Source organism: Nostoc sp. 'Peltigera membranacea cyanobiont' 210A, from assembly GCF_002246015.1.
GTDB lineage: Bacteria > Cyanobacteriota > Cyanobacteriia > Cyanobacteriales > Nostocaceae > Nostoc.
The window spans coordinates 77,199-125,521 of record NZ_NOLJ01000003.1; the positions used below are offsets into that span (position 1 = coordinate 77,199).

A 48,323-nucleotide genomic window follows, 5' to 3' on the forward strand; every position below is an offset into this window, starting at 1 on the left:
CCCGCTTGCTGCCCTGGAAGCGCGTTATTCAGAACGTAGGGTTGGGCTTAGAAGGTAATTGGCGTGAAAAAGCTTTGTGGGTACTCAATAAAGTCGGACTCAAAGATAGAGCTGATGAGTGGCCTTATGTTTTGTCTGGAGGACAACGGCAACGGGTATCATTGGCCAGAGCGTTAGCCAGTCAGCCCCGTTTGTTGTTACTAGATGAACCTTTGGGAGCATTGGATGCTCTAACTCGCCAAGAAATGCAGCATTTGATTGAAAACTTGTGGCAAGAGCGAAGATTTACTGCGTTTTTGGTTACTCACGATGTGGAAGAGGCTGTGGCGTTGGCAGATCGAGTGATAGTGATTGATCAAGGAAAGATTTCTATGGATTTGCCTGTGAGACTTTCACGCCCGCGAGATCGAAGTAGCGAAGTGTTTATCAATATCAGAGAAGCTGTTTTAGAACGAGTAATGAGCAATGATAATACTCAGGTAAACAACCAGTTATTACAGTTGAGTAGTTGAAATTTAAGCTTTTTGTAGTCAATCAATATTAAACTTGAGGTAGCTACGGTAAATAGGCTACTTCGAGATTAAAACTTGCCTATAGCAATAAAAAATTATTTATGAACACTCAAAATACCTCCCAAGTTTCCTCTCTGCTGTAATTACTTACATCCTGGCTCATGGCAAACACCTGCCAGAATTATATGCTTTACAGGCTGAACGTCACTGGAAAAGAGGCTTCGCCATCCAAGAATTGACAGATGCAACCTTGCTAATTATTGGCGCTGGTGGTATTGGTCAAGAAATTGCCGCCCGTGCTAAACCCTTCGGCTTAAGAATTATTGGCAGTCGTCGTCATCCCCAAGAGCTACCAAACTTTGATAAAGTAGTGGGTGCTGATGAATGGCGTAGTTTACCGCCGTAGGCATCGCTCCTACCAGGAGTTGATTATGTAGTGATTGCAACACCCCTAACTCCCGAAACCAAAGAATTTATTGATGAATCTGTATTGCGTTCCCTGCCAAATCATGCCTACCTAATTAATATTGCTCGCGGCGGCGTAGTAGATGAATCAGCATTAATAAAAGCGCTCACAGAAGGTTGGATTGCAGGTGCAGCATTAGACACAGTTAACTCAGAACCTTTACCACCAGAAAGTCCTTTGTGGTCGCTCCCTAACATCTTTATCACACCTCATACTTCCGGCCATTCACCCAAGAGTAAACAGCGTTCAATAGCACTATTTATCGACAATCTAAAGCGTTACCAAGCTGGTCAGCCGTTACGAAATGTAGTAGATAAAGAAGCAGGATACTAAACAATTAAAAATTAAAAACGAAAAGGTGCTGCCGATTGGGTTGCACAATCCAAAATCCAAATCCAAAATTGAATTAGGAAGTAGCTAATGGTGAAATTAATTTTACCCGATCATCTCATTGCAGATATAGAGCCACACCTACCATCTAATATAGATGTCGTGGAAGTGGATAGTGAAGGTAATCTCGATGGTGATGTCAGTGATGCAGAGATTTATGTCAATGGATTTTACCTGAAAACCTCTACCCTTGACAAAGTACTGACAGCAGCACCCGCGCTACGTTGGCAACAGTCACCAAGTGCTGGCGTGAATCACATCCTCACGCCAACTTTTTTGCAAAAGGATATTATCCTCACTAATGGCGCAGGGGTTCACGCAATCCCAATTTCAGAATTTGTACTGGCATTTATGCTCTATCACGCCAAGAATCTGCGGAAATTACAAACTTTGCAGAATGAACATACTTGGGTAAGAGGAGTGTTTCTCGAAGAGTTGGCAGACGCAACTTTATTAATTCTTGGCACAGGAAATATCGGCCAAGCGATCGCATCTCGTGCTAAAGCCTTTGGAGTCACAGTTTGGGGTAGTCGCCGCCATCCTGAACCCCTACCGAATTTTGACAAAATTGTGGGTGCTGATGAGTGGCGATCGCTCCTCCCAGCCGCAGACTATGTAGTTCTTGCTACACCATTAACTCCAGAAACTAAAGGCTTGATTGATGAAGCTGCATTGCGCTCTATGCGTCAGTCTGCTTACCTAATTAATATTGCTCGTGGTGCGATCGTAGATGAAGCCGCATTGCTTACTGCACTACGTGAGGGCTGGATTGCGGGTGCTGGATTAGACACTGTTGCAACCGAACCTCTGCCACCAGAAAGTCCCTTATGGTCGCTACCGAATGCCTTTATCACACCCCATTGTTCAGCCTTGTCGCCACGCCTGAGAGAGCGCATAGCACAACTATTTATCGACAATCTTCAACGCTACCAAAACGGTCAGCCCTTGCGGAATATTGTAGATAAGCAAGCAGGATACTAAATATTGGGCATTGGGCACAAGAGGCAGAGGTGCAGAGGAGCAGAGGAGATAAAACTTACTGCATACTTCTCCCCTGCTCCCCTGCTCCCCTGCTCCCTACTCCCCAATCACTTAATTTTCAGCACCGACTTCCCTAATGACTGACAAATAACATCATTTTGCGGCGTATGTATACGGCTGCACAAAACGTCACGGTAGTGTCGTTCTAAAGGATTTCTCTTTAATAAACCAGGATTACCAGTTAGTTCTAAGGCAATCTCTACAGCACGAATTGAGTTTTTTGTAGTGACATATTTAACAGCCTGTGCCTGTAATCCTACGTTAGGCTCATATTTGCCCTTATCAATATCTTGAGCCAAACTATAAATCAATCTATTATTAGCAAATAAGAGTGCTTCCATCTCACCCACGGCAGTTTGGAAGCGTGGCAGAGTTGCCAGTGGCTCTTGGAGATTAGAAGGCGAGCGCTCCCAAAGATATTTAACAAGCCAGTCTCGCGCGCTACTAGCAACACCGAGATATAAGGCACTTATTGTCAAACTGCCCCAAGTGGAAATCAGCGGATCAAAAGATGGTGCAGCAGATATGGGGTTGATATTTAGAGCATATTCTGAGGGAATTAATACATTCTCTAAAATCAGGTCATGGCTGCCCGTAGCTCTCATCCCCAGGTGATCCCAGGTTTCGACAATTCGCAAACCTGGCAGATCGCGCGGAACTAGAAAATTCCCAATTTGTGGTTCATCTTCAGTTGTCCGTGCCCAAACAACAAAATAGCTGAGGATAGGACTGCCTGTGGTGTATTGCTTATGTCCTGTTAAACGCCAGCCCTCTGCTGTTCGTTCGGCAATTGTCGCTGGCAATCCGCCTCTCGCTGGCGTTCCTAGCTCTGGTTCAACACGGGCAGCATTTAGCAGGGCAATGCCTTCAATTGATTCACGACACAGCCGCTTATATACTTCTGGATGCCAGCGACGGCTACGGGCTGCATGAGCATGTTGAAGATAGTGCATTGTCAGTACTAATGCGGTCGAAGCATCGCCACGCGCTATCCCTTCAATCACCCGGCAGATAGTTGCCAATCCCAAATCCTGGCCACCGAATTCACACGGAATGGTGAGGTTGAGCAATCCTGCCTCATGCAAAGCTGTAAAATTCTCGAAGGGAAAGGAAGCATCTCTATCGTGTGCCCCTGCACGGGTGGCAAAATCTTTAGCCAGAGCCTCAACTCGGTCGAAAATATTGGGGAGAGTTTCTAAGCCTTGGGCTACAAAGGTGTCTGGCACTGCTTGCTCCAACTGTGACATAAATACTCCTTCGTAATTCACTGTACTACTAAATCAGAGATGTTTTTCAATATGGAAGCATCTCAAGTTTGCAGGAACATCAATTTTTCGCATGACGGCAGTCTCCCCTCAATCTCCAATCCTCATTACCCAGACTGTATTACTTCTAGCGCTCGTGAAAATACTACTTAAAATCGACCGATATTTAGTAATTAGTGGTTTTTGTAAGTATGACACAAACTCCTTTCATAGAGCAAGCCAAGTAGAAAATTCAGCGATCGCTCCACAACTTAGGAACTGAATTCCCTACTGGTCTTTTAAGCTAACCGTCATTCAAATTAAATCTCCGCATTTGGAACTAAGCACGGAGAAACAAGCGTTTAAATATTCTCTGTTGAGAGTAATATAAAGATCCCTACATAACAGAGGGATCATTTTCTCATCAAGTAGATTTTCCAATGGATAAATATACAGCAACAGCATTGGCGATCGCAACCAAGGTGATATTGGTTGCTTTTATAGCGGTTCCTCTGCTACTGAGGTATAACTGGACTTCATATATAAATTTTTTAACTTTGACGATCTACCCGATCTGAGTGAGAACCGCTATGGATGATTTCCTATATTTAACCAAATCTATGGTGTCACAATTTCATCAGGGCACTGGCTCTATAACCACCATTCAATTTATCCATTTACTACTTGACTTGATCGGATCGCAATCTTAGGTTTTAAGAGACGAATTTGCGATTTATTGTCATTTTTTGAACTATAGGCTCATTTAAACATCATGCTTATTTCTCAACTTCTATCAAGCTGTAATATGTATTGCTGCTATGCCCTTGATGGGAAAAATGCTAAGATTAAGGTAGTTAACTAGTGTGTGTGCCGGATCACAATATTAATGTGTTTTACCTCACAGCTAATTCAAACAACTTAAATATCACCTTTAAGCAAACAATAGTCGCCGTTATGGCTACCATCATGTTATGCCACCTAGCTATTTAAAGATTTAATGTATAAATGGTTGTGAAATATATTTTTTTTGTTAAAAATCATCTATTAGGTGACTTTTCATAAAATTTACATTAAGAAACTACTAAAATATCTAAATTTAAGTGCTAAGGAGTGTAAGCTAATTATGTAAATATCATGTTTGTATGTAAATATGATGATGTTTGCAAGTCTCTTTTCGTCACTTGCATTTATTACACTATAGGAGGTATAATACAAACGTTAAACAAACGTTAAATAACTTGCTAGATGCTCCCTTAAAGATACTAGGCAGTGCTGGAAAAAGATCCATTCTGGAATCTCGAAGCAAGGTTAAGCAAGATTTGTTTAAGTGGAGTTTTGCTTAATTGGTAAAATATTACTTAAACAAAAATTACGATGTGCTTTTAGAGCTTTATAGTTTTTATAGTCTTCTGTTTTCTGTAGCCTACTGAAGATCCTCTTTTGTTCCAGGTTGCACGATCAGGATGAGGCTATCCCGAAGACTATCCCCTAGACTCGCAAAGCACTAGGGAATATGCCGGGAACTAATTGCACATTGTGTAAATTTCTGATTAACACTACAACGTTAGTCAGATTTGTAGTTGTGGCTTTTTTGCTGTCAGGCTTTGATCACACAACTGCAATGAATTACGTTTTCACATAATTTACGACTCAATGCAATTTCTAACTACAATTATGTCACACCATTTAAGTCAAGACAAGGCTGTTAAAAAGTTAGGAATGTCTGAAAACATTCTTTTAAGAATTCTTCCGATTCAGGTCTTGTTCAAGAGGATGAAAGCTAACTTTCAGCCATAACATTGTCCCGGACTAGAAAAAACTTCAAGAGTTTTCGATTGAGAAATGAAATACTTTGCATAGCTATTATTGCATATAGCAAATTATGCTCCGAAAAGAATTCCTCTTAATCATCACTTACAACCACTGCTGATTGCAAAAATGAGCAATCCTTATTTGTGTGGAGTCTGTCAATACAGTTAGTTGCTCTTGAAGCTAAATGTCGGTAAACAAGGCTCTAGCTAGATATTCTGGCATTTACACTAGTTATTGGCACATCAAGAACTGGCTGCAACAAGTAGATTGCCCACTCAAGAAAAATACCTTGTATGTAAAAGAGAGATGCTTTACTACCATACTATTTCTCTCTAAACTCTACTCTAATAAAGCTGAGAGTTTCCTCGGTGAAAATACGGGATTAAATAATATTTTTAATGAAGTTTTGATTGGATTCCGACTGATAACTAACTAAATTTTTTTGTGGAGATTAGAAAATGCCACCAGTGCTTTCTGAGCAACATGTGGGTGAAAGAATTTTGTATACCTTGGGTACAAAACTTTCAGAAAAAGAATTAGAGAACTTCTTGGCAGAAATGGAGATTGTGGAGCCGCCATCAGCAAAGCAATTCTGGCAATCTGCACAGACGAGTCCTGGTATATACATTATTCTTACAGGTAAAGTCCGACTATTAGATAGCTCTGAGAATCTAATTACTACCTTTGGTGCATGGTCTGTTTTTGGTGAATTGACCTTGTTTCCCGAAGCTAACTTTAGTCCTTATGCAGTTAGAGCTTCGACAAGCTTGAAACTTGGCTATTTCAGGCAAGAAGCATTGCAAAGGTTGATAGACAAGTATCCTAACATTCGCGATCGCCTATTTGCACGGGCAGAACTTTGGGATTTGTTGTTGTTATGTCGTCAAGTATCACAATTCCCACGCCATACATCACAAGTTTCAGGAATGCTCAAAGCCTTATCTTTGTTTGAGCGACACCAGTTAGAAACTGGCTCTGTAAGTTCACAAATATCCCAAGATTCACAGTTGTGGCTATTGTACAAAGGTCAACTGCGGCATTCTGAAGACCATTCTTTGACACCAGGTACAATCTTTGCTCAACCAAAACAAGGAGATTGGCAAACAACGCAACCAACGATTGTTTACATTCTGAAAAACGACCAGATGCAAACAGCACTAGAATACTTCCCGGAGTTGGGGGAGTGGGCTTTTGCCATGAGCGTCAGCGGAACGGGATTGGAAACTCAGGACTGGGGACTGGGTGCTAAAGAAAAAACTTTTCAATCTCCAAAATCTAAAATTATTCCTTTTCCCCAAAGAGAGAAGCAGTCACAACAACAGCCAACAAAAAAATCACGTTTTTACTTTCCCAGCCCGAAAGTACAAATGGGGCATTGGTGGAAACGGATTACCAAAAGCTATCCCTTCTATGCCCAACAAAGTGCAGCTGATTGTGGCTCTGCTTGCTTGGTGATGATTGGTAACTATTGGGGCAAACATTTTAGTATCAATCGCCTACGGGATATGACCAATGTCACCCGTAACGGTGCATCCTTAAAGGCTATGGCAGCAACAGCAGAATACCTGGGTTTTGCCACCCGTCCAGTGAAAGCTACTCTTGATAAATTAGCAGAACAACCTTTACCTGCAATTGCTCACTGGGAAGGTAAACACTTTATTGTTGTCTATGAAATCACCAAAAAGCGGGTGATTGTATGCGACCCGGCTCTTGGTCAACGCAGTCTGACAAAAGCTGAATTTCAAGCAGGTTGGACTGGTTATGCATTGTTACTGCAACCGACAGCTCTACTAAAAAGTGCTAAGGACGAAAGTAGAAGTTTCTGGAAATTTTTTGAGTTAGTCAAACCTCACTATCGAACACTGCTAGAAATTTTCATAGCTTCGATAGTCATTCAATTATTTGGGTTAGTAACGCCAGTATTTACCCAGTTGTTGCTCGACAGAGTACTTGTGCAACGCAGTGTTCCAACCTTAAACGCCATTGGTTTGGGAATGATTGTTTTTGGGTTGTTTGGTGTTGCTGTCAACGGTGTACGGCAATATCTCTTATTTCACACTGCTAATCGCATTAGTATCGCCTTACTCGTAGGCTTCATCAAACATACCTTCCGTTTACCCCTTGCTTATTTCGAGTCGCGTTTCGTTGGAGATATAATCTCGCGCATCCAAGAAAACCAGAAAATTCAGCACTTCCTGACTGGTCAGACACTTTCGATTGTGTTGGATATGCTGACATTAGTGGTTTATCTGGCTTTGATGTTCTCCTATAGCTGGCGGATGGCATTATTCGTGCTGTGTACTGTACCGCCATTTTTTATCTTGGCGCTGGCCAGCACAAGTATTTTGCGCCGCATCTCCAGAGATATTTTTAATGCAGCTAACAAAGAACAAAGCTATCTCATAGAATCCCTAAGCGGAATTCGTACCGTCCGCTCATTAGCAATTGAACAGACAGTGCGTTGGCGTTGGGAAGAACTGCTAAATGATTTAATCAAAAAAGATTTTAATGCTCAAATAATTGACAATCGCTTGCAAATTATCAGTGGCGTCATCCACACCTTTGTAAATACTTCATTGCTGTGGTATGGAGCAACCCAGGTAATTAATGGCGAACTAACTATTGGACAATTAGTTGCTTTCAATATGTTGGTGGGTAACGTTTTGAGTCCTTTCCAGCGACTGGCTTTGCTGTGGAATGAATTACAGGAAATAGTGATTTCCACTGAACGTATTAATGATGTGTTGGAGGCGGAACCAGAAGAAGACTTAGAAACTAAACCCCGCAAGTCGTTGGGTAAACTCCGCGGCAACATTTGTTTTCAGAATGTTACCTTTCGTTATCACTCAGAAAGTGACACTAACGTATTAGAAAATCTCAACTTTGAAATTAAGCCAGAACAGATGGTTGCAGTCGTAGGACGCAGCGGTTCTGGAAAAACAACTCTCAGTAAATTGATTTTGGGTTTATACCCACCGACAGATGGCAAAATCCTCATTGATGGTAACGATATCACCAGTGTATCTATGCGATCGCTCCGTTCCCAAATCGGCGTTGTAGACCAAGACACTTTTCTGTTTGGTGGAACTGTTCGCGAAAACATTGCGATTGCTTATCCAAATGCTTCTTCAGAAGAAATTATCCAAGCAGCAAAATATGCTGGAGCCGATGAATTTATTCAAAAATTACCGATGGGTTACGAATCCGAAATTGGTGAAAGCGGCGGAATGCTGTCTGGTGGACAGCGCCAACGCCTAGCAATTGCTCGTGCTTTGCTCGGAAATCCTCGGTTATTACTGTTTGATGAAGCCACTAGTCACCTAGATTCAGAATCAGAACGGATTATTCAAAACAACCTCAAAACAATTCTTAAAGGACGCACAAGTGTAATTATTGCCCATCGCCTCTCTACAGTCCGCAACGCGGACTTAATCCTGGTTTTAGATCAAGGTATTTTGGTAGAAAGCGGTACTCACGACGAATTAATCGCTAAAAAAGGTCATTATTACTACCTGAATCAACAACAACTCTCTCAAGTTAGTTGATGGGGTATTGGGCAGTCTTTTTATTCTCGACGAGACTCTGCGTAAACAATTTTGAATTTTGAATTTTGAATTGATTTCTCCCCCACTCCCCATCTACTGTTACCGGAAAAAAACCATGCCACATCCCAATAGATCGTCCCCACTTCCCCCAGATGAGCAAGATAAATATCAAGGTTACAAACAGCAAGAGGAATCGGTATTTGACGAGCAGACAGAGGCAGACAATGAAAGTCAAGATTTGTACTACGGTACAGAAAAACTACTCAATGCCTTACCTCGAATTTGGACTCGTGGTTTGTTGTATTCGCTCATTGCCTTTGCTAGCCTATTCTTGCCTTGGGCAATTCTCTCGAAAGTAGATGAAACTGGTAGCGCCAGAGGGCGTATGGAACCTAAAGGCGCAACTCAAAAATTAGACGCTCAAGCTGCTGGAAGTGTCAAAGCAGTTACAGTTAAAGAAGGAGATACAGTTAGAGCCGGCCAGGTTTTACTGGAACTGGATTCTGAGTTGCTACAAACGGAACTCCAACAAGTCCAGAGCAAATTGCAAGGGCTACAAAATCGGCAATCCCAACTGGAATTGCTGAAAAATCAACTCTTAATGTCAACGAGTCTTTTAGAACAACAAAATAAATCCCAAGAATTAGAAAAAATGGCTCAAGTTAACCAGGTGCAGCAAAACCTGGATGCCAAACTCAGTAGCTATAACCTCCAAAAGTTAGAAAAACAATCATTAGTTAAACAAGCAGAGCAGCAGATTGACACCACTCGCGACGATCAGCGCTCGGCTGAAGCCCGTTTGAGTATAGATTCTAAGCAAGTTGAACGCTTTAGCAAACTCGTTCGAGATGGCGCAGTTTCTGCAACCCAAGTTGATGAACTCAAAAAAGAAGAACAAGAAAGCAAACGACTCTATAACAGGTCTCTATCAGATATAAAACAAGCTCAATTGCGTTTAGCCCAAGAGCTAAATAGTTATCAGGTAACTATCAAAACCTTGGAGTCTGATATCAAACAAGCAAAACTCCGACTGCAAGAAGAACAAAGTAGTTCTAAAAGTGCCACGCAAGCCGGACAACTAGCTGTAATGAAAAATCAGGAGCAGCTAAAAGATATACAGGCACAAATAACAGCAACGCAATCAGAAATCGCTCAAACTAAAAGCCAGCTTATATCTACAAGATTGCAAATTCAGCAGCGTGTAGTGCGATCGCCGATTAATGGGGTGATTTTTGAATTACCCACCACTAAGTCAGGAGCGGTGGTACAAGTCGGTCAAAGGATTGCCCAAATTGCACCCACAAAAACAGACTTCGTACTCAGAGCAAATATGCCTAATCAGGATAGCGGTTTCTTGAAGTTAGGAATGCCAGTAAAAGTCAAGTTTGATGCCTATCCCTTCCAAGAGTATGGCATCGTGCAAGGGAAAGTTACTTGGATCTCGCCTGACTCGAAAGTTAGCCAAACACCCCAAGGCAACATCGAAACCTATGAGTTAGAAATCACTTTAGACCAGCAATATGTCCAAAATGGTAACAAACGTATTCCATTAGGTGCGGGTCAGACAGCAAATGCTGAAGTCATCATTCGTCAACGGCGAGTAATTGACTTTGTTCTAGATCCGTTCAAAAAACTGAAAAAGGGTGGTTTGGAGATGTAGTTAAAGGTATCGAAATCAGGAAATAGGACAAGGGAGATTGGAGGAATAATTAATGCCCCGTGCCACCTGCCCTGAGCAAAGCCAAAGCGATGCCCAATCCCCAATCCGCTTAATTAATTGGAGATATCATGTTATGCCCCACAATCTGACTATTTCCACCTCAGATATCATTCACAGTCTTAAACTCTCCTGTCAGATACCTGCTGTTGTGGAAGCGATCGCATCGCAAAGTATTATTACTGAAGCTGCTCAAGCGGCAGGAATTACAGTCACGCCAGAAGAACTACAGCAAGAAGGAGATAACTTAAGGTTCGCCAAGAAGCTTGTCAAAGCTAAAGACACCTGGTCATGGCTAGAAAAACACCACCTCTCTGTGGATCAGTTTGAAGAATTAGCCTATAACAACATCCTTTCGCGGAAGTTAGCGAATCATCTATTTTCCAATCAGCTGGAAAAGCACTTTTACGAACATCAGCTAGATTATATCGCCGCCGTTACCTACGAAGTTGTCTTCGAGGATCGAGACTTGGCTTTAGAGCTTTTTTATGCCCTAGAAGAAGGCGAAATCAATTTTCCAGATATTGCTCGTCTATATATCTCAGAACCAGAAGCCCGTCGTGCTTATGGATACAAAGGACTCCGATACCGCAAAGATTTTCGTCCAGAGATTGCAGCCGCTGTCTTTGCTGCTGCACCACCAGAAGCTCTCAAACCGATAACTACTCCCAAGGGAGCGTATTTAATTTGGGTGGAAGAAGTCATTCAACCCCAATTAGATGAACAGTTGCGCCAAAAAATCATTACAGAATCCTTTTCTGATTGGTTAAAGCAACAAATCACCACGATGAAAATAGTTACTCAAATAGACTCAGACGGTTCACAAGAGGAATTAAGAGATATGTTATTTACCAAGACTAAATAATGTAGGAGTTTTCAAATGTTTTTCTCGCTAAGTATCTACCCTAAATTAGGATAGATTTCTCTAGTCTTCAAAAATGTTGCAGATACAGGTTTTATTTACTTCAAAACTTAATAGCTTTTCTTTTTTAGTGTTTTGTGAATATATCTACAAAGTGCTGCTTTTGCTTTACTTAAAAATTAAATTAAATCGCTACAACTCTTGCTGGGCAGCAATTACTTTAATTCCTGCTTAAATTTGTCATGCAGTTTTTTCTAACTTTAGATAGGAATACATATAATGCTTTTTAAACATAAATACATTAGTTTTTTTAATCATAAATTCCTCAAAAAAGCATTGACTTTTTTGAGGAATAAAGTATATTAGATATATAGCCAAACGAAACAAGTTGGTTAGACCAAATATTCCCAACAACAGTTACAAATTTTAGGAGAACTCAAATGATCATTTCTGATCTGAACTACTTGGAAATTACCTCAGAAGAAATTATTGGTGGTGGTAAATACAAGCCCAACTATTACAAGCCCAACTATAAGAAGCCGAAATTCTTCAACAAAGCAGTTGCAGATGCAGTTGCAGATGCAAAGGGCGGCACTACGAATATAGCTGAAACCTTTACTAGCGCTGTCACCACTGCAACTAGTGCTAGTGCTCAATCATCCAGCCTTGCTATTACTAAGGGTTAGAAGTAGTACCCAGTAGTAATAGTTAAACTCTACTTACAAAAAGTATTAACTTCTGCAAGTAGAGTTAGGCTCGAAAGCTTAGTATATTGATAAATCGCCGAAGGCTCTTTGCTCATTTGAGCCTTCGGCTTTTACCCAAAATACATCTTTTGGTCTTAAATAATTGTTTTCGCAATAAAATTTTACAACTTACAACATTTATTCCTCAACCCAGTTTGTAGTTTGTGTTGTTTGCCTGCCCTGAATTAAAACTCTGGGCTAATAGTCATAACAGAAATACTTTACCGTAGCCTCAAGCTTCTCGTAGACCCCCGAAAGTAGAGAAGAGTAAAATTCTTTTTAATTAATTTTAAGAAGTAATCAAGCAGACATAATATCAATCGATATCAGTTATAAGTTTCAAAAGATTAAGTTCCTTGCAGATATAGAAACAAAAAACATTTTAAATAAAAAGATTGTATAAATTATAGCCCATAAATAAAAGGATATAAGCTCCTAAGTTGATTTATGGGGATTATTAATTTTGAATTTGGAGCAAAGCGACGTGACCACAATTCCTGATGCTCTCCAACTCGCAAGTCAATATCACCAAACCAAGCACTTCGCCCAAGCCGAAGAGATTTATCGTCAAATTATAGATGAAGATCCCAAGCAGTCAGAGGCATTATATGGATTAGGTCTGCTGGCGCAGCAACGGGAACAATATCAAAATGCAGAACAATTTTTTCAAGCAGCCTTGCAATTACAGCCAGAAGTAGGGGCAATACACAACAGCTTGGGGTTTACTCTACAACAACAAGGTAAACTAGAAGAAGCGATCGCTTGTTATGAAAAAGCACTAGAAATTCTCCCTGACAGCATAGAAGTGCAAATCAATATCAGTAATATTCTCCACATTCAAGGAAAGCTGTCACCAGAAGAACAAGTCTATTACGCAGAGTTGAGTGAGCAGTTTGCTTTAGGTAAGCAACAGGTAGACGATTTCAAGATAGCAGAATTATATTATCGCCAAGCTATTGCATTGCAGCCAAATTTGGTATCATCTTATACTAGTTTAGGAGAAGTACTCCAAAAACAAGGGCGATTCAATGATGCCATCAATTCTTACCAACAAGCACTAAAAATTAAACCAGACTATCTTCACGCCTATCACAATTTAGGGTGTCTTTTCGAGGAAAAAGGAAAATTTGAAGAAGCAATAGAAGCTTACGAAAAAGCTTTAAGCATTCAACCTGATTTTGTAATCGCCTATAACAACTTAGGAAATATCCTAAGCGAACAAAATAAATTTGATGCCGCCATAAAATCATATCAAAAAGCTATTAAAATTCGACCCGATATTGACTACATATATTACAACTTAGGAATAGCATTGAGCAATGCTAACAAAACAGAAGCGGCAATCCAGGCATTTGAGCAAGCCGCCAAAGTGACACCAAACTACGATCTAGCTAAATTTGGTGCTTGTATAAGCCAACTACCAATTATCTATTCTAATGTTGATGAAATTGCATTCAGACGAAATCAGTATCAACAGTATTTGCAAAATTTAGCTAAATATTATGAATTAACTAATCAGGAAGAACGCGCAAAAGCATCTGAGGCTATAGGAACGTTTCAGCCTTTTTATTTGACATATCAAGGCTTAAATGACCGAGATTTACAGCGAACTTATGGGGAAATGATTTTCCAGATTATGTCGAGTCGCTATCCCCAAAATAGCCAGCCGCTGGTTCTACCAAATTTAGATAAAAATCAAAAGGTTCGTATTGGTATTGTTTCTGGGTTTTTATCTAGTCATTCTAATTGGAAAATCCCTATTAAAGGCTGGGTAGACAATATAGACCGAAGCGAATTTGAATTATTTGGTTATTATACCGAAGACGAAACAGATTACTCAACAATAAGTGCCACCAAGGCTTTTGATAAATTTGTCCAAGGTGTTCGCTCAACCGAACAATGGTGCGACTTAATCAAAAAAGATAAATTACATATTCTGATTTTCCCAGAATTTGGTATGGATCCAATGACGCTCAAACTGGGTTGTCTGAGATTAGCATCAATTCAAATGACATCTTGGGGACACCCTGAGACTAGTGGACTCCCGACAATTGACTATTACTTGAGCAGTGACTTAATGGAACCAGAAAATGCTCAAGAATATTATACAGAAAAATTAGTTAAATTACCCAATTTATCTATTCATTATACACCTTTAGCAATTCAACCCGAAGAAATTAAGAAACCAGATATAGGTTTAAAAGAGGATGATATTTTCTTCTGGTGTTGTCAATCATTATATAAATATTTGCCCAATCATGATGATGTTTTTCCTTCAATTGCTAAAGAATTAGAAAATTCTAAATTTGTATTTATTAAAAACTCAAGTGAAGAGATTACAGAAGTATTTCGTCAGCGCTTAAACCATGCTTTTGCAGCATTAGGGTTAGATTATCAAAATCACTGTTTATTTTTGTCTACACTGAATAATAATAAATTTGCTGGGACTACAGCTTTAGCAGATGTCTTTTTAGATAGTATTGGTTGGTCTGGATGTAACTCCACGCTCGAATCTATTGCTTATAATATTCCGATCGTCACTTTACCAGGAGAGCTGATGCGATCGCGGCATTCTCTGGCAATTTTGCAGATGATGGGTATCGAAGAGACGATCGCTTCAAACAAATCAGAATACGTCCAAATTGCCATCCGTCTGGGGAAAGATGCTAAATATCGGCAATATATTTCCCAACAAGTTGCAGAAAATAAACATAAGTTATATGGCGATTTAAAGCCAGTCAGAGCGCTGGAAGATTTTATTTTGCAACTGGTTAATAAACCAAGACAATTTAACGCCGAAGAAGTTGCTGAATTGTTTCAACTTGCACTTCAAGATCATCGAGCTAATCGTCTAGACACAGCCGAACAGCTATATCGTCAGGTGATAGAAAAACAACCAGACTATTCAGAAGCATTATACGGTTTAGGGATGCTGGCACAGCAGAAAGGTGAGTTGCAGGAAGCTCAGAAGCATTTGAGTGTAGCTTCGCAAGTTCAGCCTAACTCTGTGAAAATTTGGTTTAGTTTAGGCAATTTGCTCCAAGGCCAAGGACAGTTACCAGAAGCTGAAGCCGCTTACCGAAAAGCTATTGCATTGCGACCAGATGCAGGGACAATATACAACAATTTGGGCTACACCTTGCAACAACAAGATAAGTGGGAGGATGCGATCGCATCTTATCAAAAAGCTCTGGAATTTCAGCCCAACTGCATAGAAGCAGAAATCAATTTAGCGAATGCGCTGTTTGCCCAAGGGAAGCTTTCACCAGAGAAACAAGCCTATTACGCAGAATTGAATTATCAGATGGGTATTGCCCACCAAGAAACAGCTGACTGGGAAACTGCTGTTGTTTACTATCGAACTGCGATCGCAATACAGCCTGATTTGCTAGAAGCCCATTATAACTTGGGGGTGGTACTGCAAGAACAAGGAAAGCTAGAAGAAGCGAGCGCTTGCTATCAAAAAACTTTGGAGTTCAATCCCCAACACCAGGAAGCCAACACGAAATTAGGAGAGATTTACCAAACCCAGCAATAAGAAGTTACACAAGTTTACTCACTAAAATTTTCTGGCTAAACAGGTTACTTCACGCGATCGCCAACTGCCATCAATCTAAACTTAAACAAAAAATACAATCAATCATCATAATAAAACAGCAACAATTATGTCACTAACAATTTTTGAGAAAGTTAAAGAATTCCTCATCAGAATAGTCAAAGACGAAACTTTTTACTCCCGATTAATGAGTGAAAAGATTGAGGAAGTGAGAAAAGTAATGGAAGAAGGTGGCTATAATTTTTCTCAAGAAGAATTTGAAACAGCCTCCATTAAAATATTGGAATTAAAAGAATTAGGTCAGTTTGACGACCTTAGTGAAGAGGAATTAGTGGGAGCCTTTGGCGGGCTTACAAACACAGTCGCTCAACCATTGTATGGAGCTATAGTCTTACCTCCCGAAGAAGGTGGAAAACCATCAAGTAAATGTAAATGGATTCCTAAACCACATCCAAAGCCATGGCCGCTTCCCTGTCAAGCAATAGACCCACCTGTACAAGCGTTATATGGAGCAGTTGTTAGTTCAACAAAAGTACAATAACCCGATAAAACGATGAAGAAATAGAATGCGTTAGTTTATTTTGAGGGTTGAGATTGAGAGTTAACCTATGACATATCACCGCAAAAGCTACGCAGTTTGGGAAATTACCTTAAAGTGCAATCTAGCTTGTAGTCACTGTGGTTCCCGTGCAGGACATGAGCGCGCCAACGAACTTTCCCCAGAAGAAGCTTTGGATCTCGTCAACCAGATGGCAGAAGTTGGAATTAAAGAAGTTACTCTCATTGGTGGTGAAGCATTTCTGCGTCCAGACTGGCTGGAAATTGCCAAAGCTATCAACGAGGCAGGAATGTTATGTGGTATGACTACAGGCGGCTATGGCATTTCGTTAGAAACCGCCCAAAAAATGAAGCAAGCGGGAATTCGTACAGTCTCTGTTTCTATTGATGGCTTAGAAGCAACTCATGACCGCCTGCGGGGAAAGAAAGGCTCTTGGAAATATGCATTTAAGACCATGAGTCATCTGCGAGAAGTAGGTATTTCTTTTGGTTGCAATACCCAAATTAACCGCCTGTCAGCGCCAGAATTTCCGTGCATCTATGAGTGCATCCGTGATGTCGGTGCCCGTGCTTGGCAAGTTCAATTAACTGTACCAATGGGGAATGCAGCCGATAACGCAGATATCCTCCTCCAACCCCATGAACTGTTAGATATCTACCCCATGCTTGCCCGTGTGGCGCGTCGTGCTTACCAAGAAGGTGTGCAACTTCAGGCGGGAAATAACATTGGTTACTACGGCCCTTATGAACGACTGTTGCGGGGACGGGGAAAGGAGCATGATTTCTCATTTTGGCAAGGTTGCGGTGCAGGACTCTCAACCTTGGGAATTGAAGCTGACGGAGCGATTAAAGGTTGTCCCTCACTGCCGACTACTGCCTATACAGGTGGTAACATTCGAGAACATACCTTGCATGATATTATCGAGGGGGCAGAAGAACTACGCTTCAATCTAGGAGCAGGAACACCTGAAGGGACAAAACACCTGTGGGGTTTCTGTAAAACCTGCGAATATGCTGAACTTTGTCGTGGGGGTTGCAGTTGGACTGCCCATGTTTTCTTTAATAAGAGAGGTAATAATCCTTACTGTCATCATCGCGCTCTTGTTCATGCCAAACAAGGTAGGAGAGAGCGTGTAGTTCCCAAAGTCAAGGCGCAAGGATTGCCATTTGATAATGGTGAATTTGAGCTAATTGTCGAGACTACAGATACTCTCTTGCCAGCAAACGACCGATTACACTTTACTGCTGACAGCATTCACTGGTCGGAAAGTTGGCAACAAGAACCCGAATTTTCTTACTCTTTAGTGAGATAATAAATCATGGCAGAAAATTCAGAAATTAACACAATTTCAGAGAACAAAACTGACCTTAAGTCATTACCATCTCAAGATTTAGAGAAAATACCACTGCTTCCACGTTCAGCTTGGAATAGTCAATTAAGCTATTTAAAAGTGCTGTTAAAAGCAAAGCAAATCCTAGACAAAAGCTGACAGTTTGATAGGGCTATCGATAGATTTAGCTCGTAAATTAGGAGAGGATTCCTCTCTGAATATTTACGCGCAAATTTGTTAACTTACAAAATCAACACAGGTTTTTTATGGCATCAAAAGTAAGTCTAAGACTGACACCTCTAAAGTTACTTTCTTTCAATGGTAGAACTAATCTCAATAATAGTCCCGATCCCAAGCCCGATCCTAGCCCTAATTTTGCTACCGCTGAAGGGGATGCTACTTTTTCTAACTATAGTGAAGGTGCTGCAAGCATTTTAACTGCTACCCAGGCAGATACATTAGTTAAAGGTGGCGTAACTGCTGCTATTGCGGAGGCTCAAGCAAGTTTTGATCCAACTTTTTCATCACTTTTCACTCAGGCTGCTGTCGTTGGATTAAGTGGTCAGTTTGAAGGTACTTCTAACAGCGAAGCAAAGATACTTGCTAGTTTTGCAGTTGGTCGTAATGAAAGCTTCTCTTTTGATTTTTCAGCAAATTTAGCATTGGCAGCTAAAGAAATTGAAAATCCTGACGTTGAATATAACAAGGCTCAGTCTACAACCACTTTTTTGGTATTAGATACCACAAATCCTAACAGGGCTAGAGTTTTAGATTATTTTGGCATCCAGGGGAAATTAGTCTCCTCCGATAAAATCGGGGATCTAAAATTTGGTCGTAGTGGCAATGTCACAATCGACAGTCGTGATAAAGATTCTGATATTAATGGCAACAATGGTAGTGACTTCTTGGATGGTAATGCTGTTGGGACTTATGAACGGAATTTTAAGCGCAATACCAACTTAACTATAGTCAAAATTAATACTAGTTCTGTTGAATTGGCAGGAGATACTTTAATCGGCAACCTGGGTAGAGATGTTATCTATGGCACGATTCGGAAGGATAATCTGACGGGAAGCAACGGGGCGGACAAACTTTATGCCAGCTTGGGGGATGATAAGCTATCTGGAAAAAAAGGTAATGATAACCTCGACGCCGGCCAAGGTAATGATTCGCTAGATGGTGGCGATGGCGATGATACACTCTATGGCGGTAAAGGCAATGATACACTCTATGGTGGTAGTGGTAATGATGTCTTAGTTGGTGGCGATGGTAATGACACATTTACTTTCAAACGTAGCGATACCTTCTTTAAAAAAGACTTTGATGTTATTCAAGATTTCCAGGTTGGTGTTGATAAGCTTGTATTAAATGGCTGGGGAAGTCGAAGCAACATAACAGATACCGACGATGGCGCTCTTCTCACCTTAAATTCTTCGTCTCTCTTTAATAATCCTCAACAAAGCATACTATTTTCAAACGTGAGTGCAAGTGATATCATCTCGGTAATATAATTTGCTTAAAGCTAATTGCTCGTTTCATTTCCTAACAGACTCTGATTTACAAGCATCTCAGTCAAAACAATCAGGTGAGTAAAAAATCTGATTGCACAAGAAAATTTCGATACCTTTTCTGGGAGAGATTTTGCCAACAGGAACCCCTATGGTGTACGCACTGAAATTACTTGAGTTGGTAATGTTTTATCGCTAACTTCAGGTTTATTTCTCGCCCATACTGTTGACAAAATATCTCCCTTATCTTAACTAATCTTAACTAAATATACTTGCTTTATAAACAGGTAAAAATAGGTAAAGAATTTTATTGATAGTTATCACTTATGTTCTGAATTTATAGTAATCTATAACAATATAATATCCAATTCAAATATAGTTATAAGTACTACATAGTTATGAATAATACAAACATTTCAGAATCTAGAGTTAAATCTCTTATTCAAATTGCGGTGCAAACGCATCAGTCAGGTGACAAGGATGAAGCTGAATCGCTAGATCAAACAGAAGTAGCTGAAATCCTCGAACTAGCAGTTCAACAGCAACGAGACAATAATTTACTGGAGGCGGAACAGCTATATAGTCAAGTTCTGGAAAAACAACCTGATAACCCTGAAGCTTTATATGGTTTGGGAATGTTAGCGCAGCAGATGGGGCAACCTGAAATTGCTGAACAGTGGCTAAGTGCGGCTTCACAAGTTCAACCAGATTCTGTTAAAACTTGGTTCAGTTTAGGTAATTTGCATTTGGTTCAAGAACAGTTTTCCCAAGCAGAGAAAGCTTATCGGCAAGCTTTAGTTTTATTACCTAACTCACTACCAATTTACAACAACTTGGGTTATACTCTGCAACAACAAGGATTATTTGAAGAAGCAATTAACTATTATCAAAAAGCTTTAGACTTAAAGCCAGACTTTATCGAAGCAGAGACTAATTTGGGCAATGCGTTACACGCTCAAGGTAAGCTCTCCAGCAATCAAAAAATCTACTATGCACAATTAAATAATCAATTGGGTGTTACCCGGAAAAAAGCAGGGGATTTGAAAAATGCTGTTACTTGTCACAAGCAAGCGATCGCACTACAAACAAATTTGTTAGAAGCCCATTATAACTTGGCTTTGACGCTGCAAGAACAAGGAGAATTAGAAGAGGCGATCGCATCCTATCAAAACCTCTTGGAACTTAATCCCAACTATGGAGAAGTTTACCTGAATTTAGGCAAAATTTACCAACAGCAGAATAATTTAACAGAGGCGATTTCTGCTTATCAACAAGGGTTAAAGCTAATTAATCCACATTATGCTAAAGTATTTGCAGCTATCCAAGAAAACAAAGAAGAGATATCAGCAACTCCCCTACTTCCTCAAGGAGAGGTGCAAATAGGTGAGTATTACTTTCCACTAATCCCTCCAGTATCAGAAACGGAAGACAAGCGACCTTTTTGGAGTGTGGTTATTCCTGCATATCAACGTCCTGACTATCTACTAGAGTCCTTAGTCAGTGTCCTAGCTCAATGGTCAGGTATTGAGGAAATGGAAATTCTCGTGATTGATGATGCAAGTACGCCACCTCTGTATCAACTAGTAAATGCGATCGGGCGAGGAGTAGTACGCTATTACCGCAATCCGCAAAATCTCAGACAGCAGGGAACTTGGAATGCAGGAGTTACTAATAGTCGAGGATTGTGGATTCACTTACTTCATGATGATGACTATGTGTTGCCAGGTTTTTATGCTCGCCTCAAGCAGAGTCTCGAAAGTTGTCCAGATTCCGTTGGAGCAGCTTTTACAGGTTATGAAAATATCAATGAAACAGGAGAAATTACTTTCCGCCAACAATTATACGGCACAGATAAAGGTATAGTTTCAGACTTATTGCTATATGTTGGTGTAGCAAACCCATTGAATCCACCTGCTGTTGTGATTCGTCGAACAACCTATGAACGGCTAGGTGGATATCATCCAGAATTAACCTCTACTCTCGACTGGGAACTCTATAAACGGATTACCACCTTCTATGATTGGTGGTATGAGCCAGAAATTTTGGTTCATTATCGCGTGCATTCCCAAAGTATGAGAACTGAACTTTCCTTATCTGGAGATCGGGTAGCATCTATCCGTCGTTCTATTGAGATTTCTGAAAGCTATCTTCCAGCCGATCTTTGTGCAGAAATTACAGCACAATCACGTAAACATTACTTCATTAGTTGTTTAGCAGATACAGAAGTTCCTCTCAAGGCTGGTCATCTTACTGGCGCTTTTCGCACACTTGAAGAGATTCTCAAAATCGATCGGTCTGCTGAGTCATTGGCAGAGTTATTTACTTGGCTGAGAACCGATATTGCCACCCCTGTGAGGGATGAGATCGCCTTCAGGTTGATCTCTTTGCCCCTCGATAATTAGATAGTCAAAACCTTAACTAAATACTGGGAGTTAGCCCATTTTTTTGAAGTTAGAGAAATTGGTAAATGACGTAGAAATAAGCGTTTGGGAAAAATCAGGTTTTTGGATAATAGCGATCGCAATCTGGGACAAACGTTATAACCCTTATTTTTACTTTACGTCTTTTTTATAACTGCCTAGAAAATGAGCAAACTGGGAGTAATAAATCATAAAAATACTTAAAATGACAACAATTACTGAATCTCTCCAAATAGCATCGAAACATTATAGAGCCAATGATTTAACCAAAGCCGAACAACTGTACCGTCAGATTTTGGAAAAAGAGCCTAACCACCCAGAAGCTTTATATGGGTTAGGCATACTGGCACAGCAGGTCGGTCAGTTCCAAAATGCTGAACAGTTGTTGAATGAACTCCTCCAGATTCAGCCCAACTCCGTCAAGGCTTGGTTCAGTCTAGGTAATTTATATCAAGCCCAAGGTCAGTTACCAGCAGCGGTGGAAGCATATCAGCAAGCCATAGCACTAAAGACAGACTCAGCGCCACTTTATAATAACCTTGGTTATACCTTACAACTACAAAGCAAATGGGAAGAGGCAGTTGCTTGCTATCAAAAAGCATTAGAGTTACAGCCCAACTGTATTGAAGCTGAAGTGAATTTAGGTAACGCATTGCACGCCCAAGGAAAGCTTTCTTCCCAACAACAGGCTCAATACGGGGCGTTAAACAATGAGTTAGGCAGAAATCGGCACCAAGTAAAAGATTTAAAGACTGCTGTGGCTTACTATCGAGTTGCGATCGCTTTACAGCCTGATTTGCTCGATGCTCACTATAACTTGGGAATGGCGCTTCAACAACAAGGTGATTTTGAAGAGGCAGTAACCTCTTATCAAAAAATATTAGAACTCTATCCTCACAACGGAGAAATTTACTTCAAATTAGGCAAAATTTACCAAGATCAAAACAAGTTACCAGAGGCAATATCTGCCTATCAGCAAGGGTTGAAGCTCACCAATCCCCACTACCTCAAAGCGTTTGTAGCTGATGCAGAAACCGACAAACATCAGGAAGTGCCGATTACACCGGAGCTTCCTCAAGAGGAAGTAATTGTGAGAAACTATAAGTTTCCCAAGATTCCAGCCGTTGTGGCTAGTGAAAAAAAGAGGCCATTCTGGAGTGTGGTGATTCCTGCATATAAACGTACTGACTATCTTCTCGAATGTCTAGCTAGTGTTTTAGCACAATGGACTGGAGAAGAAGAAATGGAAATTCTGGTAATGGATAATGCCAGTACGCCGCCACTCTTCGATCTAGTGAATTCTATTGGCAGAGGTATAGTAAGCTACTACCGGAATTCGCAAAATATTGGGTTAGCGGGAAACCATAATACAGGGATTACACTCAGTCGAGGGCAATGGATTCACATACTTCATGATGATGATTACGTTCTTCCTGGTTTTTATTCCCAACTCAAGGAGAGTCTAGAAGATTGTTCGGATTCTGTTGGAGCAGCTTTCACAGGTTTTGATAATATTGACGAAAAAGGGGTATTTCTTTCCCAAGGTGATATTTTTGACTGGTATGGAGAAGACAGAGGTATTATTCAAGATTGGCTGTCACAGATTGTAGTGACAAATCCGTTGAGACCCTCGGCAATAGTTGTTCGTCGGCAAACCTATGAAAGACTAGGGGGATATTGTTCTGAGTTGAGCGATCTTAACGGGTGGGAAGTTTGTAAACGGATTGCTACTTTTTATGATTGTTGGTATGAACCAAAAATTTTGGCTTGTTATCGCGTAGATACAAGTTTGTACGCTAACAAAATGTCGAATGAGCTTTTTTTGACAGGAAATCATGCAGTATTTCTTCGCCGTGCTATCGAGATTACAGAGAGCTATCTTCCAGACGATCTTTGTACAGAGATGACAGCAAACGCCCGTAGCTATAACTTTGAATATCTTCTAGAAAACAGGGTAATCTTTCCTCTGATATCCGGTAATCTGACTGGTGCTTTGCGTATTCTCCAAGAAGCTCTAAAAATCGATTGTTCTCCTGAAGCGGTAGCCAAGTTATTTGCTTGGTTGACTAAAGATGAAGCTGCTCCCTTACGGAATGAGATTGCTACCAAGTTGCTTGCTATTTCTGAAGAAAATATTCCAGACAAGATTCCTGCTGAATTAAAATCCCCACAAACTGCGATCGCACTATAGGATATGAAAATACTTGTAACTGGAACTGAAGGTTATATCGGCTCATTATTAGCTCCTCTGTTGATTCAAGAAGGTCATGAAGTTATTGGTTTAGATACTGGCTTTTATAAAGTAGGTTGGCTATATAACGGCACTAAAGTAACTGCCAAAACCCTCAACAAAGACATCCGCCACATTACAACAGAAGACCTACAAGGTGTGGAAGCAGTAGTTCACATGGCAGAACTCTCTAACGACCCTTTAGGTCAGTTAGCCCCTGATATCACCTACGATATCAACCACAAAGGCTCGGTACATATAGCGAAACTGGCGAAAGCAGCTGGAATCCAACGCTTTGTCTATACTTCGTCATGCAGTGTCTATGGTTTTGCCACTGAAGACTACGTTAGCGAAGAGTCTACCATCAATCCCCAAACAGCTTATGCCAAATGCAAAGCACTTGTCGAACAGGATGTAAAACTGCTTGCTGATGATGGCTTTTCTCCCACCTTTCTCCGAAATGCCACAGCCTATGGCGCTTCTCCAAGAATGCGCTTTGATATTGTCTTAAACAATCTAGCCGGTTGGGCATGGACAATTAAAGAAATCAAGATGAACAGCGACGGTACACCTTGGCGTCCCCTAGTGCATCTATTGGATATCTGCAAAGCAATTATCTGTACCTTAGAAGCTCCGCGTGATGTAATTCATAACCAAATTTTCAATGTCGGTGATACAAATAGCAACTATCAAGTCAAACAAATTGCTCAAATAGTTGCAGATGTCTTTACAGATTGTGAATTGAGCTTTGGTAAACACGATCCTGATAACCGCAGCTATCGGGTTTTATTTAATAAAATTAACCAAAACTTACCAGGATTCAAATGTGAATGGGATGCCCAACGAGGTGCCCAACAACTATATAATATTTTTCAGCAAATTGATATGGAGAGAGGAACATTTGAGTCTAGAGGCTTTACCCGCCTGAAACAACTGGAATACCTCATTCGCACTCAGCAAATCGATCGAGATTTCTTCTGGCAGACTGTTTAAAAATTTTATATAATAAGTTATGAATTTACTAAAGCCAACAAATAATCAGCTAATAACTGGTAATTGTCTATTCTGTGGAACAGGCTTACATCATACCTTTGTAGATTTAGGTATGTCTCCTCCCTGCGAAAGTTATCGCAGTCTCAAACAACTCAATGAAGTAGAGCCATTTTATCCTTTGCATGTCTATGTTTGTGAGGAGTGTTTTTTAGTTCAACTTCAAGAATACATTAGTCCAGAAAATATTTTTAGCGACTACGCTTATTTTTCTTCCTACTCTGATAGCTGGTTAAAACACGCCAAAAAATACGTTGATTTAGTAGTAGAACGTTTCCAATTAAACCAGGAAAGTCAGGTAATAGAAATTGCTAGTAATGATGGCTACTTGCTGCAATACTTTGTTGCCAAAAGTATCCCAGCGCTGGGAATAGAGCCAGCAGCAAATATTGCTGAAGTAGCAATTAAAAAAGGTATTCCTACAGTTGTCAAATTTTTTGGACAGAAAACAGCGCAAGAACAGGTTGCTCAGGGCAAACAGGCAGATTTATTACTCGGAAATAATGTTCTTGCTCACACCCCATATCTCAATGATTTTGTCAAAGGAATGAAAATTATTCTCAAACCGCATGGTGTAATTACTATGGAGTTTCCCCACTTGATGCGGTTAATTGAGGAAAATCAGTTTGATACTATTTACCACGAGCATTTCTCTTATTTTTCCTTTATTACTGTAGACAAGATTTTTGCTGCTCACGGCTTGACAATTTTTGATGTAGAAGAATTAACCACTCATGGTGGTTCTTTGAGAATTTATGCCCGCCACAATGAAGACTCTTCTAAACCTATTAGTGACCAAGTATCAGAACTGAAAAATAGAGAAGAAGCGGCTGGTTTTACGCAATTAGAATACTATTTTTCCTTTGGTGAACAAGTTAAAGAAACTAAACGCAACTTATTAGATTTTTTGATAAAAGTTAAGCGAGAGGGAAAATCGATTGTTGGTTACGGTGCTCCAGGTAAGGGAAATACTCTCTTAAACTATTGTGGTATCCGCACAGATTTTCTTGACTATACAGTAGACCGTAACCCTTACAAACAGGGTCAATTTTTACCAGGAACTCATATTCCGATTTTTCATCCAGACAAAATTGCCGAAACAAAGCCTGACTATATACTAATTTTGCCCTGGAATCTGAAAAATGAAATTATGATACAAATGGCTTACATTCGGGATTGGGGAGGTCAATTTATTGTCCCAATTCCTGAAGTTAATGTCTACTCTTAAGTATTTAATATTTTTACTCGTCAAAAAGGGGTAAGGGACATGAAAGTAGTTTTGTTTTGCGGTGGTTTAGGAGCCAGAATGAGAGAATATTCAGAAAGTATTCCTAAGCCAATGGTGAATATTGGTTATAGACCAATATTATGGCACGTCATGAAATACTATGCTCACTATGGGCACAAAGATTTTATCTTATGTCTTGGTTACAAGGCCGACCTCATTAAAAGCTATTTCTTAAATTACAATGAATGGCTTTCTAATAACTTTAGCCTTTCCAACGGTAGCCAAATTCAGTTATTTAATCGGGATATTCAAGATTGGAATATCACATTTGTAGATACAGGGTTAACTGCCAATATTGGACAAAGATTCAAGGCAGTAGAAAAATATTTAGAAGGAGAAGAAGTATTTTTAGCTAACTACAGTGACGGTTTGACAGACTTACATTTACCAACGTATATCAATAATTTTTATCAGCGTGATAAAATTGGTAGTTTTTTATGTGTCAGACCAAGCCAAACTTTTCACTTAGTTGACATGCAAGAGAATGGTTTGGTAAAAAATATCCAAGATGTAAAGGAATGTGATATTTGGATTAATGGAGGATATTTTATGTTTAAAAAAGAGATTTTTAACTATATAAATTATGGCGAAGAACTGGTCATGGAGCCTTTTCAAAGATTGATTGCCAAAGAAGAACTTTTTGCATATAAATACACTGGCTTTTTCGGAGTAATGGATACATTTAAAGAGAAACAACAGTTGGATGATATGTATGCTCAAGGCAGAAGACCTTGGGAAGTTTGGGGAGATGAACAAGTACAAGTAGACCATGTATGATCCAACTTAGGTTGAATAAGACAGACGAATCTGAGTACAAAATTCTTTGTCTCGGCTCTCATTGCGATGATATCGAGATTGGTTGTGGAGGCACAATCTTAAAGCTGATAGAAAATTACCAACATGTTGTTATTTATTGGGTTGTCTTTAGTTCCAATGAGCAAAGAGCAGAGGAAGCAACCACAAGCGCTAGTCTTTTCTTAAAAGAAATCCCAGTCAAGAAAATTATCATTAAAAATTTTCGAGATGGCTTTTTGCCTTTTCAAGGGATAGAGGTGAAGGAATGCTTTGAACAGTTGAAGCAAGAATTTTCACCAGATATAATCTTTACTCATCATCGAGACGATCGCCATCAAGATCATCGCTTAATTTCTGACTTTACTTGGAATACCTTTAGAAATCATTTAATTTTAGAATATGAAATACCCAAATATGATGGTGATTTGGGTATTCCTAATTTCTTTGTCCATTTAAATGAAACACTCTGCCGCCGAAAAATTCAATATATTTTAGATGCGTTTGCTACCCAGAATAATAAGCAGTGGTTTACAGAAGAGACTTTTCGTTCAATGCTCAGAATTCGGGGGATTGAATCAAATTCACCGAGTAAATATGCGGAAGCATTTTACTGTCGAAAAATATTTTTCTGAAAAATTAAAATTTGAATTTAATCTCAGGTTTGTAAATTTATGATATTTACTGAAACTAAAATAAAAGAAGCATTTATTGTTGATTTAGAACTGCACCGAGATATTCGGGGCTTTTTTGCTCGGAGTTTCTGTACTCAGGAATTTCAAGATCGTGGCTTAAAACCTACTATTGCCCAATGCAATTTATCTTTTAACTATAAAAAAGGAACATTGCGGGGTATGCATTATCAAATGCCTCCTTCTCAAGAAACAAAATTGGTGCGTTGTATCAGGGGGGCTATTTATGATGTAATTATCGATTTGCGTCCAGATTCTCCTAGCTATTTATCTTATATTGGTATAGAGTTAACTGCTGAAAATCGTCTTGCTCTCTATATACCAGATAGGTGCGCTCACGGTTTTCAAACTCTGAGCGATGAGACGGAGGTGATGTATCAAATGGGTGATTTTTATGCACCAGAATATGCTGGCGGGTATCGCTATGATGACCCAGCTTTTGGTATTGAATGGCCTCTATCTGTGACTGAAATTTCGGATAAAGATCGGGCTTGGAGTTTATTTGAATCGAAAAAAATTGTAACGACTACGGTGATGTAAGACTTTTAAGATCAATTTAAAAATATATAGTTGCTGAGTAAATATAGGATTAGGAACACACAGAGGCGCAGAGACACGGAAAATCAAAATTTAATTTTTCAAATTTTGATTTTCATACTTAACACTGTGTTCAAACTTTGTTACAGCAGATAAGGGGCGAAGTGAATACAATTTATTTTGATTCGATTTTTAGTGATGAAATCAGACGCAAGCATCTTTATAATGGACAATTGTTTGTCTTTTCTCCTTGCGCCAGTGCGATCGCTCTATGTGATTTTGCTCGTGGCATGGTTGAAGAAGCGTTTGCCCCTTTAGATCCGAGAGAAGCACAACATAGCCTGCCTGTAGAGAAATACGTTGATATTTTAGCACAACTCAAGCCAACTTTTATCCATCACCCTGAATCTAAACAACTCATTCAAGGCATCTTGAAAGAAAGTGGATGTGACTTGAACAAAACCTATTTCGATGTACCTCGCCTGAGAACAGCAACCAGCGATCGCTATCTGACTGCTGGTATTGCTTACGCTTTCCATCCTCATCGTGACATCTGGTATTCTGCTCCTCTGTGCCAGATCAACTGGTGGATTCCTGTCTACGATATTACCCCAGAGAATGCGATGGCATTCCATCCCCGCTACTGGAGTCAACCAGTTAAGAATAGCTCAAGAGATTATAACTACGCTCAGTGGACTAAAGAAAGTCGCAAAAATGCGGCACAGCACATTAAAACAGATACACGCAAGCAACCCCATGCGGAAGAAACTTTAGAAATGGAGCCGCAATTGCAGTTAATTACACAAGTCGGTGGCATGATTCTCTTTTCAGGGGCGCAGATGCACTCTACTATTCCCAACACATCAGGCTATACTCGTTTCAGTATTGACTTTAGAACTGTACATTTTGATGATGTCATAGCTCAAAAGGGTGCGCCAAATATTGATTCAGCTTGTACAGGAACTTCTTTAGGCGACTTCTTACGAGGCACTGACTTCTACCCAATTACTGATACATTGTTGTTGTCTACAACAAACAATCTCTTGTAGAAGAACTTTTGTTTTCCATCCAGTCTGTGAGCAATAAATGGTGAACTCTGTTGAAAAATTGTCTGGACAAACAATATTGATTACAGGTGCTAGCGGATTTCTAGGATCTCATTTAGTCCGTCATTTATGCCACAATGGTGCAGAAGTACATGCTGTTTCTCGCAGTTTTCATACTTCTGATATCAGCTGCTTGCGATGGTGGCACGGTGACATGGAAGACATTAAGTTTGTTCAAAATCTTTTCCACAGCATTAAACCTGACCTAATCTTCCATTTATCCGGTCTTGTGACAGCAGTTCCTAATCTAGAGTTCATATTGCCTACCTTTCACAGTTTACTGACTAGTACTATTAACTTATTGACGGTAGCAGCCGAAATTGGTTGTAGTCGCATTGTGTTAATAGCTTCTTTAGAGGAACCAGAACAAGATCGTCCTGAAGTAGTTCCTTCTTCTCCTTACGGTATTGCTAAATTTGCTAGTAGTACTTATGGTCGGATGTTCCATCGACTGTATCAGACACCTGTAGTTCTTGTTAGACCTTTTATGACCTATGGGCCAGGGCAAAATGTGTCTAAGATCGTTCCTTCTGTTATTCTTTCTTTGTTGCAAGGGCAAGCTCCAAAACTTAGTAGTGGAAAGCGTCAAGTTGATTGGATTTATATCGATGACGTGATTGCAGGACTTCTCGCTGCAACACAAGTTCCTAATGTAGAGGGTTGTACATTCGACTTAGGTTCGGGAGAACTAGTACCCATTCATGCAGTTGTGTCCCAGCTTATTAATCTGGTCAACCCTCAAATCCAGCCACTATTTGGTGCTTTACCTGAGCGGCCGATGGAAAGAATAAGAGTAGCTGATACGGCTTATACATACGATAAACTAGGTTGGCAACCTTCAATTTCTCTAAAGAAGGGCTTGGAATTGACTGTAAATTGGTATACAAAACATCATTAACAATTCAAAATTCAAAATGACGCTTTATGGTTGCAGATAGACTTCAGAATATTAATTTAGTCGATCTAAAAAATTCTTTTAACTTAAAGAATATCAGTCTAGAAATTTACCAACTAATTTCTGATTTATATCCCATTTGCCGTAGTATTACAGGTAATGGTTTTAGAGAAACTTTAAAAATTCTCCAGCAGTATATTCCTTTGTCAGTTCATGAAGTGCCAACAGGAACAGAGGTATTTGATTGGACAGTTCCTAATGAGTGGAATATTAAAGATGCCTATATCAAAAACTCTCAAGGTGAAAAAATTGTAGATTTTACTAATTCAAATTTGCACGTTGTTAACTATAGTATTCCTATACATCAAAAAATATCTCTTCAAGAACTTAAATCACATCTATTTACACTTGCTGATTATCCTAATTGGATTCCTTACCGAACTTCATATTACAAGGAAAGTTGGGGTTTTTGCCTGACTCACAATCAGTATTTGCAACTAAATGATCAAGAATATGAAGTATGTATCGATTCTTCTCTGCAACCAGGTTATTTGACTTATGGCGAGTATTATATTCCCGGAGACAGTACTGATGAAGTCTTGATTTCTTGCCATGCCTGTCATCCTTCACTGTGTAATGATAATCTTTCAGGAATTGCGATCGCTACTTTTATCGCTAAATATTTAAGTCAAACTACACCAAGATATTCCTATAGATTTCTCTGGATTCCTGGAACCATTGGCTCAATTACATGGTTAGCTCTCAATGAAGCTAAAGTCAATAACATTAAACATGGCTTGGTATTAACTTGTTTAGGAGATGCAGGCAACTTTACCTACAAAAAAAGCCGCAGAGGTGACACTGAAATCGATAAAGTTGCTGCTTATGTACTCAAAAACTCAAAACAAGATCACAAAATTATAGATTTCTTCCCCTATGGCTATGATGAGCGACAATATTGCTCACCTGGATTTAATTTAGCTGTAGGTTGCTTCATGCGATCGCCTCATGGTAGTTTTCCTGAATACCATACCTCAGCAGATGATTTAAATTTCGTTCAACCCCAATATCTTGCCGAGTCATTCTTTCAATGTAATTCGATGTTGTATATCCTCAACAATAACGAAATCTACTACAACAAAAATCCCAAATGTGAACCACAGTTAGGTAAAAGAGGAATATATCGGGCAGTTGGTGGTAACAAAGATAGCGGGCTAAATGAAATGGCAATCCTGTGGGTTTTAAATTTATCTGACGGTCAGCATACTCTATTAGATATTGCAGAAAAGTCGGGTATGTCATTTGATGTGATTAAATCTGCTGCCGATACATTATCAACACATGACTTATTAACAATTAAAACCAACTAAGTTTGAAAAAGATTGGGAAAATAAAATTCGCTACGACGCAAACGTAGGCAAGTCCTTCTCACGCATAGTGTAGGCTTCAGGGGAAGGGGAGTGTGGGGAGTGGGCAAACGCTTCTTCAACCATGCCACGAGCAAAATCACATAGAGCGATNACCTCCCACACCTCCCACACCTCCCACACCCCTTGGATTTCTCACTTGTGAGAAATCCAGGTTATCCTTCTCTTTGAGAGGCTGCGCCAACGGTTTCTCCAAAGGAGTACGTTTGTGTAGCCGCTGTTCTGTGAGAATACTTATTTTGTATTGATATATTTACTGTTATTTTTACATTCTATTTATAATTACTGCCCGGAAAGTAGCTTAACTTGATAATCTAGAATATACTTCATCTCTTCACTATTACTTGGATAAATATCCTATTTAACTTCATGATTACTTGAAACAAATGTCATTACTTATACCATTGTAAGAGCAGTTTAGATGATTGATATTAGAGAAGTAGTTTAAAAACATACCTTGTCTAGTACATGAATAAAAAATGGGCTGTTAAACGACTTACAATCAATCTCACATCAGGCGAGGCACAGAAGCTTGAACAATACTGCTCAACGACTGGCAGACCAGCAACTGATGTAATTCGGGAGTTAATTCGCTCTCTTTATCCTAAAGATGAAAAAGCCTCTGAAACCTCGTGAATCAGACTGCAAAAAAATCAAACAGGATAAGTACATCTTAATTTTTCAGTGAAATATGCTGCTTAACAGTCATCAGCTAACAGTGAATCCCTATAATTAAAGTTAGGGAATTTAAATAAGAATACTTTCTTACAAAGTTCAGAGCCGAGGAAATCTTCGCTCTGACTTTTGCTTTGGATATTGTGCAATCATCTTGATACACTTGCATAATTAAAAATATCAAATTAATTGAATAAAAGGTAGGTATAATTCAGCATCAAGATGTTCTTACTAGCTTACTTACCCGTAGCGGTAGTGAGTTTGCAAGTGTTTTGTAAACTACCAAATTTCAAGTTTTGTGGCTGTCTTTAAGCAGTAATTTATCCATTTTTTCGGGCAGAATACCCTTATTGTATCTGGCTTTGCTTCTGAACTATTTTTTGACAAATAGTAATATTACTGATCTTTTAGGAAAAAATTTAAGTTAGATATAGTACTTACCACTTATTTACTTATACTTTCCAAAGTATTAAGAATTTAATCCCTAATTTATTTAATTACAAATAATGATTAGAAAAACCTTGGTTATAAATCAGCCAAAGGTAAGCAAGTCCGTGGGCGAACTGAGGATTTTTGCTGGATTTATAACACTCAGCTTTGCGATCGCAGCAATATTGTGCAACTATCAGGATGCAATCGCCCAAACTCCCGCTCCTCAGACATTACCCCCAGGTCGGTTAGACGATCTTCCTGACACTGCGTTACCGTCGGATGTGCTACCCAAGCCACCATACGAGAATCAATTGCTTCCATCCCTAAAACTACCGAATCAGCCGATTCTGGAGCAGAATGACCCTAATACCAAATTTCGGGTCGATCGCATTGAAGTTGTTGGCAGTACAGTTTTCAAACCAGAACAGTTTGCCACTGTTACAAATCCCTTTGTGGGACGGGAACTGACATTTACAGAGTTGTTGCAAGTTAAAGATGCCATCACGAAACTCTATACTGATCACGGCTATGTCACCACAGGGGCGTTGATTATACCGCAGACAATAGAAGCTGGGACGATCAAAATTCAGGTGATCGAGGGTAGTGTGCAAGAAATCAAGATTGTCGGTAATAGACGATTGCACAGTCAATACATTCGCGATCGCATCCAACTTGGTGCTGGCAAACCCTTAAATGTACCACACTTACTAGAAAAGCTGCAACTACTCCGCCTTGATCCGCGGATTCAAAACCTGTCAGCCGAGTTGCAGACAGGCGTGCATCCGGGAACCAATGTATTGCAAGTGGAGGTTGAAGAAGCAGAAACTTTTAAGCTGACGGCAAGCCTGGATAATGGGCGATCGCCAAGTGTCGGCAGTTTTCGCCGGGGAGTGGATCTGCAAGAAGCCAATTTATTGGGCTTGGGTGATACCCTGAGCGTGGGATACGCCAATACCGATGGCAGTAATACAATCAATGCCAATTACACACTGCCAATTAATGCCCACAATGGCACTGTATTCTTTGGTTTTAGCCAAGGATGGAACCGCGTGATTGAAAAGCCATTCAGCGTCCTTGATATTCAATCAAATACCCGCTCTTACGAATTGGGCTATCGGCAACCACTGGTGCAAAAACCAACCCAAGAGTTAGCAATCGGGCTGTCATTCTCGCGTCAGTCAAGCCAAACTGAGTTGGGCATTGATAACATTGGGCCGTTTAAACTCTCACCCGGTGCAGATGCGAACGGAAAAACCAATATTTCGGCTCTGCGCTTTTTTCAAGAATATACCCAGCGAAGCAACCAATATGTATTTGCGGCGCGATCGCAATTTAGCCTTGGTGTAGATTGGTTTGATGCTAATGTCAGTAATAATGAACCAGATAGCCGCTTTTTCGCGTGGCGCGGACAGGCGCAGTGGGTGCGGCAATTAGCACCGGACACGCTATTTTTAGTCAGGGGCGATTTCCAATTGGCAGCAGATTCCTTAGTGCCTTTGGAGCAATTTGGTCTGGGTGGACAGCTAAGTGTACGCGGCTATCGCCAAGACGCATTACTCACAGATAATGGCCTGTTATTTTCCGCAGAATTTCGAGTACCCATTGTCCGCGCTCCCAAGATTGGCGGGGTGTTGCAACTGGCACCCTTTATTGATGTTGGCAAAGGCTGGAATGTCAAGGGCGAAAATCCATCACCGAGTACGCTTGTTAGTACTGGGTTGGGGCTGTTGTGGAAACAGGGTGATGACTTCTCAGCCCGTTTTGATTGGGGCATTCCTTTGATTTCAGTGGATGGTGAAAAGCGATCGCTCCAAGAAAATGGCTTGTACTTCTCACTGCGTTATTCCGCATTTTGAGGCATCGTTTCAAAACTATACCGTTTTGGGCAACCTAAAATACAAGGTATAAGTAGGTAGGCAGAAAAAACCCAACTATGTAAAGATAAATAAATACGCAAAATGAATCCAACAAGGTAATTTTTTATACGGACGATTGTCTAAGAGTATTTTTGACTCGTGAGCAAAATCAAGCCCTATTAAATCTGAGAACAGCAGAGGTGCCACAGAAGGTCAAAGACCGAGCAGAAATAATTAGGCTGAACGCACATGGCTGGTACGTGGAGAAAATAGCTGCTCACTTTAATTTGACTGTTCAAACGGTAAGAGAGGTTTTGCACAAATGGGTTGAAGAAGAATTCTGACTTCTGAATTCTTCTTCAAGGTTTGGTGATCGGAGGTGTTAACCGCAAGTCTTATATCCAAATAATGGAGCAAGAAGCAGCCGATGCCCAAAGAACAGGACGTACTAAAGTAATTGTGCAGGATAACGTCCCTATACACCGATGCAAAGAAATGCCAAACTAATCAGTCCCGATATTGAAGCAGAAGGCAGGAGGAATGGGTTATGTCATAGCATCGACTCAACACCTAATTTAGGTGAAGGGTACAAACCGCCAGATTAGTAAAAGGAAAACAATCTCTAAAACATAACTAATGAAAACGCTAGGATTAAGTAGCCCATCCCAAACATATCCTTTACGCTTAGAGACTGTATTTCGTTTAAACGAGCGACACCACTCTCCAAAGATAGCAGGACTTCTTAGCTTGCAATCTTTTACTAAAATTTCCTCAATCTCAATTACACGAGGATAAAATCCTCGCTGAAAATGCTTCCATTGACTTTCTAAAACCCAGAAAAAGACAGGAATAGCTGAACCTAGCAGAACAATCAGACCTTGCTTCTGCTGTAAGGCAAGAGCGATCACAGCACCAGTACCTGTAATTCCAAGAGCTTTAATCACCCAAATTTGCTTGTTGTAATCTTCGATTGTAGTTTGTAAGAAAAAATATTCTTGTCTGAGCATATCTAGCTCAAACTCGGAAGGTGGAGTGAAGTTAGAAGGTTGTATGTTAGACATTTGATACAAAAAGTATGAATGAGGATAGAATAAAGTATAAATTTGCATTTCGCACTAGTGAGTAGAAAATGCAATCGTTTATTGTTGAAGCACTTTAATAGCTATGGTATTGACAATTCGCTACTTGCATCTCTCAGACTTTCATGTAGGCAAGGATGGTTACGCCCAGAACAATATGTTTAGAGAAATCCTCAAGCATGTTGAAGAGAAGCAAAAGCAGGATTGGGTGCCAGATATAGTTTTCATTACAGGGGATATTGCTAATCGCGGTCAAGCAGAAGAATATGAGACTTTTGCTTATGACTTTCTGATAAAACTCTACGAAATTTTTGGGAAGGCTTGGCAGGGATCTATCTTAGCTGTTCCGGGGAATCATGACGTAGACAGGGACAAGATGGAGTTTCTGGCACGGGATGAGATTACTCAAGCTGACCGTAAAGTTTTTGATACAACAAAATCTGGTTTGACAAAGCGTCAAAATTTCCTACTGCCTGGGGTGAGAGCTTACCAAGAAAAAGACGACAGCCATGCTCCCAAAAAATGGCTCGATTCTCCTGCGGGTACCTTTTCTCAAGTGCTAGAAATTAGGAATATGAAGCTTGGCATCGTTGGCATCAACACGGCTTGGTTATCCAAGGACGATGAAGACAAGGGAAATTTGACACCTGGGGTAGATTTAGTGAAGGAAGCACTGGAACAGTTGCAAGATTGCCATGCTAGGATCGTGTTGGGGCATCATCCACTGGATTGGTTTCTGGAGAAGGACGCAGAACGAATTCGACAAATCTTTGGCAAACATGGTGTCTTGTACTTGCATGGTCATCTTCATAAAGCCAGGGCAAAAGGGGATGAAAGCAGCGGAGGCAAACCTTTTTTGAACATTCAGGCGGGGGCAGCATTTCAGGCACGGGATGATGAGGTTTGGAAAAATGGGCTGCTGTGGGGAGAATTGGATCTGGAGCAGCAGCAGATTCGGTTGCAACCGCGTCACTGGTCTGCTGACCATCAAGGATGGGTGTTGAGTAGTGAAGCGTTTCATCCAGAGCGACAACTAAAAAATGGGGATTGGTGGGTTTTCTCTTTACCTGGAACTAATCAACCTGCCACGAAATTACCAACATTTTCTAACCAACCGACCTTCCCGAAAGTGACGCCGCCAACAGGCTGGAACCTTGAGAATCATGAGACCCTGGCTAGTCGTCGGGCTGCGCTGGAGAACAATGAATTATCGGAGCAGGAAGCGTTGCAATATTTTGATGGCAGCACTCCTAGTTTGCGGATTGTCCTGTCTCGGATTATTCCCCAGCGAGAAATTGTCAGGGAACTGTGTGATGCGCTCAAAAGTGGACAAGGGCAAGACAAGCCCACGGTTGTTTTGCTGCTGGGGGCGGGGGGAGAAGGCAAATCGACGGCGGTATTTCAGACACTAGTTACCTTGGTAGAGTTCGATCCGTCCTGGCAAGTATTGTGGCGGCATGACGTAGATGCTAACCTGTTGTGGACAGAGATTTTGGCGTTGCCGAAGGATGGGCGAAAATGGTTGATTGCCAGCGATGATGCGGATGGGATTGCTGGTGGGGCGTTTGAAACGGTGAGGGCGTTGCGTAAAGAACAGAGGGACGATGTGCAGTTTTTGTTGACCTGCCGAGATACAGATTGGATTGCTAGTGGGAAGGAAGCTAAACCACCAAGAGACTGGTCTGTGATCGCTAATTTTCAGCAGAAATGCATTTCAGGGCTGAGTCGTCAGGATGCAACGGTGGTGGTGCAAGCGTGGCAGAAGTATGGAGACAAGGGGTTAGGGCAACTATCCGGTAGACCGGAGGTAATGGCGGTACAATTGTTGATGGATTCTGCAGAACAGGAGTCTACAACAGGAGAAGGAGCTTTTTTTGGCGCGATGCTGAAAATGCGACTGGGGGATAAACTGAAAGACCATCTCTTGGTTCTATTGAATCGATTTGCCACACGGGGAATTCCGGGGGGTAGCAACTTGCAGCAAGCGTTTGCCTATATTGCTGCGATGCACGCGGAAGGGTTGATGTTCCTCTCTAAACCAGTTTTAGCAAAGGTTCTGAAGTGTGAGAAACAAGAACTCAAATCAAAAGTATTGTTTCCTCTTGGTAAAGAAGCGGCAGCAATCCAGGCGGGGAATTTTATTTTGACACGCCACAAAACTATCGCTCAAGCGGTTGTGGAGATTCTTTCTGAGCAGTTTGGAGAGGATGTGGATGAATTGTATGTCGATCTAGCTAAGGCAGCAATTGCTGCGAGAGTTGAAGGAGAACATATTCCTGAACTTCAAGAATGGGATTTTTCCCTCCCAGGGCATTTCAAGAAATCTCAAAGATTTAGTTTAGCAATTAAAATCGCGAAAGGAATATGTGAAAAAGACCCTGATGATCCTTACCGACTGGTAAACTTGGCAAAACACTATCGAGATGCAGGAGATATAAGCCAAGCTATTGAACTTTTTAGAAAAAATTCCAGCCAAGCCCGTGGGCATCGTAGTTTCTTTGCCGAATGGGGAAATGCAGAAAGTCATGAAAAGAACTACCCTTTAGCAGTTTGGATATCAGCATTAACTCTTGCAGATCAAGTTTCTATGAGCAGTCCTGATAATCAAAATGCTAAAATAGGGTTTACTCTACTTGGGACGAGCTTTCTAAAGCTTTATGATAAGTTTAATGATCGTATTTTTGCTCAGGGTTTAGGTGCAATCGCTAACTTAGGTTTCCTGATTGCAGATCGCAACAACAAACAAGACCAAAGATACTTTGGGGATTTTTTAAACAGAAGCAGCGCTGAAAATGTTCCTGACATGGATTGGCAAACTGCCCTCCGAACCTTTCCCACCGCCATCCAAGCTGCCTATGAACTCTGCGGTGAAAAAGATGATTTTCCAAGCCTTCCCTCTCCTAGTGGAATGACCTTTAAAGGGCTGACCTATTTGATTGATAATGCTGTTAAGCAGCATAAACAACGCAGGAAGGTGTAAAGAGGACAAATATTAAGTTGCGGTAAACTATAATCCTGCCCTCTCAGAACCGGATGTGCGCCTCATAAAGCATCCGGCTATAATATCGGGTTGGCATCGCAACGAGTTAGGCAAAGTTGAGTTAATTGTCGATAAATCTTCTACTCAGGTACAACAGTCGTGAACCTGCGCTGCGGTTCCTAAAAGTTAATGATGCGATCAACTGGGAATACTAACTTTAAATCTGGTAGAGGAAGTTTTGGTGATGAAAGTAGTACCATTTTTACTGATATTCACAAGTGGATTATTAACTCCAGGGATGATGCAAAGGGCGATCGCTCAAGTGACATCCGATGGCACAACTAACACCATTGTCAACCAAAGTGGTAATAATTTTAATATTATTAACGGCATACAAAAAGGTAATAATTTATTTCACAGTTTCACTAATTTCTCTATACCCACAGGTGACACGGCAATCTTCAACAACGCCGCAGATGTGCAGAATATCTTCAGTCGCGTCACTGGTGGGAGTGTTTCCAACATTGATGGTTTAATTAAAGCCAATGGTAGCGCTAATTTATTTTTGCTTAATCCCAGTGGGATAATTTTCGGTGCAAATGCCCAACTTAATATTGGCGGCTCCTTTATTGGGACAACTGCCCAGAGCATTAAATTTAGTGATGGTGCTGAATTTAACGCTATTAATCCCCAAGCTAACCCCTTATTAAGTATCAATGTTCCTATTGGTTTGCAAATGGGCAACAATCCTGCACCGATTACTGTTCAAGGCACAGGACACCGCTTGAGTAATCCTGGTGGACTGCCTCTTGTCACTCAAAATCCGAGTGCGACAGAATTGCGGGTACAGCCGGGAAAAACCCTAGCTTTGGTGGGTGGCAATCTGAATCTGAATGGAGCAACTCTCACCGCCAAGCAAGGGCAAGTAGAATTAGGCAGTGTCAGTGGTGCAGGATTGGTTAGTTTGATCCCAACAGCACAGGGGTATACTTTGGGATATGAAGATGGGCAAAGCTTTGGTGATATTCAGCTAGCAGGGCGATCGCTATTAGATATCAGTGGGGTGAATGCAGGTTCCGTTCAAATTCGGGGGCGACACATTCAATTCACCGATGGCTCTCTGGTGCTGGCGCGAAATTTCGGCAGTCTCTCTGCCGGCGACATTCGCCTTCAGGCTACAGAGGCGATTGATTTGATTGGCAGAACAGCTGATGGCACAATTCTGAGTGGGGTGCGTACTGAAGCTGTGGGTGTCGGAGCTAGTGGCAACATCAGTGTAATTACTCCCCGGCTTACCCTCCAGCAGGGAGGGGGGTTGAATAGCATTTCAGTTGGAGTGGCTCCCAGTGGCAATATCCACATTGATGGAACAGCGATTGAACTGTCTGGCTTCTCACCAATCAATCCAACTGGCGTTAGTGCCCTTTCTACTTCTAGCTTTGGTTCTGGGAACGCTGGCGATATCTCCGTCAATGCCAATAGTTTACTGGTGTCAAATGGTGCTACACTCGCTTCAACTACCTTTGGCAGTGGCTCCAGTGGTAAAGTGACGATTCGCACCAACCACACCACTGTCATGGGAGAAAGCCCCTCTGGACTATATAGCAACATTAGCTCACTCACTTTTGCGACCGGAAACGCCAAAACTTTGACCCTAGATACCGCCAAATTGCAAATTCTGGATGGCGGAGCAGTTGGGACAACCACATTTTTTGCCGGAAATGGGGGAGATTTGAGCATTAACGCCACGGAATCCATCGAGATTAGCGGTCGCAGTCGAACCAATAATAGCAGTATCAACTCATCTAGCATTCTACTACCTCCACTACTGCGGCAGAGATTCCATCTACCGGATAAACTCACGGCGAATGCAGGTAATGTGAGCATTACCACACCGAACCTAACACTGACAGATGGCGGGACAGTCAGTGTCACTAGTCAAGGTAGCGGCAATGGTGGCAGTCTCAAGATCACAGCCAATACCATCCGATTAGACCGTCAAGGAAGTGTCCAGGCACAAACAGAATCAGGTAATGGAGGTAACATCGCCTTACAAGTTGGGACGTTGTTGTTGCTGCGTCACAATAGCGCGATCGCAGCAACAGCAGGCGGTAATGGTGATGGAGGTAATATAGACATTAATGCACCCATCATCGCCGGCTTAGAAAACAGTGACATTATTGCTAATGCCATTAAAGGCCGGGGGGGCAATATTCAAATCACCACCCAAGGCATCTTTGGGCTGAAGTTACGCGACCAACTCACCCCTGACAATGATATTACGGCGAGTTCACAGTTAGGAGTGAATGGTAATGTGCAAATCAATACTATCGGTGTTGATCCAAATTCTGGTTTAGTGGAACTGCCAGCAAATGTAATTGATCCATCACAGCAAATTGCCACAGGCTGCGCCAACAATCAAGGCAGTAGTTTTGTAGCAACGGGTCGGGGTGGTGTGCCACAAAATCCCAATCAGCAAGCGACGAGCGATGTCTACGACGGGCTACGCCTACGCACCTGGGATGATCTGCGCGATATCTCTACATACCGGAAAACTAGCGAAGTGACAGTACAAATACCAGCACCCCCAGAAGTTCTTGTTCAAGCTACTTCTTGGCGACGTAATGCACAAGGCAAAGTTGAATTAATTGCGGCTCAATCTCCCGCCTATGTGCAGCAGTCGTTAGCCTGTGCTGCTGTTTCCAAAAGTTAATCATGTTATCAATCATGCCCTAAAAGTCAACTCTAACTTTAAATCACGTAAAGGAAGTTTTTGGTGATGAGAGCCGTACTATTTCTATTTATATTAACAAGTGGGTTATTAACTCAGGCAATGCTGTTAAGAGCGATCGCTCAGGTGACATCTGACGGGACTACCAACACCATTGTCAACCCAAATGGTAATAATTTCACAATTCTTAATGGGATTGAAAAAGGTAATAATTTATTTCATAGCTTCAGTAATTTCTCTGTACCTACGGGTGGTTCCGCTAGCTTTGATTTAATTAACACCCCGAACATCTCCACGATTTTCAGTCGAGTCACAGGGGGCAGTGTTTCCAATATTGATGGCTTGATTCGGACTCTAAATAGCAGCAACCCCGTTAGTTTATTTCTGCTCAATCCCAGTGGGATTGTCTTTGGAGCCAATGCCAAACTGAATATTGGGGGGTCATTTGTTGGTACAACTGCCGACAGCGTAGTATTTGCGGATGGGTTTAAGTTTAATGCCACCAATGCCACACCACCTCCCTTATTAACTATGAGCGTGCCTGTTGGCTTGCAATTTGGCAGCAATCCAGGAGCGTTGGCGCAGCCCGCCGCAGGCATCGCCGTTCAAGGGTCAGGGCACAATGCCCAATTAGGCGACTCACTTCAAGTTTCTGGACTGAACCTCGGTACAAGAGGATTACAGCTGCAACCTGGAAAAACGCTAGCATTGCTGGGTGGGAATGTTGCCTTAGATGGAGGGTTGCTCTCCGCACCGGGAGGACTAATAGAACTGGGTAGCATCACTAGCGGAAGCGTCGCCCTCAATTCCATCCCTCAAGGATTTGCGCTAAGTTATCCCAATGCTTCGAGTTTTGGCGATATTCAGATAACCCAACGAGCTTTAGCATCTACACGCGATCTCAGTGGGCAAAGTGGAGGAGCCATCCAAATTCAGGGGAAACAGGTCAGCATCCGAGATGGTTCGCTGATATTAGTGCAAAATCGCAGCGACCAAACTGCTGGTAATATTGCAATCAATGCCACCCAGTCCCTCCAGATCGTCGGCAAGTCTCCTGATTTTAAGAGTTCCAGCAGTTTAGTTAATGAAACTATATCCTCCGGTGCGGCAGGGAATATTATCATCACCACCCCACAATTGAATATTGATCAGGGTGGGTATATCTTCAACCGTACCTTTAGCGCAGCGCCGGGTGGCAACATTGCAATCAATACTGATCAAATGCGGGTCAACGGTTTTGCATTGGGCGATCCTTCTCCTTTTCGAGCAGTCAGCCAGATATTAGCCGCTTCCTATGCAACTGGGAAAGGTGGAAATATTGCCATCTCCACTAAAAACCTGTCTATTTTAGCTGGCGGCAATATAGCAGCAAGACCCTACGCTTCAGGCAATGGCGGCGATGTCATCGTCAAGGCAGATACAATTCAGGTGACAAATGAGGGAGCGCCAAAGGGTTTGTATTTTAGTCTGTTGTCTACTGCCACATTCGGGTCTGGTAATGCAGGGGATTTGAAAATCGATACCCGCACTCTGTCGCTTCAAGGTGGCGCCAGAGTGTCTGCTTCTAGCATAGTTTTAGGAAATGCGGGTTCACTGACTATCAATGCGTCTGAATCGATTGATGTGAATGGTGTAAAAGATGCACAAAATCCCAGCTATATTGGTACGGCCGTTCGTCCTGTTTTTGGAGTTTCTAGGGCTAATTCAGGTAACACCACGATTAACACCCCAGTTCTTAACATCAGTAATGGTGCAACGGTTTTTGTCCAGAACCTTGGACTTGGTAAAGCTGGCACCCTGAACATTAATGCGAATACCTTACGACTCGACAATGGAGCAAGCATTTCAGCATCCACAAAAGCAGGCGAAGGTGGTAACACTAATTTACAACTGCGGGATCTACTACTGATGCGTCATGGCAGTTTCATTAATGCAGAAGCTGGTGGCAGCGGTAATGGCGGCAATATTACGATCAATGCTCCGATCATTGTGGGTTTAGAAAACAGTGACATTATTGCCAATGCAGTTCAAGGAAGGGGTGGCAATATTCAAATTGCAACTCAGGGGATTATCGGACTAAAGTTCCGTCCCAAACTCACTTCCGAAAATGACATCACCGCCAGTTCGCAATTTGGGGTGAGTGGCACGGTTCAAATCAATAACATTGGTGTTGATCCAAATTCGGGCTTAGTCCAACTACCAGCAAATGTCACCGATCCATCGCAGAAAATTGCTACAGGTTGCGCGGGCAGTGAAGGCAGTCGCTTTGTAGCAACGGGTCGGGGTGGTGTGCCACAAAATCCCCTTCAACAGGTGACGAGCCATGTCTACGACGGGCTACGCCTACGCACCTGGGACGATGTGCGAGATTTGTCTGCTTACCGAAAAACGGGTGAGGTGACAGCCCAAATGGGAGCATCCCCAGAAATGCTTGTCCAAGCTACTTCCTGGCATCGTAATGCTGAAGGGAAAGTTGAATTGGTGGCGGCGCAATCTCCCGCAAATGTGCAGCCGCCATTAACTTGTGCTGCACTTCCCAATAGTTAATTTGCCCAGATATTTAATCGGCTCAATGCCAATCGGGAGCAAGTATTCCCATAGCTAAAACAGTTCTCTGATCGTTGATATCAGGATAATTTAAGTATAAAAGGCTACTAAAAAATGAAAGCACTCTCTATTCGATTGGGTTTAGTTTATCGATTATTGACAAGTTTAATGCTGTTGCCATTATGGACAATCTTTCTTGGGAGCGGCTCTACCTATGCTCAAGTCACCTCAGATGGTGCCCTCAACACTACTGTCTCTCAAAATGGTAATAATTTCATAATTAATAATGGCACTGCCGCAGGTAGTAATCTATTTCACAGCTTCGGGCAGTTTTCCGTTCCCACTGGTGGTTCAGCCACATTTGATTTAATTAACACCCCGAACATCTCCACGATTTTCAGTCGAGTCACCGGAGGTAGTGTTTCCAATATTGATGGCTTGATTCGGACTCTAAATAGCAGCAACCCCGTTAGTTTATTTCTGCTCAATCCTAGTGGGATTGTCTTTGGAGCCAATGCCAAACTGAATATTGGGGGGTCATTTGTTGGTACAACTGCCGACAGCGTAGTATTTGCAGACGGGTTTAAGTTTAATGCCACCAATGCCACACCACCACCCTTATTAACTATGAGTGTGCCCGTCGGACTGCAACTCGGAGCTAATGCCGGAACCATTCAAGTACAGGGGCCGCAAACGCCCAATCCTCTAGCCAAACTGCGTGTGCAGACGGGGCAAACTCTGGCTTTGGTGGGCAGTCAGATCGACATGGCAGGGGCAACCTTAGAAGCTCCCGATGGTCGGATAGAATTGTGGGGTGTGCAGAATGCCGGGATTACAATCGACAATCTAGCCGGATGGCAACTCGCTAGCACTGTAACTACACCGAACTGGGGCACGATTTCACTACAACAGTCATCTGCTCTTAAAACTGGTGGAACTGATGGGGGAGCAATTCACATCCAAGGGCGAGGTCTAACAGTTCAAAGTAGTTCCATTGCTGCCAGTACTGTGTCTGGGCAGGGAAAGGGGATCACGGTTCAAACCACCGAGTATGTCAATGTGTCGGGCGTGAGTCCATCACAAGGGATTTTCAATGCTGGTTTAGCAACTTCCGTATCTGGCAATGGGGGTAGGGCAGGAAATATCACCGTTGAGACTGGGCGTTTACAGGTTTCTGATGGGGCTGGAATTCGGTCTACTTCCACTGGCAACGGTTCGAGAAGTGGAGATATTACTATTCGAGCCGCTGATGTAAAGTTGAATCCGCTTTCCCCAGCGTCTGCGGGGATTACTGGGATTGCGAGTTTACTCAATGGTGGTAGTGGTGAAACTGGAAATTTAATAATTGAAGCCGAGAGAATTGGAGTGTTCAATGGTGGACGTATTGGTACTGATATGCGAGTAGGCACTGGCATTGGGGGTGATATCACAATCCATGCTAGTGAGAGCCTGGAAATTTCGGGGACAAGCACCAACAGGAATATTGGTGTAACCAGTGGTATTACTAGCACAATTGGACTCAACGCAAATGGTCAAGGTGGCAACATCGCCATTGATACCGGACGTTTAATGCTGTCAAAGGGTGGGTCTATTAGTAGTGCAATAGGAGGGATTGGCAGAGCGGGAAATATCGATATTCGAGCAACAGACGTATCAGTTAGCGATCTGGCAATCGATGCGAATACCAGAACATTGAGTGGCATTAGCGTTTCTATCGGGGAAAAGGCGAGTGGTCAAGGTGGGAATATTAACCTACAAGCTGATCGCCTAAGTGTTTTCAACGGTGGGCAGATCACCTCATCAAGCTTGGGTCAAGGATCTGCTGGCAGTGTCAACCTGCGAGTCAATGACATAGATGTGCAGGGGATCTCTCAAGCTTTACCCGATGGTCGGATACTGCCCAGTACCATCACTGCATCCTCAGCGAATGCCTTTACTGCTGGGTCAGTGAATATCACGGCTGACAGCTTGCGTGTCCGAGATGGGGCAGAAATTACCGTCAGCAATTCTGGAACTGGGGATGCGGGTAATCTCAATATTAACGCCCGTAATATCTTCCTCGACAATGGAGCCAGTCTGCGAGCCGAAGCGAATGGAGGTAGTCGTGGTAACATCCGTCTCCAAGCAAGTGATTTTCTCTTGTTGCGACACGGCAGTAACATCATCACCAATGCTCGTGGTGCTTCTACAGGAGGCAATATTGATATCAGTGCGGGGTCTATTGTTGCTATTCCCCAGGAAAACAGCGACATTTCGGCTAATGCTGTACTCGGACAAGGTGGCAACATCCAAATCACCACTCAAGGCATCTTTGGGCTGAAGTTCCGTCCCCAACTCACCCCAGAAAGCGACATCACCGCCAGTTCCCAATTTGGAGTGAGTGGCACTGTTCAAGTTAATACTATTGGTATCGATCCAAATTCCGGCTTAGTCGAACTACCAGTAAATGTCACCGATCCATCCCAGCAAATTGCTACAGGCTGCGCGGGCAGTGAAGGCAGCCGCTTTGTGGCAACGGGACGAGGTGGTGTGCCGCAAAATCCCCTTCAGCAGGTAACGAGCAATGTCTACGACGGGCTACGTCTACGCACTTGGTCTGATATCCGCAATCTAACTGCATACCGCAAAACAGGCGAAGTGATAGCCCAAATACCCACAAAAGAGGCAGTTCTTGTCCAGGCTAAAGGTTGGCGACGTAATGCTGATGGCAAAATCGAGATATTTGCAGATAAATCTCCTACTCAGGTGCAACCAGCATTAACCTGTGCTGCGGTTCCGAGAAGTTAATCATGTTATCAATCATACCCTGAATGGGAACTCTAACTTTAAATCAGTAAAAGAAGTCTTGAATAATGAAAGCCGTACCCTTTGTATTTATATTAATAAGTGGGTTATTCACTCCAGGGATAATGCGACCGGCGATCGCACAGGTGACATCCGACGGTACAACCAACACCATTGTTAACTCAAATGCTAATAATTTTACAATTCTTAATGGGATTGAAAAAGGTAATAATTTATTTCATAGCTTCAGTAATTTCTCTGTACCTACGGGTGGTTCAGCCAGATTCGATTTAATTAACACGCCAAATATTACAACTATATTTAGTCGGGTTACAGGTGGAAATGTTTCTAATATTGATGGCTTAATTCAAACTCTCAATGGTAATAACGCGGTAAGTTTGTTTTTGATGAATCCTGCCGGGATTGTGTTTGGGGCAAATGCCCGCTTGAATATTGGCGGCTCCTTTGTGGGAACGACGGCGAATAGTATTAAGTTTGCCGATGGGACGGAATTTAGTGCTGTGAATGCTTCGGGTACTCCTTTGCTGACTATGAGTGTACCTGTGGGTTTGCAACTTGGGGCAAATGCTGGAGCGATACAAGTTCAAGGGGCAGACTTGCGAGTTAAAACCGGACAAACACTAGGGTTAGTTGGTAGTCAAATCGACATGACAGGGGCAAAACTGACGGCACCAAATGGGCATATCGAACTGTGGGCTTTGCAAAATGCTGGGATTCAAATAGAAAATCAAGCTCAATGGCAACTGACGAGTCCTGTGGCTACGACAAATTGGGGCACAATTACGTTACAAAAAGCTTCATTGGTTGATGCAAGTGGAATTAACGGGGGTGCAATCAACATCCGTGGACGTGGGTTGACGGTGCAGGATGGGTCGAATATTAGTTCCACTACCTTTGCTGGGCAAGGTAAGGGAATTACTGTCAACACCACAGACTTTGTTGAACTGCTGGGTGTTTCTCTCCCAGGACAATTTAATCCTGGCATTGGAACTTCTGTAGGTATCTTTTTTGGACCTCCAGTAACTGGACGAGCTGGAGATGTAACAGTAGAGACAGGACGCTTAAAGTTAGCAAATGGAGCTTGGCTTCAGTCCTCTTCTAATGGCAACAATTCTCGATCGGGAGATGTAACTGTTCGGGCTTCAGATGTAGAGGTGGTAGGTTCTAATCCATTTATTCAAATCCCCACCTCGATTACCACCACTCTCTTTGGTGGCAAGAACAATCAGAGTGGAAATATTTCCATCGAAACAAATCGAATGCGGCTGCAAGATGGTGGAATCGTCAGTACATCTTTGATACCCTTTAACGGTATCTCTCCTCCCACGGGCAAGGCTGGAAATATCTCAATCCGAGCAACTGAGAGCCTTGATATCTCAGGATACACACCCTCTTTACTACTGTCTGGAGTGGGTACGAGAATTGGTCAAACAGAAGGAGACGCGGGAAATATCTCAATCGATGTTGGACGTTTGCATCTCTTTAATGGCGGG

The 48,323-nt window shown here is 41.7% G+C and carries 31 protein-coding genes and 1 pseudogene (1 of these 32 only partly in view); 30 read left to right on the forward strand and 2 right to left on the reverse strand.

Going from position 1 to position 48,323, the window contains the following annotated elements; all coding sequences use genetic code 11:
• The 3 genes and pseudogenes from CDG76_RS09585 to CDG76_RS09595 all read left to right on the forward strand — a co-directional run.
• Positions 1-512: the 3' portion of an ATP-binding cassette domain-containing protein gene (locus CDG76_RS09585; protein ID WP_094348821.1), read on the forward strand. It extends 259 nt beyond the left edge of the window; only the last 512 of its 771 coding nucleotides appear in the window; the start codon falls outside the window, past its left edge; the stop codon is at positions 510-512.
• 172 nt (positions 513-684) lie between these two features.
• Positions 685-1,311, forward strand: a pseudogene (locus CDG76_RS09590) (D-2-hydroxyacid dehydrogenase).
• An 87-nt stretch (positions 1,312-1,398) separates the two neighbouring features.
• Positions 1,399-2,349, forward strand: coding sequence for a D-2-hydroxyacid dehydrogenase (locus CDG76_RS09595; RefSeq protein WP_094348822.1), 951 nt, complete (start codon positions 1,399-1,401; stop codon positions 2,347-2,349).
• A gap of 107 nt (positions 2,350-2,456) precedes the next feature.
• Here CDG76_RS09595 and CDG76_RS09600 read toward each other — a convergent pair whose 3' ends face one another.
• Positions 2,457-3,656, reverse strand: a complete 1,200-nt coding sequence (locus tag CDG76_RS09600) for an acyl-CoA dehydrogenase family protein (RefSeq protein WP_094348823.1) — start codon at positions 3,654-3,656, stop codon at positions 2,457-2,459.
• Between the two features lie 2,267 nt (positions 3,657-5,923).
• Between CDG76_RS09600 and CDG76_RS09605 the strand changes: the two genes are divergently transcribed.
• The 22 genes from CDG76_RS09605 (at position 5,924) to CDG76_RS09705 (ending at position 35,032) form a co-directional block, all read left to right on the forward strand.
• Positions 5,924-9,010, forward strand: a complete 3,087-nt coding sequence (locus CDG76_RS09605) for a peptidase domain-containing ABC transporter (RefSeq protein WP_094348824.1) — start codon at positions 5,924-5,926, stop codon at positions 9,008-9,010.
• A gap of 115 nt (positions 9,011-9,125) precedes the next feature.
• Positions 9,126-10,670, forward strand: a complete 1,545-nt coding sequence (locus tag CDG76_RS09610) for an HlyD family efflux transporter periplasmic adaptor subunit (RefSeq protein WP_094348825.1) — start codon at positions 9,126-9,128, stop codon at positions 10,668-10,670.
• A 133-nt stretch (positions 10,671-10,803) separates the two neighbouring features.
• Positions 10,804-11,592 carry a peptidylprolyl isomerase gene (locus tag CDG76_RS09615; RefSeq protein ID WP_094349383.1) on the forward strand — a complete coding sequence of 263 codons (789 nt, stop codon included), beginning with the start codon at positions 10,804-10,806 and terminating at the stop codon, positions 11,590-11,592.
• Positions 11,593-12,029: 437 nt separating this feature from the next.
• Positions 12,030-12,275: a hypothetical protein gene (locus tag CDG76_RS09620; protein WP_094348826.1), complete on the forward strand. Its 246-nt coding sequence runs from the start codon at positions 12,030-12,032 to the stop codon at positions 12,273-12,275.
• Between the two features lie 544 nt (positions 12,276-12,819).
• A complete protein-coding gene (locus tag CDG76_RS09625) occupies positions 12,820-15,873 on the forward strand; it encodes a tetratricopeptide repeat protein (protein ID WP_143854064.1) in 3,054 nt (1,017 codons plus the stop codon).
• A 127-nt stretch (positions 15,874-16,000) separates the two neighbouring features.
• Complete coding sequence (locus CDG76_RS09630) at positions 16,001-16,432, forward strand: Nif11 family protein (protein WP_094348828.1); 432 nt, start codon at positions 16,001-16,003, stop codon at positions 16,430-16,432.
• 67 nt (positions 16,433-16,499) lie between these two features.
• Entirely contained in the window at positions 16,500-17,762 is a 1,263-nt protein-coding gene (locus CDG76_RS09635) for a nif11-class peptide radical SAM maturase 3 (protein ID WP_094348829.1), read from the forward strand.
• Positions 17,763-17,768: 6 nt separating this feature from the next.
• On the forward strand, positions 17,769-17,939 hold the full coding sequence (locus CDG76_RS37200; protein WP_190240808.1) for a hypothetical protein: 171 nt from the start codon (positions 17,769-17,771) through the stop codon (positions 17,937-17,939).
• Positions 17,940-18,046: 107 nt separating this feature from the next.
• On the forward strand, positions 18,047-19,291 hold the full coding sequence (locus CDG76_RS09640; protein WP_094348830.1) for a calcium-binding protein: 1,245 nt from the start codon (positions 18,047-18,049) through the stop codon (positions 19,289-19,291).
• 395 nt (positions 19,292-19,686) lie between these two features.
• A complete protein-coding gene (locus CDG76_RS09645; protein ID WP_094348831.1) occupies positions 19,687-21,690 on the forward strand; it encodes a tetratricopeptide repeat protein in 2,004 nt (667 codons plus the stop codon).
• A 223-nt stretch (positions 21,691-21,913) separates the two neighbouring features.
• Positions 21,914-23,899, forward strand: coding sequence for a tetratricopeptide repeat protein (locus CDG76_RS09650; RefSeq protein WP_094348832.1), 1,986 nt, complete (start codon positions 21,914-21,916; stop codon positions 23,897-23,899).
• A 3-nt stretch (positions 23,900-23,902) separates the two neighbouring features.
• Positions 23,903-24,931 (forward strand): NAD-dependent epimerase/dehydratase family protein, encoded by a 1,029-nt coding sequence (locus CDG76_RS09655; protein WP_094348833.1) that lies wholly within the window; start codon positions 23,903-23,905, stop codon positions 24,929-24,931.
• Positions 24,932-24,950: 19 nt separating this feature from the next.
• Positions 24,951-26,216 carry a class I SAM-dependent methyltransferase gene (locus tag CDG76_RS09660; protein WP_094348834.1) on the forward strand — a complete coding sequence of 422 codons (1,266 nt, stop codon included), beginning with the start codon at positions 24,951-24,953 and terminating at the stop codon, positions 26,214-26,216.
• Positions 26,217-26,255: 39 nt separating this feature from the next.
• The gene (locus CDG76_RS09665; RefSeq protein ID WP_094348835.1) at positions 26,256-27,053 is read left to right on the forward strand and encodes a sugar phosphate nucleotidyltransferase; all 798 of its coding nucleotides are present in this window, start codon (positions 26,256-26,258) and stop codon (positions 27,051-27,053) included.
• Positions 27,050-27,703 carry a PIG-L deacetylase family protein gene (locus CDG76_RS09670; protein WP_094348836.1) on the forward strand — a complete coding sequence of 218 codons (654 nt, stop codon included), beginning with the start codon at positions 27,050-27,052 and terminating at the stop codon, positions 27,701-27,703. The genes CDG76_RS09665 and CDG76_RS09670 overlap by 4 nt, the downstream gene beginning before the upstream one ends.
• 39 nt (positions 27,704-27,742) lie before the next feature.
• Positions 27,743-28,300: a dTDP-4-dehydrorhamnose 3,5-epimerase gene (gene rfbC, locus CDG76_RS09675; protein ID WP_094348837.1), complete on the forward strand. Its 558-nt coding sequence runs from the start codon at positions 27,743-27,745 to the stop codon at positions 28,298-28,300.
• A 161-nt stretch (positions 28,301-28,461) separates the two neighbouring features.
• On the forward strand, positions 28,462-29,346 hold the full coding sequence (locus tag CDG76_RS09680; RefSeq protein ID WP_094348838.1) for a hypothetical protein: 885 nt from the start codon (positions 28,462-28,464) through the stop codon (positions 29,344-29,346).
• A gap of 37 nt (positions 29,347-29,383) precedes the next feature.
• Entirely contained in the window at positions 29,384-30,301 is a 918-nt protein-coding gene (locus CDG76_RS09685) for an NAD-dependent epimerase/dehydratase family protein (protein WP_094348839.1), read from the forward strand.
• Between the two features lie 26 nt (positions 30,302-30,327).
• Positions 30,328-31,668 (forward strand): DUF4910 domain-containing protein, encoded by a 1,341-nt coding sequence (locus CDG76_RS09690; protein WP_094348840.1) that lies wholly within the window; start codon positions 30,328-30,330, stop codon positions 31,666-31,668.
• A 525-nt stretch (positions 31,669-32,193) separates the two neighbouring features.
• Positions 32,194-32,361, forward strand: coding sequence for a CopG family transcriptional regulator (locus CDG76_RS09695; protein WP_094348841.1), 168 nt, complete (start codon positions 32,194-32,196; stop codon positions 32,359-32,361).
• Positions 32,362-32,906: 545 nt separating this feature from the next.
• The gene (locus tag CDG76_RS09700) at positions 32,907-34,688 is read left to right on the forward strand and encodes a ShlB/FhaC/HecB family hemolysin secretion/activation protein (protein WP_094348842.1); all 1,782 of its coding nucleotides are present in this window, start codon (positions 32,907-32,909) and stop codon (positions 34,686-34,688) included.
• A gap of 152 nt (positions 34,689-34,840) precedes the next feature.
• Complete coding sequence (locus CDG76_RS09705; RefSeq protein WP_190240809.1) at positions 34,841-35,032, forward strand: helix-turn-helix domain-containing protein; 192 nt, start codon at positions 34,841-34,843, stop codon at positions 35,030-35,032.
• A gap of 231 nt (positions 35,033-35,263) precedes the next feature.
• Here CDG76_RS09705 and CDG76_RS09710 read toward each other — a convergent pair whose 3' ends face one another.
• Positions 35,264-35,749: a hypothetical protein gene (locus tag CDG76_RS09710; protein ID WP_094349384.1), complete on the reverse strand. Its 486-nt coding sequence runs from the start codon at positions 35,747-35,749 to the stop codon at positions 35,264-35,266.
• A 103-nt stretch (positions 35,750-35,852) separates the two neighbouring features.
• Here CDG76_RS09710 and CDG76_RS09715 point away from each other — a divergent pair, with 103 nt between their 5' ends.
• The 5 genes from CDG76_RS09715 to CDG76_RS09735 all read left to right on the forward strand — a co-directional run.
• Positions 35,853-38,747: a metallophosphoesterase family protein gene (locus CDG76_RS09715; RefSeq protein WP_094348844.1), complete on the forward strand. Its 2,895-nt coding sequence runs from the start codon at positions 35,853-35,855 to the stop codon at positions 38,745-38,747.
• Positions 38,748-38,991: 244 nt separating this feature from the next.
• Positions 38,992-41,460: a two-partner secretion domain-containing protein gene (locus CDG76_RS09720; RefSeq protein ID WP_094348845.1), complete on the forward strand. Its 2,469-nt coding sequence runs from the start codon at positions 38,992-38,994 to the stop codon at positions 41,458-41,460.
• Positions 41,461-41,526: 66 nt separating this feature from the next.
• Positions 41,527-44,025, forward strand: a complete 2,499-nt coding sequence (locus CDG76_RS09725; RefSeq protein WP_094348846.1) for a two-partner secretion domain-containing protein — start codon at positions 41,527-41,529, stop codon at positions 44,023-44,025.
• Between the two features lie 114 nt (positions 44,026-44,139).
• Positions 44,140-46,812: a two-partner secretion domain-containing protein gene (locus CDG76_RS09730; RefSeq protein ID WP_094348847.1), complete on the forward strand. Its 2,673-nt coding sequence runs from the start codon at positions 44,140-44,142 to the stop codon at positions 46,810-46,812.
• 65 nt (positions 46,813-46,877) lie between these two features.
• A partial coding sequence (locus tag CDG76_RS09735) for a filamentous hemagglutinin N-terminal domain-containing protein (RefSeq protein ID WP_143854081.1) occupies positions 46,878-48,323 on the forward strand: 1,446 nt, incomplete at its 3' end.

Bases quoted from the DNA above. Each gene is read 5' to 3' on its own strand.
- CDG76_RS09610 (WP_094348825.1), top strand. From the start codon at position 9,126: ATGCCACATCCCAATAGATCGTCCCCACTTCCCCCAGATGAGCAAGAT.
- CDG76_RS09630 (WP_094348828.1), top strand. From the start codon at position 16,001: ATGTCACTAACAATTTTTGAGAAAGTTAAAGAATTCCTCATCAGAATA.
- CDG76_RS09670 (WP_094348836.1), top strand. From the start codon at position 27,050: ATGATCCAACTTAGGTTGAATAAGACAGACGAATCTGAGTACAAAATT.
- rfbC (WP_094348837.1), top strand. From the start codon at position 27,743: ATGATATTTACTGAAACTAAAATAAAAGAAGCATTTATTGTTGATTTA.
- CDG76_RS09665 (WP_094348835.1), top strand. From the start codon at position 26,256: ATGAAAGTAGTTTTGTTTTGCGGTGGTTTAGGAGCCAGAATGAGAGAA.
- CDG76_RS09620 (WP_094348826.1), top strand. From the start codon at position 12,030: ATGATCATTTCTGATCTGAACTACTTGGAAATTACCTCAGAAGAAATT.
- CDG76_RS09710 (WP_094349384.1), bottom strand. From the start codon at position 35,749: ATGTCTAACATACAACCTTCTAACTTCACTCCACCTTCCGAGTTTGAG.
- CDG76_RS09695 (WP_094348841.1), top strand. From the start codon at position 32,194: ATGAATAAAAAATGGGCTGTTAAACGACTTACAATCAATCTCACATCA.
- CDG76_RS09720 (WP_094348845.1), top strand. From the start codon at position 38,992: ATGAAAGTAGTACCATTTTTACTGATATTCACAAGTGGATTATTAACT.
- CDG76_RS09635 (WP_094348829.1), top strand. From the start codon at position 16,500: ATGACATATCACCGCAAAAGCTACGCAGTTTGGGAAATTACCTTAAAG.
- CDG76_RS09690 (WP_094348840.1), top strand. From the start codon at position 30,328: ATGGTTGCAGATAGACTTCAGAATATTAATTTAGTCGATCTAAAAAAT.
- CDG76_RS09650 (WP_094348832.1), top strand. From the start codon at position 21,914: ATGACAACAATTACTGAATCTCTCCAAATAGCATCGAAACATTATAGA.
- CDG76_RS09640 (WP_094348830.1), top strand. From the start codon at position 18,047: ATGGCATCAAAAGTAAGTCTAAGACTGACACCTCTAAAGTTACTTTCT.
- CDG76_RS09715 (WP_094348844.1), top strand. From the start codon at position 35,853: ATGGTATTGACAATTCGCTACTTGCATCTCTCAGACTTTCATGTAGGC.
- CDG76_RS09600 (WP_094348823.1), bottom strand. From the start codon at position 3,656: ATGTCACAGTTGGAGCAAGCAGTGCCAGACACCTTTGTAGCCCAAGGC.
- CDG76_RS09685 (WP_094348839.1), top strand. From the start codon at position 29,384: ATGGTGAACTCTGTTGAAAAATTGTCTGGACAAACAATATTGATTACA.
- CDG76_RS09660 (WP_094348834.1), top strand. From the start codon at position 24,951: ATGAATTTACTAAAGCCAACAAATAATCAGCTAATAACTGGTAATTGT.
- CDG76_RS09655 (WP_094348833.1), top strand. From the start codon at position 23,903: ATGAAAATACTTGTAACTGGAACTGAAGGTTATATCGGCTCATTATTA.
- CDG76_RS37200 (WP_190240808.1), top strand. From the start codon at position 17,769: ATGGCAGAAAATTCAGAAATTAACACAATTTCAGAGAACAAAACTGAC.
- CDG76_RS09730 (WP_094348847.1), top strand. From the start codon at position 44,140: ATGAAAGCACTCTCTATTCGATTGGGTTTAGTTTATCGATTATTGACA.
- CDG76_RS09605 (WP_094348824.1), top strand. From the start codon at position 5,924: ATGCCACCAGTGCTTTCTGAGCAACATGTGGGTGAAAGAATTTTGTAT.
- CDG76_RS09615 (WP_094349383.1), top strand. From the start codon at position 10,804: ATGCCCCACAATCTGACTATTTCCACCTCAGATATCATTCACAGTCTT.
- CDG76_RS09645 (WP_094348831.1), top strand. From the start codon at position 19,687: ATGAATAATACAAACATTTCAGAATCTAGAGTTAAATCTCTTATTCAA.
- CDG76_RS09700 (WP_094348842.1), top strand. From the start codon at position 32,907: ATGATTAGAAAAACCTTGGTTATAAATCAGCCAAAGGTAAGCAAGTCC.
- CDG76_RS09595 (WP_094348822.1), top strand. From the start codon at position 1,399: ATGGTGAAATTAATTTTACCCGATCATCTCATTGCAGATATAGAGCCA.
- CDG76_RS09725 (WP_094348846.1), top strand. From the start codon at position 41,527: ATGAGAGCCGTACTATTTCTATTTATATTAACAAGTGGGTTATTAACT.